General features: G+C 59.7%; 47 protein-coding genes and 17 pseudogenes (1 of these 64 only partly in view). 36 read left to right on the forward strand and 28 right to left on the reverse strand.

Going from position 1 to position 57,303, the window contains the following annotated elements:
• Positions 1–147: 147 nt before the first annotated feature.
• The 3 pseudogenes from B0G81_RS37595 to B0G81_RS37605 form a co-directional block, all read left to right on the forward strand.
• Positions 148–514: pseudogene (locus B0G81_RS37595) on the forward strand (cytochrome P450); the annotation flags it as partial.
• A 1-nt stretch (position 515) separates the two neighbouring features.
• Positions 516–659, forward strand: a pseudogene (locus B0G81_RS37600) (IS110 family transposase); the annotation flags it as partial.
• Positions 660–1,126: 467 nt separating this feature from the next.
• Positions 1,127–1,758 (forward strand): annotated as a pseudogene (locus B0G81_RS37605) (IS5 family transposase); the annotation flags it as partial.
• A 39-nt stretch (positions 1,759–1,797) separates the two neighbouring features.
• Here B0G81_RS37605 and B0G81_RS45470 read toward each other — a convergent pair.
• Positions 1,798–3,035: pseudogene (locus B0G81_RS45470) on the reverse strand (IS256 family transposase).
• Positions 3,036–3,186: 151 nt separating this feature from the next.
• Here B0G81_RS45470 and B0G81_RS37615 point away from each other — a divergent pair.
• Positions 3,187–3,295 (forward strand): annotated as a pseudogene (locus tag B0G81_RS37615) (transposase); the annotation flags it as partial.
• Positions 3,296–3,712: 417 nt separating this feature from the next.
• On the opposite strand, the gene B0G81_RS44975 reads toward B0G81_RS37615, so the two are convergent.
• From B0G81_RS44975 to B0G81_RS37630, 3 genes and pseudogenes are all read right to left on the reverse strand, one after another.
• Complete coding sequence (locus B0G81_RS44975) at positions 3,713–3,991, reverse strand: hypothetical protein (protein ID WP_243856820.1); 279 nt, start codon at positions 3,989–3,991, stop codon at positions 3,713–3,715.
• 545 nt (positions 3,992–4,536) lie between these two features.
• Positions 4,537–5,083 (reverse strand): annotated as a pseudogene (locus B0G81_RS37625) (nitrogen fixation protein FixA); the annotation flags it as partial.
• Positions 5,084–5,098: 15 nt separating this feature from the next.
• Positions 5,099–5,549 (reverse strand): annotated as a pseudogene (locus B0G81_RS37630) (transposase); the annotation flags it as partial.
• 501 nt (positions 5,550–6,050) lie between these two features.
• On the opposite strand from B0G81_RS37630, the gene B0G81_RS45645 reads away from it, so the two are divergent.
• The 6 genes and pseudogenes from B0G81_RS45645 to B0G81_RS37655 form a co-directional block, all read left to right on the forward strand.
• Entirely contained in the window at positions 6,051–6,416 is a 366-nt protein-coding gene (locus B0G81_RS45645; RefSeq protein ID WP_347877476.1) for a hypothetical protein, read from the forward strand.
• A gap of 107 nt (positions 6,417–6,523) precedes the next feature.
• Positions 6,524–6,778, forward strand: a pseudogene (locus B0G81_RS45650) (nitrogenase cofactor biosynthesis protein NifB); the annotation flags it as partial.
• A gap of 219 nt (positions 6,779–6,997) precedes the next feature.
• Positions 6,998–7,432: a nitrogen fixation protein NifZ gene (locus B0G81_RS45655; protein WP_308705958.1), complete on the forward strand. Its 435-nt coding sequence runs from the start codon at positions 6,998–7,000 to the stop codon at positions 7,430–7,432.
• Between the two features lie 211 nt (positions 7,433–7,643).
• Positions 7,644–7,862 carry a putative nitrogen fixation protein NifT gene (nifT, locus tag B0G81_RS37645; protein ID WP_106285728.1) on the forward strand — a complete coding sequence of 73 codons (219 nt, stop codon included), beginning with the start codon at positions 7,644–7,646 and terminating at the stop codon, positions 7,860–7,862.
• A gap of 1 nt (position 7,863) precedes the next feature.
• The gene (locus B0G81_RS37650; RefSeq protein ID WP_134143331.1) at positions 7,864–8,142 is read left to right on the forward strand and encodes a hypothetical protein; all 279 of its coding nucleotides are present in this window, start codon (positions 7,864–7,866) and stop codon (positions 8,140–8,142) included.
• Positions 8,132–8,564 (forward strand): annotated as a pseudogene (locus B0G81_RS37655) (DegT/DnrJ/EryC1/StrS family aminotransferase); the annotation flags it as partial. The gene B0G81_RS37650 and the pseudogene B0G81_RS37655, both read left to right, overlap by 11 nt.
• Positions 8,565–9,013: 449 nt before the next feature.
• On the opposite strand, the gene B0G81_RS37660 reads toward B0G81_RS37655, so the two are convergent.
• Complete coding sequence (locus B0G81_RS37660) at positions 9,014–10,072, reverse strand: GSU2403 family nucleotidyltransferase fold protein (protein WP_106285707.1); 1,059 nt, start codon at positions 10,070–10,072, stop codon at positions 9,014–9,016.
• Between the two features lie 265 nt (positions 10,073–10,337).
• Here B0G81_RS37660 and B0G81_RS37665 point away from each other — a divergent pair, with 265 nt between their 5' ends.
• From B0G81_RS37665 to B0G81_RS37690, 7 genes are all read left to right on the forward strand, one after another.
• Positions 10,338–10,622 carry a CopG family transcriptional regulator gene (locus B0G81_RS37665; protein WP_106285708.1) on the forward strand — a complete coding sequence of 95 codons (285 nt, stop codon included), beginning with the start codon at positions 10,338–10,340 and terminating at the stop codon, positions 10,620–10,622.
• Complete coding sequence (locus B0G81_RS37670; protein WP_106285709.1) at positions 10,610–10,918, forward strand: type II toxin-antitoxin system RelE/ParE family toxin; 309 nt, start codon at positions 10,610–10,612, stop codon at positions 10,916–10,918. The genes B0G81_RS37665 and B0G81_RS37670 overlap by 13 nt, the downstream gene beginning before the upstream one ends.
• Positions 10,919–11,440: 522 nt before the next feature.
• On the forward strand, positions 11,441–12,016 hold the full coding sequence (locus B0G81_RS37675) for a hypothetical protein (protein ID WP_134143332.1): 576 nt from the start codon (positions 11,441–11,443) through the stop codon (positions 12,014–12,016).
• Positions 12,017–12,081: 65 nt separating this feature from the next.
• Positions 12,082–12,534, forward strand: coding sequence for a hypothetical protein (locus B0G81_RS37680; protein ID WP_243856821.1), 453 nt, complete (start codon positions 12,082–12,084; stop codon positions 12,532–12,534).
• A gap of 3 nt (positions 12,535–12,537) precedes the next feature.
• On the forward strand, positions 12,538–12,804 hold the full coding sequence (locus tag B0G81_RS44990) for a hypothetical protein (protein WP_241975127.1): 267 nt from the start codon (positions 12,538–12,540) through the stop codon (positions 12,802–12,804).
• A 104-nt stretch (positions 12,805–12,908) separates the two neighbouring features.
• The gene (locus B0G81_RS44995; RefSeq protein ID WP_243856822.1) at positions 12,909–13,220 is read left to right on the forward strand and encodes an ATP-binding domain-containing protein; all 312 of its coding nucleotides are present in this window, start codon (positions 12,909–12,911) and stop codon (positions 13,218–13,220) included.
• A 166-nt stretch (positions 13,221–13,386) separates the two neighbouring features.
• Positions 13,387–13,644 carry a hypothetical protein gene (locus B0G81_RS37690; RefSeq protein WP_121325201.1) on the forward strand — a complete coding sequence of 86 codons (258 nt, stop codon included), beginning with the start codon at positions 13,387–13,389 and terminating at the stop codon, positions 13,642–13,644.
• A gap of 91 nt (positions 13,645–13,735) precedes the next feature.
• Here B0G81_RS37690 and B0G81_RS37695 read toward each other — a convergent pair whose 3' ends face one another.
• Positions 13,736–14,788: a PDDEXK nuclease domain-containing protein gene (locus B0G81_RS37695; RefSeq protein WP_121311395.1), complete on the reverse strand. Its 1,053-nt coding sequence runs from the start codon at positions 14,786–14,788 to the stop codon at positions 13,736–13,738.
• A 326-nt stretch (positions 14,789–15,114) separates the two neighbouring features.
• On the opposite strand from B0G81_RS37695, the gene B0G81_RS37700 reads away from it, so the two are divergent.
• Both B0G81_RS37700 and B0G81_RS37705 read left to right on the forward strand, forming a co-directional pair.
• Complete coding sequence (locus B0G81_RS37700) at positions 15,115–15,357, forward strand: type II toxin-antitoxin system CcdA family antitoxin (protein ID WP_243856823.1); 243 nt, start codon at positions 15,115–15,117, stop codon at positions 15,355–15,357.
• Positions 15,357–15,677, forward strand: coding sequence for a CcdB family protein (locus B0G81_RS37705; protein ID WP_134143334.1), 321 nt, complete (start codon positions 15,357–15,359; stop codon positions 15,675–15,677). The genes B0G81_RS37700 and B0G81_RS37705 overlap by 1 nt, the downstream gene beginning before the upstream one ends.
• A 618-nt stretch (positions 15,678–16,295) precedes the next feature.
• Here B0G81_RS37705 and B0G81_RS37710 read toward each other — a convergent pair.
• Positions 16,296–16,871, reverse strand: a complete 576-nt coding sequence (locus B0G81_RS37710; RefSeq protein ID WP_134143335.1) for a TetR/AcrR family transcriptional regulator — start codon at positions 16,869–16,871, stop codon at positions 16,296–16,298.
• Between the two features lie 197 nt (positions 16,872–17,068).
• Between B0G81_RS37710 and B0G81_RS37715 the strand changes: the two genes are divergently transcribed.
• The 4 genes and pseudogenes from B0G81_RS37715 to B0G81_RS37730 all read left to right on the forward strand — a co-directional run.
• On the forward strand, positions 17,069–18,526 hold the full coding sequence (locus tag B0G81_RS37715; RefSeq protein ID WP_134143336.1) for an amidase: 1,458 nt from the start codon (positions 17,069–17,071) through the stop codon (positions 18,524–18,526).
• A gap of 121 nt (positions 18,527–18,647) precedes the next feature.
• The gene (locus B0G81_RS37720) at positions 18,648–19,253 is read left to right on the forward strand and encodes a TetR/AcrR family transcriptional regulator (RefSeq protein ID WP_134143337.1); all 606 of its coding nucleotides are present in this window, start codon (positions 18,648–18,650) and stop codon (positions 19,251–19,253) included.
• Positions 19,254–19,364: 111 nt separating this feature from the next.
• Positions 19,365–20,054, forward strand: a complete 690-nt coding sequence (locus B0G81_RS37725; protein WP_134143338.1) for a type 1 glutamine amidotransferase domain-containing protein — start codon at positions 19,365–19,367, stop codon at positions 20,052–20,054.
• Between the two features lie 152 nt (positions 20,055–20,206).
• Positions 20,207–20,797 (forward strand): annotated as a pseudogene (locus B0G81_RS37730) (alkene reductase); the annotation flags it as partial.
• Positions 20,798–20,954: 157 nt separating this feature from the next.
• Here B0G81_RS37730 and B0G81_RS37735 read toward each other — a convergent pair.
• Positions 20,955–21,218, reverse strand: coding sequence for a DUF4148 domain-containing protein (locus B0G81_RS37735; protein ID WP_134143339.1), 264 nt, complete (start codon positions 21,216–21,218; stop codon positions 20,955–20,957).
• A gap of 394 nt (positions 21,219–21,612) precedes the next feature.
• On the opposite strand from B0G81_RS37735, the pseudogene B0G81_RS45000 reads away from it, so the two are divergent.
• Positions 21,613–21,714, forward strand: a pseudogene (locus tag B0G81_RS45000) (IS6 family transposase); the annotation flags it as partial.
• 415 nt (positions 21,715–22,129) lie between these two features.
• Here B0G81_RS45000 and B0G81_RS37745 read toward each other — a convergent pair.
• Both B0G81_RS37745 and B0G81_RS37750 read right to left on the reverse strand, forming a co-directional pair.
• Positions 22,130–22,327 carry a hypothetical protein gene (locus tag B0G81_RS37745; RefSeq protein WP_134143340.1) on the reverse strand — a complete coding sequence of 66 codons (198 nt, stop codon included), beginning with the start codon at positions 22,325–22,327 and terminating at the stop codon, positions 22,130–22,132.
• Between the two features lie 477 nt (positions 22,328–22,804).
• Positions 22,805–23,110, reverse strand: a pseudogene (locus tag B0G81_RS37750) (ATP-binding protein); the annotation flags it as partial.
• Between B0G81_RS37750 and B0G81_RS37755 the strand changes: the two are divergent.
• Positions 23,082–23,213, forward strand: a pseudogene (locus B0G81_RS37755) (ATP-binding cassette domain-containing protein); the annotation flags it as partial. The pseudogenes B0G81_RS37750 and B0G81_RS37755 sit on opposite strands and share 29 nt — an antisense overlap.
• A 442-nt stretch (positions 23,214–23,655) precedes the next feature.
• Here the strand turns inward: B0G81_RS37755 and B0G81_RS45660 are convergent.
• The 8 genes and pseudogenes from B0G81_RS45660 to B0G81_RS37790 form a co-directional block, all read right to left on the reverse strand.
• Positions 23,656–24,354 carry a methyl-accepting chemotaxis protein gene (locus tag B0G81_RS45660; RefSeq protein ID WP_347877477.1) on the reverse strand — a complete coding sequence of 233 codons (699 nt, stop codon included), beginning with the start codon at positions 24,352–24,354 and terminating at the stop codon, positions 23,656–23,658.
• Between the two features lie 3 nt (positions 24,355–24,357).
• Positions 24,358–25,344, reverse strand: coding sequence for a Tar ligand binding domain-containing protein (locus B0G81_RS45665; RefSeq protein ID WP_347877478.1), 987 nt, complete (start codon positions 25,342–25,344; stop codon positions 24,358–24,360).
• Between the two features lie 40 nt (positions 25,345–25,384).
• Positions 25,385–26,515 carry a porin gene (locus B0G81_RS37765; RefSeq protein WP_243856890.1) on the reverse strand — a complete coding sequence of 377 codons (1,131 nt, stop codon included), beginning with the start codon at positions 26,513–26,515 and terminating at the stop codon, positions 25,385–25,387.
• Positions 26,516–26,704: 189 nt separating this feature from the next.
• Positions 26,705–27,379 (reverse strand): response regulator, encoded by a 675-nt coding sequence (locus tag B0G81_RS37770; protein ID WP_134143342.1) that lies wholly within the window; start codon positions 27,377–27,379, stop codon positions 26,705–26,707.
• A gap of 10 nt (positions 27,380–27,389) precedes the next feature.
• Positions 27,390–28,735 (reverse strand): annotated as a pseudogene (locus B0G81_RS37775) (sensor histidine kinase N-terminal domain-containing protein).
• A 102-nt stretch (positions 28,736–28,837) separates the two neighbouring features.
• A complete protein-coding gene (locus B0G81_RS37780; RefSeq protein WP_134143343.1) occupies positions 28,838–29,698 on the reverse strand; it encodes an ABC transporter permease in 861 nt (286 codons plus the stop codon).
• A gap of 26 nt (positions 29,699–29,724) precedes the next feature.
• Entirely contained in the window at positions 29,725–30,522 is a 798-nt protein-coding gene (locus B0G81_RS37785; RefSeq protein WP_134143344.1) for an ABC transporter ATP-binding protein, read from the reverse strand.
• Between the two features lie 102 nt (positions 30,523–30,624).
• Entirely contained in the window at positions 30,625–31,638 is a 1,014-nt protein-coding gene (locus tag B0G81_RS37790; RefSeq protein ID WP_134143345.1) for an ABC transporter substrate-binding protein, read from the reverse strand.
• Between the two features lie 653 nt (positions 31,639–32,291).
• Here B0G81_RS37790 and B0G81_RS37795 point away from each other — a divergent pair.
• Together B0G81_RS37795 and B0G81_RS37800 are read left to right on the forward strand one after the other, a co-directional pair.
• The gene (locus B0G81_RS37795; protein ID WP_134143346.1) at positions 32,292–32,648 is read left to right on the forward strand and encodes a DUF3579 domain-containing protein; all 357 of its coding nucleotides are present in this window, start codon (positions 32,292–32,294) and stop codon (positions 32,646–32,648) included.
• Positions 32,649–33,062: 414 nt separating this feature from the next.
• Positions 33,063–33,692, forward strand: a complete 630-nt coding sequence (locus B0G81_RS37800; protein ID WP_134143851.1) for a response regulator transcription factor — start codon at positions 33,063–33,065, stop codon at positions 33,690–33,692.
• A gap of 2,162 nt (positions 33,693–35,854) precedes the next feature.
• On the opposite strand, the gene B0G81_RS37810 is transcribed toward B0G81_RS37800, so the two are convergent.
• Positions 35,855–36,973, reverse strand: coding sequence for a hypothetical protein (locus B0G81_RS37810; protein ID WP_134143347.1), 1,119 nt, complete (start codon positions 36,971–36,973; stop codon positions 35,855–35,857).
• A gap of 671 nt (positions 36,974–37,644) precedes the next feature.
• On the reverse strand, positions 37,645–37,941 hold the full coding sequence (locus B0G81_RS37815; protein ID WP_134143348.1) for a hypothetical protein: 297 nt from the start codon (positions 37,939–37,941) through the stop codon (positions 37,645–37,647).
• Positions 37,942–38,449: 508 nt separating this feature from the next.
• On the opposite strand from B0G81_RS37815, the gene B0G81_RS37820 reads away from it, so the two are divergent.
• Together B0G81_RS37820 and B0G81_RS37825 are read left to right on the forward strand one after the other, a co-directional pair.
• Positions 38,450–39,565 carry a glycosyltransferase family 4 protein gene (locus tag B0G81_RS37820; RefSeq protein WP_134143349.1) on the forward strand — a complete coding sequence of 372 codons (1,116 nt, stop codon included), beginning with the start codon at positions 38,450–38,452 and terminating at the stop codon, positions 39,563–39,565.
• 121 nt (positions 39,566–39,686) lie between these two features.
• Positions 39,687–40,346, forward strand: coding sequence for a response regulator transcription factor (locus B0G81_RS37825; protein WP_134143350.1), 660 nt, complete (start codon positions 39,687–39,689; stop codon positions 40,344–40,346).
• Between the two features lie 68 nt (positions 40,347–40,414).
• Here the strand turns inward: B0G81_RS37825 and B0G81_RS37830 are convergent.
• Together B0G81_RS37830 and B0G81_RS37835 are read right to left on the reverse strand one after the other, a co-directional pair.
• Positions 40,415–40,594 (reverse strand): annotated as a pseudogene (locus B0G81_RS37830) (IS3 family transposase); the annotation flags it as partial.
• Positions 40,595–41,646, reverse strand: a pseudogene (locus B0G81_RS37835) (IS630 family transposase).
• A 636-nt stretch (positions 41,647–42,282) separates the two neighbouring features.
• Between B0G81_RS37835 and B0G81_RS37840 the strand changes: the two are divergent.
• Complete coding sequence (locus B0G81_RS37840) at positions 42,283–42,570, forward strand: DUF4148 domain-containing protein (protein WP_134143351.1); 288 nt, start codon at positions 42,283–42,285, stop codon at positions 42,568–42,570.
• A gap of 73 nt (positions 42,571–42,643) precedes the next feature.
• Here the strand turns inward: B0G81_RS37840 and B0G81_RS37845 are convergent, their stop codons facing one another.
• Both B0G81_RS37845 and B0G81_RS37850 read right to left on the reverse strand, forming a co-directional pair.
• A complete protein-coding gene (locus tag B0G81_RS37845; protein WP_134143352.1) occupies positions 42,644–43,798 on the reverse strand; it encodes a porin in 1,155 nt (384 codons plus the stop codon).
• Between the two features lie 96 nt (positions 43,799–43,894).
• Positions 43,895–44,878: a LysR family transcriptional regulator gene (locus B0G81_RS37850; protein WP_134143353.1), complete on the reverse strand. Its 984-nt coding sequence runs from the start codon at positions 44,876–44,878 to the stop codon at positions 43,895–43,897.
• A 1,244-nt stretch (positions 44,879–46,122) separates the two neighbouring features.
• Here B0G81_RS37850 and B0G81_RS37855 point away from each other — a divergent pair.
• The gene (locus B0G81_RS37855) at positions 46,123–46,302 is read left to right on the forward strand and encodes a porin (protein ID WP_134143354.1); all 180 of its coding nucleotides are present in this window, start codon (positions 46,123–46,125) and stop codon (positions 46,300–46,302) included.
• 299 nt (positions 46,303–46,601) lie between these two features.
• Positions 46,602–47,666 (forward strand): hypothetical protein, encoded by a 1,065-nt coding sequence (locus B0G81_RS37860; protein ID WP_134143355.1) that lies wholly within the window; start codon positions 46,602–46,604, stop codon positions 47,664–47,666.
• A 541-nt stretch (positions 47,667–48,207) separates the two neighbouring features.
• Here the strand turns inward: B0G81_RS37860 and B0G81_RS37865 are convergent.
• Both B0G81_RS37865 and B0G81_RS37870 read right to left on the reverse strand, forming a co-directional pair.
• Positions 48,208–49,011, reverse strand: a complete 804-nt coding sequence (locus tag B0G81_RS37865; RefSeq protein ID WP_134143356.1) for a DUF6675 family protein — start codon at positions 49,009–49,011, stop codon at positions 48,208–48,210.
• Between the two features lie 633 nt (positions 49,012–49,644).
• Positions 49,645–50,154, reverse strand: coding sequence for a phosphatase PAP2 family protein (locus B0G81_RS37870; RefSeq protein WP_243856824.1), 510 nt, complete (start codon positions 50,152–50,154; stop codon positions 49,645–49,647).
• Between the two features lie 442 nt (positions 50,155–50,596).
• Here B0G81_RS37870 and B0G81_RS37875 point away from each other — a divergent pair, with 442 nt between their 5' ends.
• The 4 genes from B0G81_RS37875 to B0G81_RS37890 are packed head-to-tail and all read left to right on the forward strand — an operon-like array spanning position 50,597 to position 55,280.
• On the forward strand, positions 50,597–51,262 hold the full coding sequence (locus B0G81_RS37875; protein ID WP_134143357.1) for a hypothetical protein: 666 nt from the start codon (positions 50,597–50,599) through the stop codon (positions 51,260–51,262).
• A complete protein-coding gene (locus B0G81_RS37880) occupies positions 51,216–51,929 on the forward strand; it encodes an ABC transporter ATP-binding protein (protein WP_208328624.1) in 714 nt (237 codons plus the stop codon). Before B0G81_RS37875 ends, B0G81_RS37880 begins: the two co-directional genes overlap by 47 nt.
• Entirely contained in the window at positions 51,922–52,617 is a 696-nt protein-coding gene (locus B0G81_RS37885; RefSeq protein ID WP_134143358.1) for an ATP-binding cassette domain-containing protein, read from the forward strand. The genes B0G81_RS37880 and B0G81_RS37885 overlap by 8 nt, the downstream gene beginning before the upstream one ends.
• Positions 52,614–55,280 carry an ABC transporter permease gene (locus B0G81_RS37890; protein WP_134143359.1) on the forward strand — a complete coding sequence of 889 codons (2,667 nt, stop codon included), beginning with the start codon at positions 52,614–52,616 and terminating at the stop codon, positions 55,278–55,280. The genes B0G81_RS37885 and B0G81_RS37890 overlap by 4 nt, the downstream gene beginning before the upstream one ends.
• A 619-nt stretch (positions 55,281–55,899) precedes the next feature.
• Here the strand turns inward: B0G81_RS37890 and B0G81_RS37895 are convergent.
• A pseudogene (locus B0G81_RS37895) lies at positions 55,900–57,058 on the reverse strand (IS30 family transposase).
• Positions 57,059–57,299: 241 nt separating this feature from the next.
• Positions 57,300–57,303: the 3' portion of a phosphoserine transaminase gene (locus B0G81_RS37900; protein ID WP_134143360.1), read on the reverse strand. It continues 1,091 nt past the right edge of the window; 4 of the gene's 1,095 nt are visible here — the last part of the coding sequence; its start codon lies off the right edge, out of view — the gene reads right to left on this strand; its stop codon occupies positions 57,300–57,302.

Here is a 57,303-nt window from a genome sequence, read left to right on the forward strand (position 1 = left end):
GAGCTGGTTCGCAAGCTGACGGCGCAGCATGGCATTCGAGCCCGCCACAAAGCGCAAGTAAATTGCGACGACGAACTCGAACCATCAATGGCGTGGTTCCGGCGCCGTGCTGACGCCGGCGTAATTATGCATAGAGACCGGGGCAGCTATTACGTGATCATCGCCGCAGCAGGACATGATACGGTTTCGTCGTCCATATCGGTCGCGATGTGGGCGTTGAACCGCTTCCCTGAGCTATTGCCGCGACTACAGGCGGATCGTTCGCTGATTCCGCAGTTTCGATGAAACCCTTCGCTACGCATCGCCGGTGCGTCATTTCATGCGCACAGCGACTGCCGACACCAACGTCCGGGGTCGGACAATCCGCAAGGGCGATTGGCTGATGCTCCGCTATGGCTCGGCAAATCGTGACGAGCAAGTCTCCCCTGAGCCGTTCGCATTCAATTTCGACCGCAAACCGAACCGGCATCTCGCTTTCAGCGTCGGCGCCCACGTGTGCCTGGGTCAGCATCTCCGGTACCGGCAAGCGGATGCGGCGCATCGGTATCGTCGCGCTCGCACGCCGTCTGGCGATCGCCCTGTGGCGTTATCTCGAGTACGGCGAGATCCCCGTTGGCGCGATACTCAAGCCGCGCGACGTCAACACCGTGAGGGCCTGAATGATTGAATGACGTCGGATGCAGCAACAGCATCTAAAGGTCAACGCGCCCGAAACACGCTCGGGCTACCCACTGCGGGAGGCCGTTTCCCTAGATGGGGCGCCGTCGGTAACAGGGTAGCTCCAGCGCTTCGCGCACGCGGCATGAGGTGACCGGCCTGTCAGGTCGGCACGGATAGAAGGTCGACCCGGCACTGACCGGCCAACAGATACCCTGACCTGAATGACATTGACATGCCAGGCTGCAACAAGGCTTACGCGATGAGCGTCGGTACCGTCCTTCACGCACCGGTCTTTAGCGCCAGCCTGCGTCTGGTCATGGTAAGTGATCGCGCAGGCTGGCGGTAGAGACCGAACAAGGAGGCTTACATCGCATAACAGAATGTTGATCGTGAACCGGGCTTGACTTTCAGTTCCCCATAGAAGAGCGTGTTAGGAACTTTGAGCGCGACCTGGTATCCTAGAGGAATGAAAAAGGCAGACCGCAAAGGGTATCCAACTGATGTGTCGGACGAAGAATGGAGTTTCGCGGCACCGTATCTGACGTTGATGGACGTCGAGGCGCCCCAGCGCAAATACGAGCTGCGCGACATGTTTGACGCATTGCGCTGGATGGCTCGTGCCGGCGCGCCGTGGAGGATGCTGCCCAATGATTTTCCACCGTGGGAACTGGTGTATCAGCAAACTCAACGTTGGTTGCAGGCCGGCTGCTTCGAGAGCATGGTGAGCGACCTGCGCTCGCTGATACGCCTGGCCCTAGCCGTCGGGGACAGCCCAGTGCGGTCATTCTCGATGGGCGCACGATACAGTCGACCTGCGAGAGCGGCCCGCGTGCGGGCTATGACGGTTATAAGCGCAAACGCCGCAGCAAGGTACACATTGCGGTGGACATAATGCGACAGTTGCTGGCGGTACACGTGACACCAGCCAATGAACAGGAAGGCGCGGAGGTAGCAGAGCTTGCGCGCCAGGTCCAGCACGGTAACGAGGCCGCACGGTTTAAGGTGGTCCTTAGGCGCGACAAGGGATACACCGGAGTAAAGATAGTCCAGCGCAGGCAAGCACTGGGACCGAAGACATTGAACTGGCAGGTGATCAAACGGGGGTGTCCGGAATTTTTGTGTAAACGGGTTGATGGTTTAATCCCGGCACCAGCCCGCCTCTTCGAACTGGATCGTGAAGCGGTTCAGTGCGGCCTTCCAGTCGCGGATCGGCATCGTCCACTTCTTGCTGATGTTGTTCAGGGCAGGTAAAACAGCTGGTGACGGCCTCATCGGGTCGGGAACGAAGCTGCGGGTCTTGATCACCTTGCGCAGGGCTCATGTTGATCGATTCTATGGCATTCGTGGTGTAAATCACCTTCCTGATCTCCGGTGGGTAATCGAAGAAACGGAATTCACAAACACGTGCCCAGTTGCCGTCGCCAGGCTCTGTCCGATGGACGGATAGTTACCTTGTCCCACCTGCCTCGAAGGGCGCCCAAGCATCCTGGTTCGGCCAGTTCGAGGGGTCGATGAAGTGTAAATCGTCTTCAGGTCGGCGCGACTTCCTGCTGCATTTTCCACGGCACGAAGTTCAGACTGTTGCGCACCATATGCACGATGCACAGTTGCACCGGCCGCTTTTGGGTAGACCGCTCGATGGCTTCAGGAAGCCTTTTAAGCCCGTCGACGCAGGCGATAAAGATGTCCTGCACGCCGCGGCGTCCTTCAGCTCAGTGACCACCCTGCAGCCAGAACTTGGCCCCCCCGGTCTGGGCGATCCACAGGCCCAGGACCTTCTTGTGGCCGGCCATGTTCACGCCGATGGCCCAGGTACACCGCCTTGGTCCGCACCGCGCCGCTGTCGCGCGCTTTGACGTGAATGCGTCCGAGATAGACAATCGGGATAAAGCACGTCGAGCGCACGGGCCCTGCCCAGACCTTCACCTCATCACTGACGGCGTCGGTGACCGCCGAGACCAGCGTCGGCGAGACACCTCCGTTGCCGTACATTTTCTTCCAGGTGCCCCCTGGATCTCGCGCACGCTCAGGCCACCGCGCATACAGCGAAATGATCTTTGTCATCGAAGCCCGTCAGCGCGTTCTGATGGCGCTCCACCAGCTTCGGCTCGAAACGCCCCCTGACGGTCGCGCGGGATATTGAGCGGCAACTCGCCAAACTCCCCCTGCAGCGTCTTGGCGCTATGGCCATTACGGGTGTTGCCCGTGGCATTGGTCACCGTTTCGCTTTTGCATGGCCCAGGTGTTCGGACATCTCCGTCTCTAACGCACCGCTCCACCAGCATCTTGGTAAGCTGCTTGAGCAGGCCGTTCTGCCTATCAGGTCTTTCCGGCTTCTGGTAATTCGCCAGCAGGCCTGTCTGCCAGCTTGACAGAGTTCAGCATCGGGTTTCTCTCTTTTATTGCGTTTCGCTACGGTCATTATGCTCCTTTGCTGGCAGTCTCCTGCCCAAATGACCGTTTACACAAAACTTTTTACACCCTCGATCAACTCGAGAGACGAAAAAAAGTCTTTTGTACTGCTGCCCCCGGCGATGGGTGGTCGAGTGCCAGCTTTGGCTGGCTCAACCGCTTCCGCCGTCTCGCACGTGACTATGAGCGGCTACCCGAAACTCTCGCCGGGCTTCATTTCGTCGTTCTTCCCAATGCTCATGCTCGTCCATGCCGTGCCAGTACTTCAAAGTTCCTAACACGCTCTAACGTGAAACAACCCGCGAAGTGTGATTTCGACAGGATGAACTTTGAGTCAACTCGCGGACATCAGGCATGAAGTCGCCCCTTGCAGAGACTACTGATCGCTCTGTCAATTGCCCTCACATCATATAAGGCCATGCCGAATTGATGGTGCAACTCCACACGTGTCGCTGAGGTCAATTAGCGCGCCGAACCTGAGGGCAGCCTGTCTCTGTAATGTCGACCTGACGAAGCTGCGCACGCATGGAGTGGGAGCACACCGGACGCGTGATGCGATTTGCTCCAGCGTATAACCAGCTCTTTCTACTTTACTCCCCGTACACCATTTCCGACTTTAGCTCTGCGCCAGCGGTGTTGATCAAACGGAAAAATGAAGTAGTCGCGCACGTTTGAGCGGTTCGGGCTGGTCGCGGAGGCCAACTTCCGGCATCATCCTTTTTCGGCCAGTAACTCGTGCGAAATAGTGTCCCAGATGGTCGTAAAGAACCCATAGTTTCGTGCCGAAGATGCAGTTCCCAATCGCCTTCGTCGTTGGCAACGTTACGTTCTCGCCGCCCGCAAACCCGTCTTGCGCCTGCGGCATCACCATCACTCGTGGGCGCACCGCCGCCACCTGCGGGCGGTATGCGAGCGTCATGATCGCATAGAGCAGCGAGCCGCCGAAAGGCGGCCGTGTGGCCGCAGTGCGCGCGAGGCCGGGTCAATGTTCAAACTCAGTGCAGTCCGGCGGGTGGAGGCCCCTCAAGAGCGTCGTGTTGCGACAGATCGCGGCGAGAATCCCGGCCCATTGAGGGTTGCAACCGAGCAGCAGAATCTCGGGGCGGTACTTGTTTGACCAGAGTCGCGTCAGCCACTTCGTGAACGGTTTGTGGCGATATGCCGAGCGACACAGGGTCGTGAATCACAATAACGGCTTTGTCCCGCGCCGAAACTGAACGCCTCACTGGCAAACTGCTCAAGCGTGCTCGTCGGTAACCAAGCCGAGCAACGGCCACAGCGACACGACTGCCGACTTTGGTCGGCGGGCTTTGCCGCGCCTCACCGAGCAGCTCCCCACGAACACGCTATGCACGTGGCCGTGGTCGTGCTCGAGAAAGAACCTCAGAACACCCTGGTAGGCTTTCAGATGTTCGGGCAGATCGAGGTTACGACCGCGGCCCGTTTGACCGGCGCGGACGGCTTCTATTTCAGAGGCAGCGGGCCGAGTTTCATGAGGCCCTCTTCATCCAACAGGTCCGCCTCCAATGTCGGATGGCGAGCAAATATCTTGTGCACGAGTTTCAGCGACACGTCGCGCAGACTGGACGCGTCCAATTCGAGCATCTCGGCCTTTTCGTCGCGCGGCGTCGGCGCGAACACTTTGCTGACCACGGTAGGTGAACCTTTCAGCCCGATCTTGCTCACGTCCCTCAATGCCGGCCTGCTCGCGATTCCATTTGCGCACCGGGAATCCCAGCCGCGTGGGATCATCGCGGGCAGTGTCGCGAAGCGCAGCTCGTTCGTATTCTCGAGCATCGTCACGAGACAGGGCAGTGCGGTTTTTCAATACTTGCACACCGCCTTCGGCGCGGCGCTCGACTACGATCGTGCGCGCGTCGAGGTCAGTCTCGACGATCCGGGATACATACGTGAGCAACTGGACGCCCAATCGCATCGCGATAGCGGGGCCGACCTGGGCAGTGTCGCCATCGATGGTCTGCTTGCCGGCGAAGATGATGTCCACTGCCTGTGCATTTGCAATCCCCCATGTCTGAATCAGCGTACCGACCACCGAGAAATGCCTCTCTCGACAGGAGACCCCGTTTTGTCGGACAGGCCCCATGACTTCAGTAAAGAGCGCTTCCACGACTTCATGCTCCAGCAACCGGTCGCGGTTCTTCGAGAACACCGAGTGGTCCCACGCGTCGTCCTCGATCGCCAGTCCGACGAACCAGCGGAACAGCAGGTTGTAGCGCATCTGTTCCATCACCATGCGTTCGCTACGCACGAGTAGAACACCTGCAGCAGCAACGCCCTCAGCAGCTTCTCGGGTGCAATCGAAGCCCGGCCGGTGTCGGCATAGATGACGTTAAACAGCCCGTTGAGCCGTCTCAACGCGTCATTCACCAGCAGCCGGACCGGTCGCAGCGAGTGATCCGCCGGACGAAATCCTCCAGCTTGACCGTCGTAAACAGGGGTTCCTGCATCTCATCCATTCCGCGCATTGCATCCACTGCCAAAGTTAATGAACGCGATATCCATAACGGCTGTCCCTCAAACCCCGCTTACACGGGACGTTGTGCCAAGCGAGCATCTACAGTCGGAGCACAATTTGCGGGATGTTGACCGGCACAATGTCGGGTTATGGCGGTGCATCGTCCGATTGTTCGTGTCGCGAATGTCCCGTTCCGGACAATGCGGCCGCGCTGGAGGCGGCTCGATCGGTTCCATCCGCTGGCGGACAGAATGTCGCACATGTTCGCTTGACGCACACTCGCGATAATCAGTTAAACAAAAAAATTTGGACATGAAACGTGGAGCGCGTGACTTTTGTTGTAACAGCGACGCATAGGGCGTGGTTGTCGGGCTTGGGGGCCGACGCACGACAACAGAACTTATCGGATATCGCGGGACTCGCGCATTAGCGGAGCTCGAGTGAGTGGCATGGATCTCGCTATTGCGTATTGCGCCGCCACTTTTGGTTGCAGGGAGATATCATGCAAGACTGCGCGAACGCCAGCACGCCGCCCTCGACTGCCTATATCGGCGTTCGGCAGGCACTGCCCTTGGTGTCGACCGTAGACGCATCTGTCCGGGGCGGCGGCTGTGATTCATACGGCGGCACAGGCAAATCGAGCTGCGGTCCGTCCGACGCGCCCGAGAGCATGTCGGCAGAAGTATGGGAAAAGATCAGTAATCACCCAGGTTATTCGGAAGAAGCGCATCGCGATTATGCGCGCATGCACGTAGCGGTGGCACCCGCCTGCAAAATCCAATGCAACTACTGGAGCCGCAAGTATGACTGTTCGAACGAGTCGCGGCCAGGCGTCGTGTCGGAGAAACGGGCGCCGGAGCAGCCGTGAAAAAGGTGACGACCGTCGCGGCCCGGATTCCGCAGTTGACCGTGCTCGGCATTGCGGGTCCCGGGGACTCGCTAGCCAATCCGAAGAAAACGTTCGACACGTTCCGTATGCTTCGCGAGCGCGCTCCGGACGTTAAGCTATGCCTGTCAACGAATGGTATCGCGTTGCCGGACTTTGTCGACGAGATCTGCAAAAACAGCATTGTTTGCGTGACAATCACCATCAACATGGTCGATCCCGTCGTCGGCGAAAAGATCTATCCGTGGATTTTCTGGGACCACCGACGAATCACGGGCAAGGAGGCCGCGCGCTTCCTTCACGCGCGGCACATGGAGGGGCTGGAGATACTGACTGCGCGTGGTGTACTGACGAAGATCAACTCGGTGTTGATCCCGGGCATCAACGACGAACTCCTGATCGAGGTAAATCGCGAGGTAAAGAGGCGAGGCGCGTTCCTGCACAACATCATGCCGATGATCTCAGACCCAGAGCATGGCACGTATTTCGGCCTGCACGGCCAGCGCGGCCCCACTGCGCGCGAGCTGAAGGCCGGGCATGACGCCTGCAAGGGCGGCGCGAACTTGACGCGCCATTGCCGGCAGTGCCGTGCGGATGATCGCCCGCTCCCGATCAGCAACGACGGTACGTACACCGGTAAGGCCATGGGTGAGCTGCTCTTGAGCAAAGGCGACGTGGGCTACGTCACCGGAATCGACACGTTCCTGCAGCGGTTCTACATCTATGCGGTTCACTTTGTCGAACGCGATCATTGCGTCGGCATGCGCGCGAAGGAACTATGTACGCTCGACCACCGTTCGCAAGACGTGCTCGCGCGGTTGGGTGAGCGCGCTCCATGGAGAATGCGCGTGGTGCCACTGCACGACGTTTGCAACGACGGTGGCTATCCCGGACGGGGCGAATGCGAGCGTCTTGTGAGGGCCGGCGCGCTCGGCGGGATCGCCAATGTGGGGCGTGTGATCGAGACCGGGCGAACCGGTGTACCTCGTCGAGTTTGATGGGCAGGCGTCGGCTGCACTGAGGACGAAATTGATGCTGCCGCGCTGCGACCATTGCTCGAGAAAGACGAGTTCTGCCTATGAAAGTCCATGTGTTCGTCGCTGGACGTTCGTCGCCCGGCGGGCCGGCGCCTTTTGCTCGCGCCGCTAGTTCGAAGCGATGCACGTACCTGCGGCGCAAATTTTTGCAACCAACCCAGGAGGTCTCAACGTGAAACTCATAATTCGAAAGGACAGAAAAGGCATTCTCGGCGCCTACGTGACGAAGAAGGATCTGGATGAGCCGATCGTCTGCATCGCTCAGGCGCAGACGTGGAGCGGGCTCATTATGCTCTCAATCGGCTGGCGGTTCCAGGTGCCAGAGATGGCTGCCGACACTACGCTTCCGGTCACTGTAGAAGCGTGGCGCGTGGCGGGCGGGCACGACTGACATGGCGCTCACAGCAAATCAGATTTGTGTGATAGCCCAGTTGATTCTCAACGAACCGACGCTGCTGGATGCCGCGGCAAGTTGGCGAAAGCGCTATCCCGACGTGCGTGTCATGCGGATCGGCGCGGTCGAACTGCGCAATGAAAAGCCGGTTCTCGAGTTTCGTGGCCGCCGCGTCTATCTCGCGACGTCGACAGGGTTTTGCGTGTCTGTGACGGCACAGGCAAGTGAGGCCGATATGCTCATCGTGGCCGAGGAGGAAGCCTGCGATGGCGACTGACCAAATCACACTTAGCGAGCCAGCCTGCGGGGCGCGAGAGAGCGAACTCGTCCATGCAGTACTGCAATGTTCGCCTTGGAGCGATGGACCAATGCTCGATTCGTTTGAGGCTGCCTTGCCGGCTGGAGCGACCGCGCCCACGCGGTGGCCGTGGCGACGGCACGTTCGGCACCTGGATTGTGCTGCGTGCGCTCGGCATCGGCCCGGGCGACGAAGTTATCTGCGCGTCGCACACGTGGCATCAGGTCGCGCACGCGATCACCCTAACAGACACGGCACCGGTGTTTGCCGATATTGATTACTGGAGCGGCTGCCTCGACGTGGCAAAGGTACAGCGGAAGATCGGTAAGCGCACGCGCGCAATTCTCGCTGGCAATGCCAACGGGCATTCGGCGGCCTGGGGACCGTTGCGCGAGCTTGCCGCCGCCCTCGTTGATTGCGAACATTGAGAAATAATTCGTTGCAGGCGGCTTCGAATTTCCTTCCCACATCAACAGCCCTACCGGAAGGATTACGTCAGTGTTAGGCCAGCATGGTTTCATCGGTCTGCTAAAGGGGTTCTCGATTCAAGGGATGGAACGTCAAAAGTTGCGGCGGCATTCGAGTGTAATGACAAATCGGGCGGGACCCGGGATTCACGAAACCTGCTTTTATGTCTGAGTTTCACAAGCTCGCGATTTGAATGAGGCGTGAGTCAGCGGATTTCATAGGGGCCGGCAGCGAAGCGGAAGCTGCAAAGAGGCGGATGTACAGCTGCAGCCCATCCTATTCGTCAAGACCTCGAACATCTGGCGCAAACGGGGGCGTTCATGTAGACATAAAAGAGAATCGAAGATTAATTGATTCGACATGACATGACATCGACACCGCGCTAGTCCGCGAGCGCCTCTCGCACTTCGTCGAGGGCTGCCGGATGCGCTTCAAGCAGCCTTTCGAGCGGCGCGACTGCACGCTTGACGCGACTGCGCGCACTGGCCGGGAGCGCTTCGCACGCATCTTCAATACTGCCGGGATGATGCTCACCGAGAAAGCCGATGACAACGGCAGCCTGCTGCAGATCCTTGAGAGACTTCGTGTTGTCGTTCGTGCGCAACTGGGAGACGAGCAGCTTGTGTACGGCAAACCGGTTGGCGTCTGGCACGCGTACCGGCACTGCACCGTGGCGCGAGAGCAGCACGCCGTTCTGCGAGGTTCCAAGGACGTAGGCAAGGTAGGGGAGGCCGGCGGCGTGCGCCTTAAGTTCGGGTACTGGCCGGATTGTAAAATTCTCGTCGGCCGACGGCACAAGCAGGTCAACATGAAAACGCGACGCTCCCGCCTCCTTGAAGGACGTTGCTGGCGCCGATCGGTCGAGCCCTGGCACCTCGACAAACCGGATGCCCGTCTGCTTGAGGATTTCGAGAAGTCCGCCGGCCGGAATATCGGAGAGCGCGAGCTGCTCGCGTCGCGCGATGTCGATGTCCTCGGTGTGATAGCTTGCCGCGCGGATGCCGAGCCGGTTCAGGATCACGCCGTACGCGTGGGAGCCGACCAGCGTGCCGCCCGCGGCAAACACGCCGTGGTTGAACAGTGCGCCAACGGTCGCATAGGTCTTCGCATCGGCTACGCCGAAGTTGAGCTTGGCGAGTTCGCGCACGGTCTTGATCACAGCCTTGACCTCGTCGATACGGTTCTGCACCGATTGTTTGAGCGTGTCCGCCTCTGGCGAGCCGACAGGCCCCGCGAGATACGCCTGCCGCTGCCGGCCGTCGCCATCGAGATACTGACGCGCGTAGTACTCAGCCTCGCCTTTGCGGTGCTGGACGATGGTCCCGGGTGCACCGATGAAAACCTTATCCTGTATCTGCGCGACGCGTTCGAGGTCGGCGTACATCGCATGTAGCGCAGTCTCGTGAAGGGTGTAGAGGGATCCAGTTGCAGAGATGACCATGGTTATCTCAGTAGTTTTTTATAAATTACTGAGAATAATACTCCATACCAGGCAAGCCGGTATCAGTAGTTTTTCGGAAACTACTGATACCGGCTCAGCCCGTCCGACACGACTCCTTTCAAACCGGAGCAATCTTCGGATACGGTATTTGACATAATTAGGTATGTCCCTGTTTTTGGTTCCCTGCTTGGGTTTGGACAAGGGCGTGCACTGGCAAACTTGAGAGAGTATGATGTAGCACAGATGTGACACATGAGAGGCCTCTATGTCTACCACCACGCTCCGCCTTCCGCCGGAACTCCGCGATCGGATCTCCAGACTAGCTGAAGAATCGGGGACTACAGCCCACAGCTTCATGCTGGAGGCGATTGCGGAGAGGGTCACCAGCGAAGAACTGCGTCGCGAATTTCTCACTGAGGGTAACGACCGCCTCGCAAACATGCTGGAGAACGGCCTCGGAATTGAGTGGGCCGACATGCGTGATTACATAGGCCAGCGGGCCGCAGGGCACGATCCGGGAACACCGAAGGTCAAGCGATGGCGCGAATAGTTCTGGCGCCTGAAGTTCGCGATGATTTTGAGCGGATCTTTGACTTCCTGTTTGAACACAACGCGGCGAGCGCCGCAAAACACATTGACGATATCGTTCGCGCGCTAGACATCCTTCAGACGAGTCCTCAGATTGGACGGCCTGTTAGTGGCCCCGATGCGATGCGCGAGCTGGTCATTTCGAATGGCGCGCATGGCTATCTTGCGCTGTATCGTTTTGTGGCTGAGCTGGACGTTGTGCTGGTGGTCGCTATTCGCAGCCAGAAGGAGTTGCGATATCGGCGTCACGCCAACTGAACGGCAGTGACAGCTTTGGCGCCGGCTAGATACGTTAGATGTGACTGCCCGGGTCAGCCGGTAAGGGACCGCGTCAATTTGACATAAGATAAATGATCGCATTATATTTCGTATTCCTACATATTGTAGATTGAAGTGGTGCCAGCCTCGGAGCTCCTGACAGGTAGCGCGTCTGCATGGAAGCGACTGACGCGATGGAGCGGGCAACGAAGGATCTTTTTCGTGTACGGAAGTCAAGCGGGAGTGACCTCATCGATCGCGTCGATCATGGATGTCCTGTCGCTTTCCCGGTCACGCGGCGGAAGACGCTTGACGCCAGTCGTGCGCTGCTCGTCCCCGAAGCCCGGCAGGCGCTCCCAGTCTCTGTCAAAATAGCAGCATTGGTTCCACCAGTTCCCGTGCACACCATTGCGGGTTCGTCGGGCTGCATGTTGCCGCCAACAGCGACGTACATTGCCGAAGACGGCAACCGGAATCTATCCTCCCGGCGATCGCGGGAAGAACCGTTACGGCAGGCACGACATGGCACACGAGCGTTGCGAACAATGCGGCAACCAGACGCCACCCTGGGACACCATACACTGCGGATCTGGCGATAGCCGCTATGAGTTGCTCTGCACTCTGTGCTTCAATGCCAGGATTGCCGAGTCCACTGGATTCACCGATTTCGAGAACGTCCGCCTTGACCCCATCCGGATGATCGACTGCCACGGGGAGCCGCACCAGTTCCATTTCCGGCTTCGGCTTTTGGGCAACCGGATGGCACTGGATGCGTTTGAGCTTCGGGGAGAGCTTCGCGCGGGCTACCGGTTCCAGTTGATCGGCGAAGCTGACGAAGATGTGTTCGTGTTGCTCGGGCGCCTCGTTGAGAAGGTGCGTCGCGCGCTGTCGGTCAGGCACATCGATTTGCATGAGCGCCGGATCATTGACAGTACGGTGCGCGGGCATATCGAATGGGATGAGACGCAGGCGGGGCGCTTGCCACTCGTGGTGATCGACGGCAAGGAGGTCTCATGGGAGGATCTTGGGCAAATGCTCATGAGCATGGAAGGATGGCAGTTCCGGCTCGATATCGCTGACCCGAGCGAAGAGCTTTGAGTCGCGTTGCAGACGCGGCGAAACGGGCGACAAACCCTATCCCCGGACCGGTTTGCCGACCTGCCATGTACAACCTGCTGGGTGCAGCCATGGTCGCAGTCAAGCACGATGATCTTTCTTTGGCCTTTGACTTCGTCAGCTACGCGGCGCCGACGGAGCATAACGCGTATGTCTCGCTCGATACAGGCAAGATCTATTGGACTTCTGATTCCAGCGACGCGCTCGACGAGGAGATTCCTGACGACCTTGAAACTTCCGATCGCTACCTTGCGATACCGCACAGGAACGAGCTCGATCTCGGAAGACGTCTCGCCTTGCGCTTTGTCGCACAGGAGTTGCCTGCGCGTTATGACCAGGTCGAAGGACTATTCCGGCGGCAAGGAGCTTATGCGCGTTTCAAGGATTTGCTGGACCGTGAGGGCGTTCTCGAGCGCTGGTATTCGTTTGAAACCGATGCTGTCGAAAGCGCGCTGAGGCAATGGTGTGCCGAAAACGGGCTTAAGCTTCTTGAGATGTGACGGATGCTGCTGGCTCTCGCAACGCCAGGTGTGCTGCTTCCGGTGATCAAACGCGGACGCGTGCTCGCACTGCTCGGTGAGCGCACGCCCATCCGGGAACAGGAAACCATCGGCTCGATCCTGATGGAAGATGCCGCGCTAGCGCCGCCGGTCGACGCAATCCTGTGCCGGAAGAATGTCACGGCGATCTGGGCAGTTCGCCGCGGCACTCGAGGCGGGACATCGACCTGCGATCCGGATGAGTCCGGCCGAGATTCTCGCATACGCTGACGGCGCGGACCGCTTGCTGGCCGGCCAGCGGGCATTCCGCCCGGCGGCGGAGCGATGCGCAGGCGTTTGCGCGCAGCGCATTTGGTCAGGACCTGCTGCCGGTTGTGCGCATCGTCGACGAACTCGGTACTGGCTATCTGCAAGCCTTGGCGCCGCGCCCGGCGACGGCAGGCGCCGCAGACTATGGGATCTCAACCGTACACCGTGCCAAGGGGCTCGAATGGAAGCGGGTCAAGGTGGCGAACGATTTTCGCCTGCGCGGTGCCGACGGCCGCCCGATGCCGGACGAGGATGAGCTTCGGCTGCTTTACGTGGCCGTGACTCGCGCGCAGCATGCACTCGATATCTCCGCATTGCGCGACGAGCGCACCGGCTTTTTAGTCTCCTGCACCAGGCCTGGCCGGCATAACAGATGAAATCCAGCGTCGACCCAGTTCCGGCACCGCGGCGATGTTCACGCAGACCACGCCCACCTGCCGCCCGCGGCACGCGACAGAAACTGGGGCTCACATGGACGTCCGGAACCGGGGTAGAACGGCATTACAGGGCTGGATGCCCATGAATTCAAGGAGATCTAATACGATGGCAGCACCGAGTTTTGTCTATACGATCTCCTGTGTCGCGAAGATGCTCCGAGAGCCGGTGGATTGGCTGGACGAACTGGCGACTCTGAACCTGGAGCCAGAGGACGGGTGTCTCGGGATCATCGACGATCTGGACGTCCCCGCCGAGCAGTTGGTCTCCGTAACCGCCTTCACGGATGCTGGAATCGAGGCACTCAAGGAGCTGGTTGCTGAAGCAAAGCGGCAGTCTGGCGGGACGGGCAGCGCAGGTAGATAGGCGCGGATCAGGACCACGCATGCACGCCCTGGCAGACCAGGGCGTCATCGCCGTCCCCACGATCGGGCAATCGTCCAGTCATCCGGGCTGATCACTGCCGCTGTGCATCGGGCAAATCGGGCCGGAGTTCCGCCTCGATCTGATCGATTGATGGCAGACCGCTTTCCAGCGATTCAGGCACATGGCGCAAAAGCTGATATTCGGCAACGCCCATTGGGTTGGCCACGCCGCGCAGCGCATATTCCGCCACGAGCCGGTTCTTTTCCTTGCACAGCAGCAGGCCAATTGTCGGCTGGTCCTCGCCCGCCTTGACCTGCGCGTCGATCGCGGACAGGTAGAAGTTCAACTGGCCTGCATATTCGGGCTTGAACGGTGTTGTTTTCAGTTCGACGACGACGTAGCAACGCAGCTTGAGATGGTAGAAAAGCAGATCGACAAAAAACTCGTCGCCGCCTACCTCCAGCCGGTACTGGCGTCCCACGAATGCGAAGCCGGCGCCCAGTTCGAGCAGGAAGCGGGTGATGTGTTGGGTGAGCGCGCGCTCGATGTCGCGCTCCTGGGCGTTCTCGGCCAGACCGAGGAAGTCAAGGATATACGGATCCTTAAGCGCGTCGCGCGCGAGATCGGACTGCGGTGGCGGCAACCGGTCGGCGAAATTCGTGACTGCGTTGCCGGCACGCCCATGGGCGGCCGTCTCGATCTGCATGGTCAGCACGCTGCGCGACCAGCCGTGCTCGAGCGACTTTTCCGCATACCACAACCGTTGGGCGTCGTCGTTGAGCTTGTCCAGCAGTGTCACGACGTGCGACCACGGTAATTGTGCAACGGGCTGTTGCACAAATTCCGGCTGCGGGAAGGCTTGTGCCAGCGCGCGCATGTACTTGAGGTTGCGAGGCGAGAATCCGCGCATGTCGGGAAACGCTGCCTTGAGGTCGCGCGCGAGCCGGTCGACAACGCCGGCCCCCCAGCCTTGTCGCTGCTGCCTGTCGAGAATGTCGCGGCCAATCTGCCAGTACAGTGTGACCAGTTCGCGATTCGCGCTGGCCACGGCGCGCTGCCGCGCGCGCTCGACGCGCTGCTTGAGTTCGGCAAACCAGTGGTGATAATCCTCAGCCCATGCGGGCGTACCCAGATCTTTGTTCATGCGCTTTGGTAGTCGGGGCACCGGTTGTCGCGCCCGGAAGGAAATTATCGTGGGGGAACCGGCAGTCGACAAGCGGAGCCAGCGTGGAGTCGCCGCGATGATACCATCGCACCCCGTTAAAATTGTTGATAATTTATCTTATGTCAAATCGAACAGCTGCTGAACGGCGAAGACAACCCGCAAAAGCCCGATTTCACGCGCATCAGGACCGCCCTGCCTGACTGCGCCACATTGCTTTCCGCTTATGACCGGCAACCAATCAATACACTTGCGATCCACCGAGCTTGTGCATCATAATGCACATGGTATGCAACATGGAGCCACACATGGGTAAAGCACTCGAAGTTCGACCGCGTAAATCCACCAACGTCACCTTGCCGCCCGAGGTGCTGGAGCGGGCCAAGCAGCTGGGTATTAATCTTTCGCGGGCGAGCGAGCGCGGCGTGCGCGAAGAAATCCAGGAGGCGGAGGCGCGCCGATGGGCGGATGATAACGCCGAGTTGGTCGCCGCTTACACTGTGATGGTCGATCGCGACGGGCTTCCGCTCGCGAAATACAGGACGTTTTAATGGCCCGGTTTGATCTCTACACGAATCCCGACATTGAGACGCGCAAACTTGCACCTTACCTGCTCGACGTGCAAAGCACCCATGTCGGCATTCTGCCGACGCGCATCGTGATTCCTCTACGACCTGTCCGACATCTCGCCTTCTCCGGCAAACCATCCGACCTGCTTCCCGTTTTCGAAATCAACGGCGAAGAATGTTTGCTTGATACGCCTGGCATGAGCGCGGTTCCCCTGGCCGCTCTCGGCAAGTGCATCGGTTCCCTTTCAGATCGACGTGAGGCCATCCTCGCGGCGCTCGACCGGATCTTCGGCGCATACTGAGCGATAACAGGACGGTTTCGTTCGAACGACACAACCCCCATATCAGCAAATCAGGCTCAAACCTCTAAACATTTATCTCGCTGTTGCGCTTCGCCCTTGAAACCGCCCGGGAAACCGCGATTAAAGATGCGATGCAATTCGACAAGCATCAGGAAAGGCTCAGGCAGAGTGGCGCAACGATGCGTCCTGGTCCGCCGAGCCTATTGGCGAAGGTATTGGCCGTGGTGATAGGCGCTGCGCTACTCGTCGTGGGGTTCGCTGCGGGGTGAAAGTTTCCCCTCCCCGCCAAACACTCAGGCTGCGGGGTGCCGCACTCGGTGGGGGCCCGGAAATGCCCGTTGGAAATTTCCGAACCCCGAACAACCGTTTTGCGTCAGGTAAACGTTTGGCTAAAGTGCTGGTGAAATTCGACAGCCCCTGCTCAACCCACGATCCCCAAATAGAAAATCGCAGATCACATCCGCCCGCCGGACCCGCTCGGGACATAGCCGCGATCCAGGTCGCGATCCAGACAGCCCCCTTGATCTCCCTAAAGCCGCGCCAGGTTTGACTCCCGCCCGGTTGGGCGACGTTGCCGCCCTTACGGCCGATCACGCGACATTAAGCGTCGAGGCGCCCCTATCCCGGCAATAACCCGACGGCCCTGTAACTGCTGATCAAGGTATCGAACAACGCGATGTCTGCCCTGCCGCGCGCCATCAGTTGAGCGCCGGCAACCGCTGCGTAAATCGCGCACGCGCGCTCCCGCGTCCCCTCGGCGGCGACGACGCCCGTTGCCTCGAGAGACTTGCGAAGCCAGGCCACGTTGACGTCCGCGAAGGCCTGCACTTCTTTTTTCACGACTTCGGGCAAATCGTCATACTCCGCGGCCATAAAGCTGCTCAGGCACATGCGGTTGTCGCACTCCAGCGACTTGCGGAACGTCTCCGGGTATCGACGCAAACCGACAAGCGGATCGCCCGATGCCGCGGAGAGCGCTTCCAGAGCCGCAGCCGCGTCCTGGTGGTAGCGTCGCGCGACCGCCGCCGCCAAGTCGGCCTTGCTCGCGAAATGATGGTAGATGCTGGCACCCTTGATGCCCACGTCCTGTGCGAGCTCACGAATATTCAGCCCGCCATAGCCGTGCGCCTGCGCCATTCTCGTGGCGGCAGCAAGAATCCGATCCCCCGAGCCAGTGACGGTTTCATTAGTCAAAACAGCCCTCCGATGAAAAAAGTGTTGACTGCACTCATTGTACCGCCTAGAGTTTTAGCTAACAAACGTTAGGTAGATTTTTATCCCCGGCCACGCAGCTCACCTGCTGGCGTTTTTTTAACCCAAGTTGTCTACCTATCGTTCGGTAGGCCAAATCAATCAAACCCTAGCCGTATTGCGCCCCGCCAAAGGAAAGCATGAACTCCGAACTCTTTCACCTTGACGCCACCCGTCTGGCTGAACTCATTCGCACACGTGAAGTCTCGCCGGTCGAAGTCGTGCAGGTACACCTTGATCGCATCCACGCCGTCGATCCGAAAGTCAACGCCATCGTCACAGTCGCAGACGGTGCGCTGCAAGCCGCCAAGGCTGCCGAAGCGGCTGTGCTTTCAGGTCAGGCGTTGGGGCCGCTGCACGGCGTGCCCTTCACCGCAAAGGATTCGATTGACACGGCGGGCGTGGCGACCCAGCGCGGCTCGCCCATCTTCAAAGGACGCGTTCCTGACGCCGACGCGACCAGCGTTGCACGGTTGAAAAACGCAGGCGGCATCCTCCTCGCAAAAACGAACTTGCCCGAGTTCTCGTACTGGATCGAGAGCGACAACCTGCTCAGCGGTCGATCGAATAATCCGTGGGATCTTGAGCGCACTCCGGGCGGCTCCAGCGGCGGCGAATCGGCGGCCATCGCAGCGGGTATGTCGCCGCTCGGGCTCGGCACCGATCTGGCGATTTCCGTACGGGGACCCGCTGCGCAGACAGGCATCGTTTCGCTCAAGGCGACTCACGGACGTGTGCCGATGACAGGAATCTGGCCGCGCGCCCCGCGCCGCTTCTGGCACGTTGGTCCGATGGCTCGCAGCATCCGCGACCTCGCTCTCGCGTTTTCGCAACTGTCGGGTCCTGATGGCCGCGACGCTTTTGCGAGCAGCACAGTCCCGTTCGATGCGGGGGTGGGCCGCTCGCCGGACCGTCCGCTGCGAGTCGGCTGGATGGTCGAACCCGGCTTCGGACCCGTCGATCCCGAAGTCGCAGCCACGGTGCAGGCAGCGGCGGAAGCGCTCAAAGGCTTGGGCATTCTGGCGGAGCCCGTACGCATTCCTGCCCTCGAGCGTGACTTCGCTCTCGATGTCTTCAACCGCCTGCACGTCATGGAAATGAAGCCGGCATTTGCGGAAGCGACCGCAGGGCGCGGTGAGGACGAACTCTACAAGATGGCCAGGACGATGCTCGCGCTGCCCGATACCTCGATGAAGGACTATATCGACGCTGAACAGGCCGCCGAGCGTCTGCGTGACGGATACGCCGAATACTTCCGGAAATACGACGCGTTGATTACGCATGTGCTGCCGATCCCGGCTCACAAGCACGGCGTGGATACGTTCACGATCAACGGCCGCACAGTGGATGCGACCTATCTCCAGGGCGCAACCGTGCCGCTGAACGTCACGGGCTTGCCCGGTATCTCCATGCGATTCGGCACAAGCAAAGGGGGCCTGCCTATCAACGTGCAGATCGTCGGCAGCTGGCAGGCTGAGTCGACCATTCTTCACCTGGCGTCACTGCTCGAATCGGTCAGCCCTGTGCGCGACCGGCATCCGAACATCTGGGTGGCTGGCGATTCGTTGGTCCGTCAAGAGAAAAGCGCCACGGGATGACGGTCTCCCTGGCGCTTCCTCCCGGAGGGAGAACCCCACTCTTTGACCCTTTGCCACGCAGTCGTAAATAAATCGAAAAGAGTTATAGACGACTGGTCTACTATGCTCTATGGTTTGATCCATGGCTACCGCAAACGCACACGAATCGGCCGATGTTCGCGAGAACATCATTGCCGTAGGGCAACGGATCATCAGCGCGAAAGGTTTCTCAGCCGTGGGGCTGAACGAGATCCTTTCCGCCGCGGGTGTGCCGAAGGGTTCGTTCTACCACTACTTCGTTTCGAAAGACGCCTTCGGCGTGGCGTTGCTGGAAAGTTATTTTGAAGAGTACCTCGCCGATCTCGACAACACGCTCGCCGCGCCGAACCTGACGATGGCGCAGCGCCTGATGAACTACTGGCAAATCTGGCAACAGAGCCAGTCGTTCTCGGACTGTCAGGGCAAGTGTCTCGCGGTCAAGCTGGGCGCTGAAGTCGCGGATATGTCCGAGGCGATGCGCGCCACGCTGAACCGCGGCACCTCAGGCATCATCATGCGGCTGGCGCGCGCGATCCAGGCCGGTGTTGACGAAGGGTCGCTTGCGGTGAACGAGGACCCGTCGACGGTGGCGCAAAGTCTGTACGAGCTGTGGCTGGGCGCAAGTGTGATGGTCAAGATCGTGCGCAATCTGCAACCGTTCGAGAACGCAATGGCGACGACACGGCACCTGCTTGATCTGAATCCATGACGCATAAGTAGCACGCAGGCGGCACTTCCCTGGAAGTGCCTTTATTAGCGGTTTTTACTAGACGACTGGTCTACTATTTCTGGAACTTCACTTCACTCATTGGAGAACGACATGAAAGTATTAATGGTTTTGACCTCTCACGATCAATTGGGCAACAGTGGCCGCAAGACCGGCTTCTGGCTGGAAGAACTGGCCGCGCCATACTACACGTTCAAGGACGCAGGCGCCGAGATCGTGCTGGCCTCGCCGCAAGGCGGTCAGCCGCCGCTCGACCCCAAGAGCAACGAGCCGGCCAATCAGACCGACAAGACGCATCGCTTTGAAAAAGACGCAGCGGCCAAGGCGCAACTCGCGACGACGGTGCGTCTGGATAGCGTCTCGCAGGCCGACTTCGACACGGTGCTTTACCCTGGCGGTCATGGCCCGCTGTGGGATCTTGCCGAAGACGCGAATTCGATCGCGCTGATCCAGTCGTTCCTCGCTGCAGGCAAGCCCGTTGCGCTGGTATGTCATGCACCGGGCGTGCTGCGCCACGTCACCACGCCGGGCGGCAAGGCGCTGGTCGAAGGCAAGAAGGTCACGGGCTTCACGAATTCGGAAGAAGCCGCGGTCGGCCTGACCGGGATCGTGCCGTTCCTCGTCGAGGACGAACTCAAGGCCAAGGGCGGCATCTATTCGAAGGCCGACGACTGGGCGCCGTACGTAGTCACCGACGGCCTTCTGATCACCGGACAAAACCCAGCTTCGTCCTCTTCCGCTGCCGCCGCTTTGATGAAGCACCCGGCGCTCGCCGCGCAATAAAAACCGCATATCTGCCGACGCGCATTGCCGTCCGGCAGGCGCGCGGCGTTTCCACCAGAGAGCCAGTTAGCTGATCGCGCACGAAAACGCGCAGCCGGCTCGGTCTAGCCCGTCGCAACGGGCGACTCAGGTCATTCGGGAGCGAAAAGAACATGGAATACGCTTCACTTTTCACGCCGCTCAAGCTGGGACGGCACACCTTGCGCAGCCGTATCGTGCTGTCGCCGCTGACGCGCCAGAGAGGCGCCCAGCCCGGCGACATACCCACCGCATCGAGCGCGATCTATTACCGCCAGCCCGCCGGCGCAGGATTCATGATTAGCGAGGGCACGCAGATCGAACCGCGCGGTCAGGGCTACGCGTGGACACCCGGTATCTACAGCGACGAACAGATCGAAGGCTGGCGTCGCGTGACAGACGCGGTACATGCTGAAGGCGGCGCCATCTTCGCGCAGTTGTGGCATGTCGGCCGCGTGTCGCATACCGCGTTGCAGCCGGGAGGCGCGGCGCCGGTTGCGCCGTCGTCGATCGCGGCACAGAAGGTAAAGGCGTCCATCGAAACGGGCCCCGGCAGCGGCACGCTGGTCGAGCCATCGGTGCCACGCGAGCTGAGCGTCGCCTAAATCGGCGAGTTGGTCGGCCTTTACACAAAGGCTGCGCAGAACGCGCTACGTGCGGGCTTCGATGGCGTCGAGATTCACGCGGCCAATGGCTACCTCGTGAATCGGTTCATCTCGGCGCACACGTAACCTGACGCAGGCCAGGTTACCAGGTTTCGCCACGGAGTTGTGGGTAATAGCAAGTGGGACGAGTCGCTTACCTTCCACTCGCTAGTGGTATAAGTAGTCCTCACCATGCGGGGCATTGTCCAACGCACTTTTCTTCTTGCGACAGAACCCTTCAGTTCCTCTGCTTCGCTGAAACTTCGGCTTGCTGGACGGACCCGGCGGCGGCACGTGCGGCACGCAATGCGGCAACCTTGCGCGCGGCGTCGACGGCCAGCTCTGGGTACCCTGCTTCGGAGAACTCGTAACCAACGGCCTGATAGTCGGCAAGTTCTGATTTCACCTCGGCGCGCGTCAGTTCGGACGCTTGAGCCATCGATGGAGCCGCGCCCATCACACCCAGTAAGCCGGTACACAACACAATCCAAGCAATCTTCATGGTAATTCTCCAGAATGACCTAACCGGAACGGTTAACTGAACTCTAGCGATCACCGCGTGCGGGAAAAACCCCCGCGCGAGGAAGACATTCTTGCCGCTTGCATGGAGAATCTGCGGGCGCTCTCGCTCGCCTATCGCTAACACAAGTCATGAAGCGGATCGTGAACTCGAAGCGCTTCCGTGGCCGCGCCCATCCGCTTCGTCAACACGCTGACTTGCGATGCCAGGAATGCCGCTGTAGATGTTTCACCGTGCGCCCAACGGTGCGGAATGCCATTAGCAGATGGCTGTCGACAACTTGCAACGTCTGCGACGCAGCCGTCAAATCGGCTTTGATCAAGTTGATGACCGTGCCGGTAAAATGGCGGGATGAAGAAGAGCAAATCACCTTACTATGGTTTTCCGTTTGCCGGCGTCGGTCATCTGCTGCGCAGTACGGTGGTACCACCGGTTCAACCTGAGCCTGCGGGACATCCTGGAACTACTATTCGAGCGCAAGGGCGGCAGCGAGCCGGCCGCGCAGTAATGAGGTCGGGGCACGGGGTGTTGCAAAGTACAACGCCCCATGCGCAAATGTAGTGATGGCGTACCAACGCTAAAGCCTGTCCGGTCTGCGATAGCACGCGAAACCTGAGATGTAACGAGGTTGAGTTTTTGTGCTGCCGCGGTGAAGCTGCTGTGTGAGCGACCATTGACGCAGAGCCTGCCCTTTGCGCCGCTTCGTTCTCCGGCGGCACCTATCCGTCGGCCTGGTCGGGGAGCAAAACCTGCTTCGCCCAATGCCCGAACTAATATTAACCAGGGCGACAGCGGCTAAAAGCATAAGGACCGGTCACCTGGCCCTTATTGCAGACTCTTATCTGGACTCGAATTCTTGCCTTCTACGGCTGCCGTTTAACAACGGGCGATAATTATCCAGGCAATTTCATCGAGACGTGCGCGGGGGCTGGGTCCGGTGTATTTAATAACCCGTTTATCCCGTCTATAACACGGCAGGCTTCAACGAGTGCTTTTTCCTTGTCTATATCGTGTCCGCCAACAATACGGGACATGTCGGAAGTGGACAGTTCCTTCTCCTGATGCAGGTCGACAATATTCAGTGTGCTCATTTCTTTCACCTACTGGAAGTAGTTTGGCAAGAATGTCTGGGCTGTATCGAGCGATTTAATTTGCGCTCGCCCGATGAAAAAGCATGTTTTGCGCCAAGCTCGTCTCGAGGTGCTCGTCAACGTGTAACCAAATGTTTATACAAGTCTTTTTTCAAGCCTACGCTCTTTACCGGTGATTTTAAGTGTGTGTATGAGGACTGTATCCCAACACACGGATACCCCGTGTTGGTTGTTTGAAAACACATCGTTGTCATGCGGCGGCATTGGAGGAGTCAACGCGAGCAGGCGAGACGCACCGACTTCCCTGAAGCCGCCCGTCTACCGTCGTCACGCGTTCGCCAAGCCCCGATCGAGTGCCGCCGCGACGAACTGCACGTTGGGTTCGACGATCAGGTCGGCGTGGCCTGGACAGCGTCAAGCAGGAAGTCCGGTTTACCGACAAACATCTTGGCCGGTCGGTCGAGATGTTTGTCGCTGTCAGTTGGACATGGTTGTCGCTCCGTTCGGATTGTCAGCGGGCAATTGACGGCGCCGCTCCTTCTGTTTGTCGCTGGCTTTGCGGCGTCGATAGCTTTCAACGTTCAGTTCGAAGATCGTCGAGTGACGCACAAGCCGGTCAATGGCCGCCACTGTCATGCCCGGGTCGGGGAAGACGTCATTCCAGCCTGAGAACGGCTGGTTGGCCTTTATCAGAAGAATTTTCCGCTCGTACCTCCCGGCGATCAGCTCGAACAGCACGCTGGTTTCGGCCTGGACGGTCGCGTTGCGCAACTTCAGCATGTCGGTAGCCAAAGGCGAGTTCGTCGCAGTGGCGGGGCCGACAGGTTGTGGCAAATCGACCACCCTCAGCATGATCACCGGACTGCTCAAGCCGACCAGCCATGACGCGAAGAAAGCAACGCGTTCATGTTCATGGCGGCCTGTTAGAACGTATGCCAGTCAGCGTCGGCCGTCGCGGCATTTCATGTGCAGGCGCTGCAGGGTTCGGCAGCGCTGCGCTTTTTGCGACTGACACGGAACGCGCGCGAACATACGCGCCCGTGCGACATCATCTGGTTCGATGCGGAACGTCGTTGGGAAAAGGATACGGTGCGTGGGGGCCCGGCCATTCAGGTGCGGGAGGTCCGGTGAACGCATCGCATCCCGCAAAGCCGGCCACGAACATGCAGGTTAGCAAACCAACCCCAAGCCGCCACAACGTCGCTCGAGCGCCCATCTGACACCTCCCGCACACCCGCCCGCTCCACTGGTTGGACCGGTAACCAGGGCTCGGGTTGCACCGCGATGACCCTGTTTGTATCGAACCGAAAGTGTTCGACGACGTTTGCTCAGGTGGTCGCTAGTTCTGACGCCACCCGATCCTGCCTGCGAAGTTCCTCGTCGTGCTGCTGGCGCGATGCATGCAGCCGGAACACGGCAACCGCGTCGTCAAGAGCGCCCGCCTGATCTTCGAGCGACGCCGCCGCCGCAGCCTGCTCGACCAGCGCGGCATTCTGCTGGGTCGCATTGTCCATCTGCGTGACTGCGCGGTTGATCTGTTCGATCCCACGCGACTGCTCTTCGGAAGCTACGCTGATTTCGCTCACGATACGGGTTACATTGCGCGCAGCGCTGACGATTTCCGCCATCGTGGCGCCAGCGCGGGTCGCGAGTTCGGCCCCGTTCCGGACCTTTGCGACCGACCCACTGATGAGTTCCCGGATCTCTTTCGCCGCGGCCGCCGAGCGTTGCGCCAGGACGCGCACTTCGCCTGCCACCACCGCAAATCCGCGCCCTTCCTCGCCAGCACGTGCAGCTTCAACGGCGGCATTCAGCGCGAGTATGTTGGTCTGGAAAGCGATACCTTCTATTGCGCCAATAATGTCAACGATCCGGTTCGATCCTGACGACATGTCCGCGATCACGTCGATGACCTGATCGACAACGTCGCCGCTGCGCGCCGCGATCTCCGACGCACTTTCGGCTAGCGCCCTGGCTTCTCGCGCATGGTCGGCATTCTGGCTGACTGCCGCCGTCAATTCCACCATGCTCTAAGCCGTTTCCTGCAGCGTCGCCGCCTGCTGTTCTGTACGCGTCGACAGGTCGGCGTTTCCGCTTGCAATCTCGCGCACGCCGTGTGCGATCGCTGCCGTTCCGTGACGAACCTGACTGACCGCAGCCACAAGACTTTCCTGCATGTGGGTCAGCGCGCCCATCAGGCGGCCCATTTCGTTGGCGCGCACACTCGCGATCTGCTCCGTGAGATCACCTGCGGCGATGCGCTCGAAGTGCTGGATCGCCACGTTGATCGGCCGCACGATAGAGGCTGTCACCATGAAGCGCGCGAACACCCCGAGCGCGAGCGCGGCAAATCCGATCGCCCCAAACACCCAGCACAGCAGATGAAAACGCTCCTGGGCCAGTGCGAAGCGTGCCTTCTGCTGTTGCACCTGAACGTTCTCCAAGGCAAGCTGGGCGCCTTTATAGTCGCTGAACACCGCCTCAGGCGCCTGACGCTCGGTGGTGCGGAACGTAATGAAATCGTTCTGGTCGAGCGCCGCCACTTCGGGGGCCAGCACCTGTTTCATCAGCTGCTCACGTCTGGCGCGCAGGGCGTCAGCCAGGCCTTTCTCCACGCTGTCCGACGGCGGCTGCATCAGGTAGGCCGCCAGTTCGCGATCACTGTCTGCCAGCCCGGCGTGTACGCGGGCTAGTACCGCGTCGGTGGGTTTTCCCTGTGCGACGAGCGTTTCGTAGGCGCCAAGATCGACCCGTACCTGCAAAATCGCTTCGCCGCTCGCGGTGAGGTGGCGCAAAGCAACCGTCTCTTCGCTGTACATCTTTTCCAGCGCCGCGTTGGCCGTCTTAAGACCCGCGACGGACGCGGCGATTACGAACACCAATGCGGCCGTATAGCCGGCGACCGTCACCGTAAGGGCGGTGCGGATGGTGGTATTTCTGAACATGGTAGTCGTCCTCGACCCGCGGAACAGAAAAAAGCGGCGAACGGATATATCCGTCGCCGCAAAGAGGAGCACATTTCGTCGATGAATCAGCCGAGAGGCACGGCTTCGGGGATCAGAAGCGGGTGCGCACGCCGGTCGTCAGTTCAAGCTGGTTGGTCGCGCCAAACGTACTGCCGACCGTATAGCCACCATGGAGCCGCATATAGTCGCCGGCCAGATACACTTCGGTGCGCTTGGACAGGTGATAGAACACCGAACCGTACAGCGTTTCCTTGAAGCCGTTATGGAGGCCGGACGCCGGATCAAACGCGCCAATGTTCGCGTTCGGGATATCACCGTCGCCGTTGTACGCGGCGTTCTTCACGCGCATCTGCTGATAGCCGAGCTGGTAGTCGAGCGGGCCCTTCGGCGACAGCTTGAGCGACACGGTCCACGCGTTATCCTGACGCTGACCGAGCGCGCCCTGATTGCCGAGGTACCGGAAATAGCCTGCATTGGCGCGCAGAATGCCGAAGTTATAGTTGCCACCCACCGACCACGTCTGGTTGGTAAAGCCAACGCGATTTACGTGACTGTAGAAGCCCGATACGTCAAACACACTACCGTTATACCCGAGTGCTGCCTGGTAGTTGGCGTTGGAGCCGAAACTCGTCGAATTGCCGAACGCATAACCTGCGCTCGCGAAGATCCCATTGCTAAAGAGCTTCTTCCAGGCGACACCGTTGTTGTAACGCGTGCCCGTCGCGCTGGCCGCATAGAAAATCATCTGCTTGAAGTTGTTCGAGTTCGTCCAGCCGCCCTCTTCCGTGGTCAGCCGCGCGCTCCCATAGGGGTCGCCGTAGATCGTAGCGGCATCGCGCGCGATGGTGTTCTGGAAGCCTGCCGTGATCTTGCCGAACGTGTCGTTCTCGATACCGACCCACGCATCGCGGTCGAAGATCTGGCCCGGGTCTTCCATCTGGCCGTTGGCAACCACAAATTCGCTCTCGAGCCGGAAGATGATCTTCGTGCCGCCCCCGATGTCCTCCGCGCCCTTGAGACCCCAGCGGCTGCCGCTGAACCACGGTTCACCGTCGTTGCCCATGCCGACCACGTGATTGCCGTTCGCGTCCGCGTGCGTCCGGTAGGTAGGAAAGCTCAGGTCCATCAGTCCGTAAAGCTGGACACTCGACTGCGCGTGCGCGGCTGTCGCTCCAAGCGCACCGGCCGCGATAGCCAGCGTAAGATACTTTTTCTTCAAGATCGTCTCCTCTGATTACTGCGTTGAAAGTCTGATTTTTTGCCTGCGGCTGCTCTAGCCCGTACCGTCCCGGTACGTCAATCTGACGTGATGCACGCTATCCTAGTTACCCCAATCCTTCACGCTCCTTTCGCGTGTCATTTGTACAACTAAGTGAATATACCGATATACCCAACGACACGCCGATGCCCATTATTCGGGATCCTTTTGCCGCAGGATGTAACCTAGGCCTCGCAGCGTCATGATCTGCGCGCTGGACCCCGCGAGATGTTTGCGCAGGCGGTGAATATAGATGTCGATGGCGTCCGCACTCGGCTCATCGTCCAGACTGAACACACTTTCCATCAGCATGGTCTTCGAGACCGTTTTGCCCTGCCGCAACATCAGCGTTTCCAGGACGGTGTGCTCGCGACGCCGCAAAGGCAGGGGTGCGTCGTGGTGACGGAACTCCCGCGTATCGGACAGGTACTGGAGATCGCCGCAGGTCAGACATGACGACATGCCACCTGACTGCCGGCGGATCAGCGCCTTGATACGGGCGACCAGCTCGCGTGAGTCGAACGGCTTGACAACATAGTCGTCGGCCCCCGCACTGAAACAGTCAACCTTGTCCCCGGTCGAACCATGCGCCGTCAGCATCAACACCGGCACGGTGTCGCCGCGGCGGCGCAGTCGTGCCAGTACTTCCCTGCCGTCCATTCGTGGCAGCCGGAGATCAAGCAGCACCGCGTCATAGCGTTGCGTCGTGAGCACCCCGTCCGCGCGTTCACCGTCCGGGACACAGTCGACCGCGAAGTTCTCCAGGCGTAACAGATTGACGATCCAGTGCGCAAGCTCCATGTTGTCTTCCACCAGTAGCAACTTCATTGCGTCTTCCTCAATCACGCCAACTCAGCAGGCGGACCGTGACGACGAGGCCGACATGCTCCGCGTCCCGCATCAATGCGACCGTTCCACCGTGCGAGTGCGCAATTTCGCGCACAATCGACAGGCCCAAACCCGTTCCCCCGGCATCAGTCGCCCAGCGATAGAAACGTTCGAACACGTGGGCACGCGCCTCGGCCGGAATGCCGGGACCGTTATCGATCACCTGCAGCACAACTTCATCGTCTTCCGCCCGGCACGTTGCGGTGACCCTTCCACCCTCCTGTGTGTAGCGGATCGCGTTATCCACCAGATTTGTCGCGAGCGCCGTCAACCCGCTCCGGTGAACCCCGCGCCAAGATCGATCTGGCGCCGCTGTGCAGCCACCACGAGTTCTTCCAGTGCGCACGACACCACAGCGGCCAGGTCCACCCTGACTCGCGTGCCGCCAGGCGGTGACGACTCGGCCTGCGCGAGTAGTAACAACTGGTTGGTCATTTCGATCATCTTCGCACTGCTGGGACGTATGCCCGCCAGCGCATCTGTCAGCAGCGGCCCGCAATGCCCGCACGGCCGGGCGCACTCGATCTGTGCTCCCAACAGCGCGAGGGGCGTGCGCAACTGGTGCGCGGCGTCCGCAATGAATTTTCGCTGAGTGGTCGCATGCAGTTTCAGGCGCGCGATACACTGGTTCATCGCGTCGAAGACGGGACGCAGTTCGGAAGGGAGGCGCTCGATCCGGACAGGTTCGAGTTGCAACGCGTCGCGATCGGCGACGTCATCCTTCAGCCTGATGAGCGGCCGCAACTCAAAGGTCAACCCAAGCAGCGCAAGTGCAACCACGAGCGCCAGCATCAACCCCTCGCGGACCAGCTGGGGACGCCACAAGGCCTGCAGCATGGCCCGGCACGATGCCTGCGCCTTGCCTACGACAACTGTGACCGGCTCAGTTGCGCCCGAGTCGTATAGCTCCCGCTCATAGGCGACCGCACGGATGGGCTGTCCATCAAGCGCCGTATCGTAAAACACGGGGCGTGGCGTTGCATGCGCAGGCAGAGCCAGGTCGGGATTGCCGCCGAGCAGGCCCGCACGACCCTTGACCACCCTGTAGAACACCTGGTCCTGGTAGGGGGACTCGAACATCTCGAGCGCTGCGGGCGGAATCCTGGCAATCAGCACGCCATCGTCCCAATTCACGTCCTCGCCGATCATGCGGGCAGAGGCGAGCAATGCATTGTCCTGCAGAAGCCCGGCGGTCTCACGCGCCGCGTCGTATGACGTCAGGCCGGTGACGAGTACAAATACTGCGACCGGCACCAGCAGCCACCCCAGCAGGCGTGCACGCAGACTATGCATCATGTGAACTCTCCCGGACATGTTCCGCGGCTGCCCCCGACTTCGATCAGCACTGCCCGTTTCGTTATCCCCGCTGATTGCAAATGCCACCTCCCGCCTTCTGCGTCAGAATGCAGCAGGTCTCCATTTCAGCAGGCGCTTTTCCAGCGTGGTAAGCAGATAGTCTGCCGTAAGCGCGACCACTGCGAGCACGATCATCGCTGCAAAAACCCCACTGGCATTAAATGCGCCCTGCGCAGTCGAGATCAGTAGGCCAATGCCCTGTTTCGAGCCGAGAAACTCGCCAACCACCGCGCCAACCAGGGCGAAGCCGAAGCTCACATGCAGGCTGGCGAGAATCCACGACAGTGCCGACGGGATCACGACCGATGTAGTCAACTGGCGTTTCGACGCGCCGAGGATCTGCGCATTCGCAATCATGTAACGGTCAGCTTCCCGCACGCCCTGGAAGGCATTACCGAACACGACGAAAAAGACCATCACGACAGCCAGCGCCACTTTCGACGCCATGCCCAGGCCCAGCGCGATCACGAACACGGAACCAAGCACAACCCGCGGAATTGAATTCGCGATCTGGATGTAGAGGCTGAATACATCGGAGAGCAGCTTGTTGCGACCCAGTACAACCCCACAGACGATGCCGCCAGCCGAACCGATCAGAAACCCAAGGAATGTTTCTTCAAGCGTGACCCAGACCTGCACCAGCAGCGGTCCTTGTGACGTGCCGTTCGCGAACCAGTCGACGATCTGGTCGAAGATCAGCGATGGCATCGAGAAGAAGAATGGATCGATCCATTTCGTCCGCCCGCCGATCTCCCATCCGCCGAGCACGACCACCAGGACCAACACACGCAAGCCGATGATCAGCGCGTGCCGTTGGCGCAGCCGTCGCTGTGCAATTCGCTCAACAGCGGCCAGCGAGGCAGCGTCGATGCCTGCTTCCGCGATGTTTTCAGAGGTGCTCATGATTGTCTTTTGAACCAGAGTTTGTGTCATGCGATGCGTACTTCTTCACGCAGGTCGTGCCAGATATCGCGCGAAATCTCGATGAAGCGCGGGTCGTAGCGAACTTCCGACGTGACGCGCGGCCTCGGCAGATCGATCTCATAGACTTTCTTCAGCGTCGCGGGTCGCGCACTCAGCACGAACACCCGGTCGGCCAGCGCAATGGCTTCTTCGAGATCGTGCGTGACGAACACCACCGAGCCCGCATTGGCTGACCACAACTGCAGCAGTTCATCCTGCATCAGCGTGCGGGTCTGCATGTCGAGCGCGGAGAACGGCTCGTCCATCAGCAGGATTTCCGGCTTGTTGATGAAAGTCTGCGCGAGCGCGACGCGCTTGCGCATGCCGCCCGACAGTTGATGCGGATAGTGCTTGCCGAACTTCTCGAGCCCGACGCGGCGCAGCCATTCGGTCGCCTCGTCGTGCGCGGCCGACTTTGAGCGGCCACGATACAGTGGGCCGGCCGCGACGTTATCGAGCACTGAGCGCCATGGGAACACCGCATCGGCCTGAAACACGAAACCGATGCGGGGATCGATGCCGTCAACCGGGGCGCCCATCACACGCACTTCCCCTGTGGTCGGCTTGAGCAGTCCGGTGATCATGCTGAGCGTGGTCGATTTGCCACAACCGGTCGGCCCCACCACTGCGACGAACTCGCCTTTGGCTACCGACATGCTGAAGTTGCGCAACGCGACCGTCGCCTTGCCATCGGGGCTGATAAAGCGACACGACACCGAGCGAAATTCGATGACCGGCGCGTTCTGGGAAACAACGTGGTTCATTCAGGACATCCATGGAAATAAGCGGCGCCGCAAGGGCGGCACCGCGAGCACAACGGAGTCGGACCGCGCCGGCTGCATAAACGCTCTCAGCGCACCAGCGGCCTATTTGGCGCTGACAAACTCGTTGGTGTAGGTTTTGCCCAGTTCAACATGCTTGCCTTTGACCGACGGATTGAACGCCGCGAGCACCTTGAGCACGGTCTCCGGACCATCAGCCGGCATCTTCCCGTCGACCGTGTACATCGGCAGCGACGCCTTCAGGGCGCTCACGTAAAGCGGCTTGTCTTTCTGATAGTCGCCGGGCATCTTCGCCGCGATTTCCTCGGCGCTATGCGTGTGAATGAACTGCATCGTGCGAACAAATGCATGAGCGAGCTTCGTGGCCTCCGGCTTGTGCGAATCAGCCCATGCTGCCTGCACGTAGAGACTCGACGCGGGATACGTACCGCCTAGCGCCGCCTTCGTGCCCTCGACCGAGCGCATGTCGACGAGCACCTTCGCCTCGCCCGATTTGAGCAATGCGGATATCGTGGGCTCCGTCGTCATGCCAGCGTCGATACGGTTCTGTTTGATTGCAGCGATGAAACTGGCGTCGGCACCTACCGGCAGCATCGTGTATTCGGTCGACTGGATCCCGTGCTGTCCGGCGAGGTATTGCGTCAGGAAGCTGGTCGACGAACCGAGGCCCGTCACGCCCAGCGTCTTGCCCTTGACGTCGGCCATGGATTTGATCGTGTCGGCCGCTTTGGTCGATACCATTTCGACCTCGCCCGGCACCTGGCCGAACACGACGATCGCCTTGACGTCCTTGCCCTTGGTCTGCAGATCGATCGTGTGGTCGTAGAAACCCACAACAGCCTGGACGGCGCCGGCCAGCAGTTCGTTTTCTGCGTCGACGCCAGCAGGCTGCGACAGCAGTTCAACGTCGAGTCCCTCGTCCTTGAAGTAGCCAAGCTGTTCAGTCAGGCGCGCGGGCAGGTAAATCAGCTTGGTGATGCCCCCGACCATGATTGTGATCTTCCCGCTATCGGCGGCCGTCGCGTGCTGCGAGGCAAGACCAAACAGCAGGCAGCAAGCGCCAGCAATGTGACGAAACCCAGTGGTTTTCGGTTGCATCGATAGTCTCCGTTATTGTCGGCCGCGAAGTGCTGCCTGTCTGGATCGATGGCGCGATTATGGGCGCATGAATCCTTCTCCCGGCTTTCACCGCAACGTCTTTCGTTTAGGGGATTTCCATGACAAGGGCGTTACTACCTGCGCTGGCACATCGGCATTGCAATCAGCAGGACGGGCCCATTGTCTGGACTCGCGGAGAATCTGCTTTTTTCCCGCTTGTTAGTCCGGGTGGCCCGAGGGGTACTTTCTCATGAAGCCAAAACAGGAACGGTGCCGAGGGCTTTATCGGACGCGGTGGACGACCTGCGTCAGAAATTGCTGCATTGCGAGTCCGGATTTCCTGAATGAACATCCGGTTGCGGGTGAAGATTGTTCTCGGCTGCAGACGATAGATCCGCCGGTTGCCCGATTTCATTATGGAAAACCCCCATCACAAGTCACCATGGGTGAAAGCGTCCAGAAGGTTCCGTTCTCCTAGAATCGCATCATCGATGGAGCGACCCCCTCATGCTTCCGTCTCCGAGCATCGGTCCAATCGCGGGATGCCTTTCGACATCGGCATTTCCTCGTAGCCAGCGCGGTGCTGGCCGTGCCGACCGAACCCAAAGCGCGAACCTGCTACCTGACGACGCGCATGCCGCGATTACTGCAACATGTCTAGTGATGGCATTGAACATTATCTGATCCGCGGCGTGACATCGCAGCACACGCTGTTCCGGCCGGGCGACTGGGCCGAGCGCCTGCGCGGCGTCATTACGCTGTTCGTGGGTGAACGCTGCCCCGGCAACCATATCGCCAGCACACCGCTCGCGATGCCCGTTGTGGAGCAGGACGTCAAATGCCTGCGCGTCGCGCGCGAATTGGGACGTATCTGTCCCGACGCATTTGATTTTGTAATGCGGTTCGCCAGTGACAACGACCTGACGGTCGACGTCTGCGGCCTGCTGGACGAAGAGCCCGGGCGGGATCCGGAACGGGCGGGGGACATCAGTAAGGAATACCAATTGTGAGACGAATGGGATGGCGTTTCCAACTGTCTCTACCGGTGCTCCAGAGTCAAGCTGAAGATGCGATGACAGGGAGAAGGTTGATGGAAACACTCACTGAAGTGCGTTACGCATACGCCTGTGCAGCATGCGGATACCGTGCCTCCATGTATCGCCCGGACGCGTCACATGCCGGAGCACTGGCCATTTGCGCACGGTGCGACGGACAGGTGTGGCTCCGCGTTGATGACGCAACCGGCCGGCGCCAGATTTCGGCGGGTTCGTCCGTCGCCCTGGAGAGTTGCAACAGCAGGACCTGAAGGTTGGACACAAGCAGGTGCTGTGGCGCACTGCGCAGAAAACGGTTACACGCTGGATGAAGGACGGCGAGCGTCGACTCTTCCCCGGCAACCACATACGGACCTGAAGTATGTTCCCATGATCCATGTTCTGATTGCCAACCCCCATCCGGTGGTGCGCGCGGGCCTTGATCACATCATCGGGAATGCGGCTGGGCTCGTCGTGTCCACGCAGGCGACGCACGGTGCAGTGGTACTCGAGTTGCTGCCCACGCGCCATTTTGACCTGCTGCTGCTCGATATGTCGATGCCGGATATCAACGGCGTCGAGTTGACCCGCCGCATACGCGTCAAATGGCCAGCAATCCCGATCCTGGCCTTCGGCGAGTACAACGCATCAATTGCCTCGCGGGCGCTGCGCGCCGGTGCAACAGGCTATATCGCGAAGGACACCGCCCCGGAGACTCTGCTCACGGCAATACGCACGCTCGCGAGCGGCGGCAACTTCGTTGAGCCCCGACTCGTTGACGCACTGGTGTTCGGCCCCAAATCCACCGACGCACCGCCGCACGAACTGATATCCGGTCGGGAATTTCAGGTGCTGCAGATGCTCGCGGGCGGCAAACGCATCACCGAGATTGCCGAAACGCTCGCACTCAGCGGAAAAACTGTCAGCACGCACAAGACGCGAATGATGCAGAAGCTCTGTATCGCGAACAATTCGGAGTTGATCCGCTATTCGATTCGGCACGGCGTGGCGACGCGATAGACCACTATGCACGCTTCGCAGGTCGATGTGCAGTTGGATACAGCGGATGTGGCCCGGTGTACGCCAGTCCGCCCGATACTCGTCCGGATCCTTTCCGGCCTGTAGTTTGAAAAACTGTTGTCGCCCGTGGCGCGTTGATGACTGAGGTACGGAACGCGAACGCTATATCGTCCGAGCGTGTTCAGGGTCCCCCACCAAACTTGCCCCGAAAACGCACTCTGTTTCGATCTTGACCTCGCAATGCCCTGGGACCTTCGGCGCACCAGAGAGCTCTGTATTTCGTACGGCATCTGCCGCACACCGAAAAGTTAAAACGCGACTTCGCGAAGTCGAAGTGGCGGTCGACCTCCTCGGCACTGCAGGATGAGGACCGAGCCTGGTTCGTCGACGGGCGGCGGCATCGCTGCAGGAACAAATCTGGCGCTGCACGACTGTCAGTTGCGCAATCGGATTGAAAGACCGAAAAGCGGCGACTGAACGGCTCGAACGCTTCCGTACCCGCTGCCCAATGAACCTCGCGTTTGACGCGTGAAAACTCGCAGCCGACTTGCCAAGTGAGGCGGAGGTCCGACGAAGTGGACAGATATTAGCATTACTCACAAATAGCGCTGTCAAAGCCACTTCAAAATGTCGTAGCGACAGCAATACTCCTACAGATTTTCCGTCGCCACGGACTAGTCTATGTCAAGCGCTCGCGCGGCTAGGACTCGAGTCGGCCTCAATGGGTCTGACCGGCCCCAAGCCGCCGCTGGGAGACAGGCCAGCGTACCGTCCCGTTTCCGAGCGCAGCGGTCATACGTGCACAGATTTCGCGACCCGTTCTCAAGCGGGTGCATCGGTTGATCGGACCGGGGAGGTCGTCGACACGACGGAGAAGGCGATCGCACATTCCACGGTTCACCGTTTCCGGTATGGCTCACGGAACATGCAAGTGATCACCTGCGCGCCCATGACACGAGCCGTCCGGGCGTCGCTGCTATCGTACGATGAGTCGCGCTTCCACAAAGTAAACGGTTCATAAAGCGACTCTCTCCCCGTCGCGCAACGCAAGGCGTTCGCGGGAAACAAGAGGAAAACATGGCGAAGATCGTGCCGATGAAGCGCGGATCAGACGCTTGCCCTTGTCGAATCGGTTATTTGCCTGCACCGGTGGACGGAACGCAAGTCAGCACCAGAATTCCCCCGCTGTTATTCGCGGCAGATCTGACCGTTGCTTGATGAGACTCTCCCGGCCCGCAAGACCATTCGGCAATGAAATCGGCTTTGCAAGCCTTTCGAGTACGAGAGGCCGCCGGCAAGAAAACCGGATAGCGGCAGGTGTCGACGGCGTTACAATGTAGAGCCAACGCGCGAGTTGAATTTCCATGATGAGTGCCACAATTCGCGCCATAGGTGCCAGATTTGATTCGTATAGGGTCAGCCAACGTGTTTATGCTCGCTCCGAAAAGGCCAGCAAGCGAAAGAACTGTGCAGATTGCTCGGGTGATGATTGCCTCCCGGAGTCACGGTTGCCCAGCGAAGACGGGCCGCTAGCTGAGCGCTCGCCGACGACGACCTGCGTGCCGCCAGAAGCACGTCGCCGACCGCTACATTCAAGTCTAAGTTAAAAATGGATTTCACACTGCGGCGGCATCGCTGTTCGCCCGAAGACAATCTTTTGTTGAGACTTTTCCCGTGGGATTACGCTCTCCCTCGTCGTCAAGGCCGTGACATTGTTAGTGGGGGCCGGCGTGTTGCTGAATGTACAGGATGAGGCGCACATTGATCTCGCTCGTCCGTCATCGAACAGGCTGAACGCCGCCATTTGCGAGCAAGCGCTCCAGCATGGGCAGGTACAATTTTTGGTCAGTCCAGTGTCCGGATCGGGCGTTTTGATTCCGCGTCTGCCACAGCTCTTCCTGTTGGCGAGGCGACGGCACTTGAGGGAACCAGCACACTGGGCCGAATTCGCCGAGGCTGCTTTGCGCGCGAGTCCCGCGACAGCTCACGTCGCGGAGGAGGTTTCCGGCAGCCCACTTGACACCAGCGGCGATATGATTGCGAAAGCGAATCGTTTTGCTGAAATACATCTACCGATATTGCAGGCGTTAGGAATCGCCTGAAGCTCCCCACCCTTCTTGCAACAAGCATATGAAGGGTGGGAAGGCGATGGCCGTATGGACTTACAGCGCCACGAACAGAACACCGTGCGGATCTTGCAGCGCAGAGGCACTTCCGATGCCTGCAACTACAGGCGTCAAATGGCCGGTCTTGACGTCCAGCTGCATAACTTGTCCTTGCCCCGCGCTGTACGCATCGCCCTGCTTGAACGGCGCATCTACGCGGTAGGTCGTGTTGCTGGCATCCGTGAAGAGCATGAATGTCGTTCCCTTCGGTCCCGGCGCCGGAACCCAGCGGGTATCGTCAACCGGATAGGTCGGCCCGTCCTTGTCGTTGTAGAGCGTCAGCGACAGGATGCTAACGCTCTGGCTCGCTCCTGGGTTATGGATGAAGACCAGTTTCCCGTCAGCCTGGCTGTCCAGTACCAGATCGCCCGCTGCGTCGATCGCTTCTGAGTCAGGGTCGGTCAGATTAAACGTGATGGGCTGGTTGAACGTCGGATTTGCGGCCCCGCCAACTGATGGCGTCATGTCGATCATTGAGGCGTTGCCGGCGAGGACGGGTGCAACGTCAAACGTCGTGCCATTCGGATTCAACGTAAGCGAGACGACAGTTGGCGCTGCGCCCGGCGTGATCGGATTGGAGGCGCTCACGTACACGACTCCGTTCATGAGTTGCATGTCGTCGAAACCGCCTCCATGCGCGGTCGGATTGACCGTCGCCTGATAGGTCTTCTGAGCCCCAGTCGCGAGATCGATAATGGTCAGTTCAGGATTTGCGTCTTCGTTCGACATCGCCCACAGCGTGTTCGTATCGGTGCGCGCCATTAACCCATCGACGTGCCCGGGAACTGCGTAGGTTTTGAGTACGTTGCCGCTCAAGTCGTACTGGACGACCGTGTTGGTAAGTCCTGGAACCGATCCGTCCTTGACGTCCCCCGCCATTTGATAGCCAATGAAGATCGTATTGTTGTATTGGACAATCGAGTCCGGCTTTGAGTCCGCCGATGGCGCCGTGGCAAATACCGACAAAGAAAAACCTGCAGCAGTCGCCGTATTAGGGACCTGCGTAGTATTTGCGGGAGCCAGCCCCGGCGTTGCCGTGACATTGTCACTGCTACCGCCGCACGCGGACAGTACCACTGCGACAGAGATTGCCGACAGAAAAATCTTCATCTTCATATTGGTGTCCTAATGAATGGAAATTTTCGGCTTGAAAGTCAGGCGACAGTGACCGCACAACGAAATGACTCCACCTCAAGCAGCAGGGTTAGTCAAAGCGGCTACCACAATCACGCGTCAATCGTATGTCGCGATTGTGTCCGCGTAATGAAGTGAAATATGTTTGGCCGAAGATAGAAGCCGAGTCGTTCACTGCCTGACAGTCGAACGGGCGGCCCCGTAGAGATAGTGCGGCGCAGTCAGCTATCCGCAATGGTAGTAATGCTACTGAAATATTAACTGCCGATTCTGCGACTGAAAGTAAGATGCGGACTGCACTCCGAATGTTGCGGGAGCGCCGACCCATGTCCGCTACACGAACGCACAGGGAAGCCATGCCGACGGCAATGAGCAGTTAGCTTTCGTCGCGGGCCATTAGCGCAATCAAAAACTTTCAGATCATCTCGCGCCTGTCCTTATGGCAACCTTAAGGGAGCCAGAATTAATAAAAGAATCTCGCCGGACCTATAAAAACGGTCTCGATGACTCGCGGGTCATCGGCCGCCCGAGCCAGCAAGACCGGGTGCGCAGCGGTTGACACAAACGCTTCATACCGCACCCATCCGATGCAGGCAAGACCCGCCGCCGAGTCCGCGCGGCGGGTCGTTCGAACTGAACCTCCAGGCGCGTGTTTAAGCCGCCTTGGCAGAGGCCTCCCTGGCGAGCAGGCGTTGCGCCTGCTGATCGCCCTTTCCAGCTTCCTGCGCGGTTTGCACCGAGGTTTCGCTGGCTTCCGCCATCAATGCACGCGCGGCATTGCTGATATTGACGGTATACGACGACGTCGACGTGCTGGTGCTCGATCCCGTAGCCGACGAAGCGGTTGTGCTGGTACGCGATGCCGGCGTCGCCGACGCAGAACCCGAGTTCGATGTGACGGACGAAGCCGACGCCTGTACCGCACTTTGACCGACTGCCTGAATGGACATCTCAATCTCCCGATAGAAAAACATTTGTACTGCGTTCGGTTAACGGCCTTAGTATGTAAGGCTTGAGAAGTATATTTTTTGCCCTTTTGGCAAGCGCTTAAGCATCTCTTAAGATTGGCTCGAAAGCTCGATCTGCAGGGCGGTTGAATCCGGGAAGCAAACGGTGATGCGCGAATCTTTTGGCAGAACAGGTTTGCAGGGTGAGTGCACCGTGCAACTGGAAAACAGCTAACGCGCCTTTCCCGTGGTCGCGGCCGTTCATTCGGCCATTGCGTCCGTCAATATACGTTGGCAGCCAAACCTTCTTAAGAAAACAGATATTATTGCTTGGCTCGACTATGCGTGGCGCTATCTGACCCATTCTAGGCCCGATAACGATCCGGGTCTTCCCATAGGGCTTTCAACACGATGCTTGAGCGTTGAGCGGCGAAGTCAGAATTTAATATTGCCAATCGTTACGGGGTCGACTGTGCGACGGTAAACATGGTTGTGAGGAGGCAGTCCGCGCATGAAAGCATTAAGAGTTCTCCATAGCGAGTCATCTCGGGGTTGGGGCGGACAGGAAGTCCGTACCCTCAAGGAGATGATCGCGCTGCGTGCGCTGGGTCACGACGTACAGCTCGTTTGTCCTGAGGACGCCACGATCGGGATCCGTTTAAAAGCCGAAGGCTTTACGGTGCATCACGCGCGCATGCGCGGCGGCGCAGACGTGCTCTCCATGCGGACAATCCGGCTACTTCTTGACCGGGGTCACTTTGATGTGCTGAATACGCATAGCGGTCATGACAGCCTGATCGCAGGCATGGCGGGGCGTCTTGCGGGGACGCCACTCATTGTCCGGACGCGGCATCTGGCGCTGCCCATTACGTCGCTTGCGACATACAACTGGATCCCGCATTGCGTCGTCGCGGTCAGTCATTACGTGCGCAACTATCTGATTTCCGCCGGGATGCAGGAAAGCCGGGTCGAGACGATATATGACGGCATCGTTAAGCCGGAGCCACTTGCCCATTCGACGCTGCGCGACGAACTCGGACTTGACCCTGAGACAGTCATCGCTGGAATCGTGGCGATGCTGCGCGGGAACAAGGGCCACCAGGACTTGATCGCGGCGGTAAAACCATTGATGAGCGACCGACCACATCTGCATCTCGTCATCGCTGGCGAGGGCGGAGAGTTCGACAAACTCAGGTCGATTATTGGCGGTCTCGGGTTATCCCATCGCATTCATTTGCTGGGCTTTCGCAAGGACATCAACAACGTGTTGCGCGGTTGCGATCTGTTCGTGCTGCCGACCCACCAGGAGGCGCTCGGTCAGGCGTTCATCGAAGCAATGGCGATGGGTCTGCCAGTGATCGGCACACATGTGGACGGTGTGCCCGAGTTGATCGACTCAGGCGTGAACGGCTTACTGGTGCCACCACACGACATCGAGGCACTGCGCGGCGCTCTCACACGCCTGATCGACGACGCTCCGTTGCGCGCGCGCTTCGGACTGGCCGGGCGCATCAAAACTGACAGCAATTTCACGGTAGAGACTATGGCGAGCGAGACTGTCGATTTATATCGACGTGGCATCAGTCTTAGGCGTCGGACATACCGTCGGTGGCGGTCTCCGGCATGAACCGTAACGCCAGAGCGAGCCCGTGCTCATATGCCATCCTGTAAGCACGTCGGCGGGCATGCTTGCGGCGGCGTCGGATTAACCTATCCTGCAACTTTCGAACGGACGAAGCATATTATCTATGCGGACATTGCTAGCGGAAAACGACGATCTGGCCGGAAGCTGTATTGGCGCAGGGCTGCGGCAAGCAGGGTTTTTAGTCGACTGGGCGCACAATGGACGCGAAGCCTATCTGGCTGCAACGACCACCGCTTATACATTGATGATTCTGGATCTGGATGTGCCTAAGCACTCAGGCATGGATCTGCTATGGCGGCTTCGCTCATCAGGTCAACAAGTTCCGATTATAGCGCTCACGGCGAGGAGTGCTGTGGCCGATCGAGTTTGCACTTTGGAGGCGGGCGCGGACGATTGCATCAGCAAGCCATTTGAGCTCATTGAACTAGTTGCTCGGTCTCGGGCGCTGGTGCGTCGCTCGCAGTGTCGTGGCGTCAACACGATCCGTCACGGTAATTTGACGATCAACCCTGTAGAGCAACGGGTATTGCTGGACGGCGTGCACATTCCATTATCCTCTCGCGAACTGGCGGTACTGATTCAACTCGTCTCAAATCCGGGGATCCCGCAGTCGCGCTCCAAGCTCGAGGAAGTCCTGTATGGCTGGCAACAAGCGGTTGAGAGCAACGCGATAGAAGTTCACATTTGTAGTCTGCGCAGGAAGCTGGGGTCGACGTTGATTCGGACCGTGCGAGGCATCGGCTACGTTTCGGAAAGCAATTGACGCCAGCGTCAGCCGCGGAGTTGCCCTTCACCGCAGTGAGGTCGGTCGGAATCCGTGGACGCCAACGGTTAAGCAGCGATTTTACTCAAGTGAAATCGCTGCGTGAAAGCGGCCCGCGACAGATAATCCAAACGCTCCTGTGTGCGCTGCCGGTTATAAAAGATCTCGATGTATTCCGTGATTTCTTTCTGGGCCTGATTGCGGGTCGCGAACTTGTGACGATAGACGAGTTCATTTTTCAGTGAGCCCTAGTGTTCTATCCCAGAAATAACTTTGCATAGCCGAGCTACTTTCCGAAGGATGGAATCTGCGGTTGCCGTCCAGACGAACGGACGTTTGTGCTGGTTGTACTGCTCTACATAGCGGTCGATGCTGAGAGCCGGATGGCCTGCTGCGTGATCAGTCCAAACCAGCGCTCTACCTGATTGATCCAGCTCGAGTGCGTTGGAGTGAAGTGCATGTGATAGCGCGAGTGCCTTGCGAGCCACGCCTTGACTTTCGGGTGCTTGTGCGTTGCATAGTTATCGACGATGAGATGAACCTCAAGTTCTTCCGGAACTGCCTGATTAACGTGATTCAGGAAAGCCAGAAATTCCTGATGTCGATGATGTGACTTGCATTGCGTGATGACTTCGCCGGTCGCCGCATTGAGCGCAGCAAACAAGGTTGTTGTGCCATGCCGTATGTAGTCGTGCGTAACGCCCTCCAGGTAGCCCAGACCCATGGGCAACACAGGCTGCGTACGCTCGAGCGCCTGGCACTGGGTCTTCTCATCGACACACAGCACCAAGGCGTTGGTCGGCGGGTTCAGATACAGCCCGACAATATCGCGGACCTTTTCGACGAAGTATGGATCCGTAGAAAGCTTAAAGCTCTTCGATCGATGAGGCTGCACACCGAATAGCGACAGATATCGCGCCACCGAGCTCTTCGAGATACCCGTTTGCGCAGCAGCAGAACGCACGCTCCAGTGCGCAGCCTCATCTGGCTTCTCGTGGAGCACCTTCGCAAGGAGTTCCGCCACGGCCTCATCGTCATGCTCGCGCGGTCGCCCCGGCCGCGCTTCGTCATGCAGACCTGCCAGCCCCTGCGCGACAAACCGCTTTTTCAACTGCGTGATCGCCGGCGGCGTCACTTCGCAAAGCAACGCAATTTCATTTGTGGTTTGGCCGTCGGCGACCATCAAGACAATCTTTGCCCTACGGACCAGAGAGTGAGGTAGCGAGCGCGACCGACTCATCGACAGCAATTGCTCCCGCTCCAGTTCCGAGACCACGACCTCGATTCCCTTGCGTCCCATGATCGTCTCCGCTCAACATCACTCGATCATAGGACAACATAGTTATTTGCAAAGTTATTTCTGGGACAGAACACTAGAATGATTCGATGGGTGCGTTGTCGACGTGCTGTCGGGTCCCATAAGGGATGGCTGTCGCCTAAGGTCAATGGCGGCACTGTGATGCCTTGTTGACCCTGCGGCGGCGACCATCCGCTGGACGTGAGAAACTTGCCGGCAACTAGAACCAGGCACGGTCTGGACACAAGCGCGGTAGCCGAGACGAACCTACCTGCGACTGGCGCAAACTGCCGGGCTGCACACCGCGCGGTGCGATGGCGACACAGCTGGGAATGACTGATGCGGACGAGGCTGTGGCGGCCCCGGATGCGTGCAGCAGCTATTTGAACAAAAATATTAGACATTTCACCCTAGCTGCCTCCTCGCGCGAAGATAAAAAATTTTCAATGGTGCGCGAACGATATGGAAGTCGAAGAGTGCGCCCGAGGGCGCTGCCAATTCACACGGCAATACAGATGGACTGCCTGATTCCTTCGGTTAACAAAACGGTAATCTGGGGGTCAGTGAGCGGACAGCTGGTATCAGGAGAATAGGAAACGTGGCTCAAGCCACCCGCTCCTCACTCACCGGAGATTCACCATGAAACTGCTTACCGCTTTTGCTGTCACCGTACTCGGTCTGTCGTTCGGCGCCAATGCTTTCGCCCAGACGTCCCCACATGAGCTGACGCGCGCCGAAGTGCAGTCGCAACTCGTCGAGGCCGAAGCAGAGGGCCTCGTGCCGGCACCAAAAAGCGATTACCCGCCGTCGGCACAAGCTGTTGCACGCAATCGCGAGATCTACGCAATCCAGCGCCGTACTGATGGCGCACGCTTCACGAAACGTGCCAACCCGGTAGACGTCAGTTCGGAATCGACGTCGAACTGATTGGTAAACCATGCGAATGCGGTGCTCTATCTCATCGGACGGAACGCCGTCCGATGGTCAAAACCGGAAGCGCTCAGAACGTGTGCCGGATACCGACACGTGCGAGAGCCTGATTCGCGCTCGAGGAGGGTGCATCAGCACCAGTGATGTATGCGGTATTCAGCGGCGCCGCAACCGGACCGCCACCCGAGGCGTGCAGATACATGCCTTGCGCGTACACGTCCGTACGAGTCGACAGGGTGTAGTCCACCATCAGGCCGAACTGGTGGTACTTCGGCTTCGAGTCTCCCGCATTGCTGTTGAAGTGGGCGATCGTGTAGTTGTACATTGCGCCGACATAGGCAGCCTTCGTGAACTGGTATTTGGCGTTGACCTCGAAGTTGTCGAACTTCAGACTGCTGGCGGCATTTGCGAAGCTGCCCACATAAACCGAACCCGTTGCGTTGTTGAGCGTTGTGTGGCTGTACACGGCACCAAGCGTCGTCGGTCCCATCCTGTAGTTGAGCCCCGCGCCCCACACTTGCTGTCGCCCAGCGAAGAAGTCAGTGTCGTCGGTTGAAAGCGAACCTCCCGCCGTACCACCCGGATTGTTGATCTGCATATAGGCAGCCGCCACTGTTACCGCTGCCCCCACGTATTGCGCGCCGAAGCTGTACGAGCGATTGTTCGCGAAGCCTCCCGCCTGATTGCTAAAACCGTATAGGCCACCAAACGTGATGCCGCCGTAGGTGTTGCTCGTATACTTCACGCTATTGTTCAGGCGGAATGAATTGTCAGTATTGTCGTTATCGTACGGATGCGAGAGCATGTAGCCGGCCCAGCTACCATTTGCCGTGAGCGGCGCCAGATAGTCGACCACAGAATCGTACTGGCGACCCATCGTCAATGTCCCCAACTGTTGCGAACTCAGGCCGACATACGCCTGACGCCCGAACATCCGGCCGCTCTGGTCCAGCTTTCCGGAATTGACGTCGAACCCATTCTCCAACTGGAAGATCGCCTTGGTGCCACTGCCCAGATCGTCCGCCCCCTTCAGGCCCCATCGGCTGCCTTGCGCAAAGCCGCTTTGCATTTGAACGTTCGAGTGCCCGCCAGTATTGCTGGTGTAATTCACGCCTTCATCGATCAGCCCGTACAGGGTGACGCTGCTTTGCGCCACCGCAGCGACCGGCGCCAGGGTACAGCCGAGTGCCCCGTTGACAAGCGAAGCAATCAGAATCTTTTTCATGAACGTGGTTCCGTGTGTGTGAGTAGACCTTGCCGGCGCGTCGTCGGAATCGCGACATGGGGAGGCGCCCGGCGTCAGGTGTTCGCACTTTAGGACCTACAAAATCCGCGCGCTCAGCAATTCAGTATTGCTCGTTTGCTGTGGCGTGTTGTCGACGCACAAGTCGTTCTTCAGCTTGCTTACCGCAGGTCTCTGACGATAGTGTTCCACCACGAAATCAACAAAGCTGCGCAGGGCGATGGCCATGTGCCGCTGACCTGAATACAGGAGCCAGACAGTACGTTCGTCTCCACATAGCGGCGAATCGTCGAGCAGCTCCAGCAAGCTGCCGTTGGCAAGTTCATCGCGTACAAACGAACGTGATAGACGGGCTATTCCGAGTCCCGCCTGCACTGCGCGCTTGACGACCTGCGGGCTCTGCACGTTCATGATCGGGTCGACCACGATGCGCTGCGTGCCATGAGCGTCCCGAAATTCCCAGTACCGGCTCGGCGCATCCGACGCAACGAGCACGCCATGCAGGGCAAGATCGGCCGGCGTGCGCGGCGCCGGACACCGCGCTAAATAGTGTGGGCTGGCGACAATGATGTCGCGTGTTTGTGCGAGCGGTCGGCAGACCAGTGACGAGTCCCGTAAGCGACGTTCCGAACTGAAGCAGACGTCGAACTCGTTAGCCACGACATCGTTCATCGTGTCGAATACGGTCAGCTCAAAACGTATGCGAGGTTCCAGGGCGCGATAAGAAGCCAGCACCTCCGGAAGATCCGTCGTCGCGTAAAGCGACGACGCAGCGATCCTCAGCGAACGGGGTGGCTGTTCAGCTGCAAACGCAATGCATTCATCCATGGCATCGAGTTGCCTGAGCAACTCGATGCAGCGCTCGCGATATAGCCGTCCTGTGTCCGTCAACGATACACGCCTTGTCGTGCGGTTGACCAACCGTACGCCCAGGTGCTCCTCAAGCGTGGCGAGACTACGCGTAACGACCGAATTGGAGATACCCAATTGCTTCGCGGCTTCGGCGAAATTCAGACACGCCGCAACTCTGGTGAAGATTCGTATCGATGCCAACAGGTTCATCGTGTTCTCCGGCACACGCCACGTAAAGGATCCCCGGAGCAACGCGGCGGTACGAAGGCAACGGAAGCCATGGTTGCGTGCCCGCCAGCAGGACCTCGTGCTGCTCTAAGAGCGTGGCTCATCGCAGTGCTTGCCCTGACAATTTGAAATTAGTTGCCAACATAGCTGGCCACGGGTTCCCTGAAGCCGTCCAACAGGCTACAGCACCGTTATGGATCCGGCAGGCCTGACAAAGGTTCTTTTAAGGTTTGATTCTGAGTACGGTTGTTCACAATGTGAATGTGCATCTGACAGCATAGGAATCCAGGATTGACCACTTTTCAGCCCTCAGCACGTTTCGGTGCGGCCCGACAAGCGAAACCACTGGCCGGCACCACCCTCTGTGATTCCACGCGGACGGACACCTTCTCGAAGAACAGACGCTCGCCGGCCGTGAACTGCCCCGCCAGATCCAAGCGTCGAGGCCGGCGCTCATGGATGAGGTGAACTGTTTAGCAGCACGCCACATGGGCAAGTACGGCTCGCATGGTCAGTACGTCGACCGAACCCGCTGGCTTGGACGCTCGTGAGCGAGACGACGCCAACCGCCGTGCAAGCTGCTCGATCGATTCCACAAGAAGAATTCGCATGATTGGTCCTCTACCGGAATGAACAGGGGGAGAACAGGCGGGAATAGAAGTGCATGAGAGGGGTGTCCATTTCTTCGACGCTTCCTAAACTCGCAGACATTGTGGGCGACCAATGCGTACCGAGATGCTGACGGCAAGATTACTTTTTTGTCATCTACGAAGTTCCGGATGCAGATTGCCAATAGCACAAAACAAATAGATCGACGTACTTTGAAGCGCTTGAACAACACATGTTGCACACGACCAACGAACGTTGTTCGTCGGCAATTGTCTCGAGATCAGAACCTGCTGCCTCTGCACGCGTATCCGTTTATGGCATTTGCGTCTCCACGATAAGCCAAAAAACAGCAATTCTGAATTGGTGAAGCGCGGCCGCCTTATGACCATTGCGACGCTTACCATGGGTGGGCCCGATTTCACGGAAATCGAGACTGTCGTTATCTGGGTAAATCTTTGTCTGTTGCGCCAAAGGGTTCAAACAGGGATGGCATGACAACTGTTTGGCTTCCGCGGCCCGTCCGAAACGATTCGGCCGACTCATTCGCAATCGCGTTCCTGACATCACCACTGTCGCCCAACCCCAGACGATAACTTTTCCCGCCTCGGGGAACTTGATTGAAAAATAAGTCTTTGGTTTTACTCAGTGCGTTGTGTTTTGCGGCGGAAGCCGCCCATGCACAAAGCAGCGTCACGCTGTATGGTCTGATCGACGCCGGTTCACCCATACCAACAGTCACCACGGAGACGACTTTCCGGGCAACGAGCGGCGATACCAACGGCAGCCGCTGCGGGTGATCGTCATCGATGTGTTCGTCAATGGACTCGATCTTGCAGAACTCGGTCTCAATGGTACTAGCCAGTGAAATGGGTCGCCGCCCTACAATCCGCGTGTGATCCCGAACATTTATTTCTACGGGTACGTCAACGGCATATCTCTCCGGCAACCTATGGATATGCGGAGTTCCGATTCGTAATCCGACCGCACAATTCCGGTTATTGCACCGGCCACTTGTGAAGGACATTCGAAGCGGCGCCCAGTCGATTTCATTTCGGTAATCTACTCGTCACTATGTAGTCGCGGCCTCGGGGCTAGGATGGACTTTTTCCTTCCACGTCCCTCACCTGACCACCAACCCAAGCAGACCACCATCCGTCTACTTGCTCTTGCTTGCTGTTGCGTTGCCTCCACCGCCATTGCCAAAATTCCATTGAACGCACCGTTGACGGTTCTCTCGACCACGCCGCTGCCACAAGTCACCGGAGGTGACTTCGATCACTTCGCGGCGGATCTATCCCGGGCTCGTCTATACGTGCCAGCCGAAAAATACCGATCCATCGAAGTTTTCCAACTGCCGAACGGCGAGCATCTTGCAAGCGTGAAGACAGTTGCAAAGTCTCCTCACAAGATACTGCTGGCGAACGGTGGCAAGAAACTGCTCATCGCTGATGCGGGCGATTCGAACGTCAGGGTTGTCGACACTACAAGTTTCAGGGTCGACAAAGTTATCCCGCTCGAGCCCGAGCCGGATTCTGGCGTAGCAGATAGAAAAAGCGGCATCTTCTATGTCGGCAACGGAGGGGCGCAATCACGTCGTGACAGTGCGTACATCAGCATGATCTCGCTTGCCAATGACGCTGTCGTCGGAAGGATCGACGTTCCTGCGGGACAACTGAAAGCCATGGTCATCGACCACGCTACGCAGCGTCTGTTCGTGAACATGCGCGACAAAAATGAAGTCGGCGTGATTGATCTCAACACGCGCAAGCTGACGAATATATGGCATGTCCCCGGGCCTGGGCGAAATTCGGCGATGGCGTTCGACCCGAAGTCGGGCCGCCTGTTCATTGGATCGCGCAACCCTGGCAAGCTGTTTGTCCTGGACGCGAGTGACGGATCTGTCATTCAGACTCTCGGCATCGTCAACATCTCTGACGACATGACTTTCGATCCGCAGCATCGCCGCCTGTACGTAACCGGTGCCGCAGGCCTGGATGTCGTCAAGGAGGCCGGTCCGGACAATTACGTGATCGAGCAACACGTCGATACCCTTGGCGGCAAGACTTCAATCTATATTCCGTCGCTAAACCGGTTCTATGTCGTTCACACGAAAGGCCCGCAGGCAGCGGAGGCCGGACTCCAGGTGATGAGCGTCCGCTGAGCCGGGTCGAGGGAAGAAAAGACAGGGCACGCAGGCGCAGTTTCTATTGCGCCGGCGCTTTCGCACCAGCGCGTGTCGGACAAGTCGCGCTCCCACCTTCAATCAGGCTCTCGTAACCGATCTAATCTGCCTGTGTGAAATCAAAGGATTGTTCGACGACTTGTTCGCCGCCATTGACCTTGCATTGATACTGACCCATCGCGCGTCGCGACGGGCGCGGCAGCAACCGACGTCCGAACGCCTCATCGTCCCGGCGACGCGACGCGCCATTGACGTATCGTCGCCGGGTGTTGCCACACGGAGAGAACAGCGGTCGATACGCCCCCTTTGGCGCGAACCGGCTCGTAGTCGGACGTGGGGAACTCAGTTCCCATAAATCGAATTATTGAATTCCCACTGACGGTTTTCCATTAAGACGAACAACACTGCGAAACGCGAGGCCGTACAACGCGCCCGCAAGCGTCCGCGCGCGAAGCGCCGCAGGAGATTGAGGTATCGACGAAGGGATTGTCCGCGTCAGATCACGCCCTTACGACCCAAGTCATCGCACGGCCGGTGGATCGGCGTCGGTCGGGATGCCGGCCAAGTGCCGGAACAGTGCCAGCGCCCGGTTCGCCGTAGAGGCCTCGTGCCCGCTCGCCATGAAACTGCTGGCTTGCTGGTCGATACGCACAAGAATGTACAGGCCCCATACGTCGTTGGTCTGGCGCTGTGCGAACACCACCGTCTGCAGCGCAGCCGGCTGAAACAGCATCAGTCCGAACGCTCGGACCGGCGACACGTTTTCCTCGGCCAGCGCCACCCGGTGCGGACTATGCTCCAGCACCCGCACCCGGTACACCAAAGGTCCGGAGCGGCTGTCGTCCACCCAGTAGTAATAGGTTCCACCGGCTTGCAGTTCGGATGGGCGGAAATCCCCCCGCCGCTCCCCGCCCTCGGCGGACAGCGCTGCGGCATCCAGGAACAAGGGACGCCACTTCTTGTCCGTCGTGGACCAATAGCGCACGGTGCGCAGGGTGGAGACCGCCCCGGCACGTCCCAACAGCGTCTCGGGACCGTCGCCGACGCGGACCAACCCAGCGACCGCAACGACAACCCGTGAGCGGGACGCGGCAGGCCATCCGGTGCACGCGGACGGGCGCCACACGCCCGTATCGAGCTCCCCGGCGCGCAGGATCGTCATCGCAGGTTGCGCGCCCAGCGACGCGTAGGCCGGCACCGGCGGTGTTCCGCACGGCGGCGTTGGTAATGGGGTTGCCGCGGCGAAGCCAGCGGCAACCAACAGCGGCGCGCAGCGGGCGGCTGCCTTCAGGCAATACGTACCGCGAGGACGCGAGACGTTCATCCGGGCTTGCCTCCCAGCAGGGGCTCGGCCAGGAACTGGACGACGTAGATCTCTGCGGCGCCGATGTGGACTATCATAGCCCGACGTAGTAGCGCATCAAGGGTCGTGGCCATCTGACGGACAGGAACAGTCGATCCGAGAAGGGCGATCGGCATCGGTCAGTTGATCGTTGTGAGCCACTCGGTTTTGCCGCCGGCTCAACGCGTCCCGAAAGCCTGTCCATTACCGGCGCCGAAGCGGAGCAGAAAGTGAGGCGCGGTTTCATGATAGGAGTCTAGTCGAATAAGGAGTGTGTTGAGTCAGAAAGTTATCGCAACGACACAGCTGCCGAGCGCATTTCCTACGTCATCGCAACCAGTTCGTAAACCAGGATCAACAGAGCGCCATGAACGTCCGTCGACCCGCAACGGACGGCTGAACACGAGTCGGCTAACCGGCAGCTTCAAGGGCCATAACAGCCACTTGCGGCCGCACCTTCACATGCACACCACTCGTCCGATTGACAGCCCGGGCCAAAACCGCTTCGCAAAGCCAACTGTAAAACCGTGCGGGAGAATCCGGACGAACAAGGGTGTCTGCCGTGTCGTGCTCAGGTGTCCGGCCGCCGCGCCGGGCGCCCAGCCAGCGAGAACGTCAGTCTGCCAAATGTGCCTGGCTTTTCACGCGTGCAATCGAATCGTAGAGCGACAACAATTCCAGTCCCCATACCCACGGGTCACGCCGACCATAGTTGACGATGAACGGCGTCACGAAACTCGCCTGAAGGGTGACCTCGCCACTTGGAAAACTCCGTCCGCCGCTGAACCATTGGTTAGGCCCCTGGCCAGCATTGGGCCGCTGGCGACCGAATGCGTACCTCATGCCTTGTGCAGCGACCGCCGATATCGCGGTAGCGTCGGCCGTTTGCCAGAAGGTATGGCCCAGTTCGTTGTCGTTCCCCAGCCACAGAGATCCGCCCACCGTCGTGGCGATCACGGCATATTCGAGTCCGAACTGAACGTTGCGGTTCCATATGCCGCTCTGATCCAGAGCGACCTTGCGGTCGATCCCGCCGGCATATGCGCCCAAAAAAGCCAACGCCGTCGTCGCGGCGGCACCGTACCGTCTTGCTCCTACCGTCATTCCAGGAGTGGACAATCTCATATGGACCTCACGCGACAGATTCGGATTTACCGGTCAGTCCTTGACGCATTCGAACAAGAGAGGAACTGCCAAAAAACATTCCAAGCTGCCAAGCGCAACGCACATGCCCGGACGATAGACCACAGCTCGAATCGTCGGAACCGGCCTGGCGGCGTAGCTCCACCGTGGCGGAGAATCGGTTCTGATATGCGTGGCCGGATCGCCCTTGTGCACCAATGGAAGGTCCAACGGGACGGCATCAGGCGAACTGCATACGCACTAACTTGCTCGTTGCCGCGCTTGAGCACCGTTGCCATGTATTCCGTCGCAAAGTCGACGAATGCCTTCACCTGGGCCGGCATGTGAACGTACGCAGATAGCCGAACCTCGCCCCACGTCCAACGGACGCGGAGGAGCAGCTAAGCGTTTCCTAAGGTTCGCGGAGCATGGTATCGGTAGTTCGGTGCATGCGAACCAGTGGTTCCTTCAGGAAGAGTCGCCCTGCACGGATGTGAAGCAGGGAGGGATCGTGATACCGCATCTGACCTGTCAGCGCTTACTCCAGAGTTCGGCCATTGTGCTGGCGTTCGCCGCCTCGCCGTGCACGCTGGAAGCCGCCGCAAGCGTCTTGGCGACAACCGAGCAGGCTGCCACGCCCGAAAAGAGCCCGCCGGGCGACATTCCGGACACGCAAGTCTTCGTAACCTACCAGTCTCCGGCAGGCTTTTCCCTCAAAGTGCCCGAAGGTTGGGCGCGCACGGAACGCCGCGACGGGACGCGCTTTGCCGATAAGTACAACGTCGTCGAGATCAGTGTTGCACCTGCTGCGAGCGCGCCGACGGTATCGTCCGTTACTGCGCGCGAAGCCGCCGAACTCGCCAGGACCGGTCATGCAATCAGGATCGGTGCCATCAAAAGCGTACGGCTGCGCAGCGGCGCAGCCGTGCTGATTACCTACACGTCGAATTCCGAACCGAACCCGGTCACCAACAAGCAACTTCGTCTTGAGCATCACCGGTATTTAATCTATCGCGGCGGCACACTCGCTACGCTCGACCTCTCCGCACCGCTTGGAGCCGACAATGCCGATCAATGGAACCTCATGGCCCACTCGTTCCAATGGCGCTGATCTGCCTCAGCTTGAAGCGTTCGAACTCTACCGGTTTTATCACAGCGGAGACGACGAGACCGCTGCGCTCAGGGGCGTCTCACTGCAACTGTGCGCAGGCGAATTCGTCGCGTTGCTGGGACCCTCCGGCAGCGGCAAGTCAACGCTCCTCGCGTGTCTTGCGGGACTGGAGGAGCCGGACGGCGGCCATGTCGATGTGATGGGCCGACGCGTGTCGCACAGGCCCGAAGCCGTGCGTGCGGCCTTGCGGGCCCGCCACATCGGCTTGCTGATGCAGTCGGCCAACTTGTTCGAGCACCTCACCGTCGAGGGCAACATGACGTTGCAGATGTCGCTCGCTGGCACAAAAGATCGTGTCAAGCTCGATGCGCTGCTTGATGTGACAGGCCTGGCCGCGCGACGCCGCGCGTATCCGTCGCAGTTGTCCGGCGGCGAAGCGGCGCGTGCCGGGCTCGCGGTGGCGCTCTCGGCCGGGCATGAGGTGCTCCTTGCGGACGAGCCCACCGCCGAAGTCGATGCGGCAACCGAAACCGTGATCGTGAGTCATCTGGTCGAGCGCTGTCACGGCAACGGCGACGTGGCGCTGATCGCGACGCACAGCGATGCGCTGGCTGCGCGGGCCGACCGCGTGCTTGTCATCCGCGATGGGAGGCTCGTCGATGCGTGACCTGCTCATCGAAGCCCAATCACTCAACCGCACCTACCGGCACGGCGAGACGCAAGTCGTGGCGCTCGCCACGGCCAGCTTCGTCCTTAATCGAGGTGATCGCATCGCGCTGGCGGGCCGTTCGGGGAGTGGCAAGACGACCTTGCTGCACCTGATGGCAGCGCTCGATACGCCGACGAGCGGCACGATCGATTGGCCCGCGCTCGGTGCGCGCGAGACGCTGCTGCCCGGCAAGATCTCCTTGGTGTTCCAGACGCCGAGCCTGCTTGAGCCGCTGACGGTGAGCGAGAACGTTGCGTTGCCGCTCCTGATGTCCGATGCGGCCGATCCCGGCGATCGCGCAAGCGATATAGAGGGCGCTGCGGCCGCTGCGCTTGCCAGGTTCGGTCTCGAGGCGTTTGCGCAGAAATTGCCAGAGGAACTCTCGGGCGGGCAGATGCAGCGCGTGGCGATGGCGCGCGCTACGGTCGGACGACCGCTCGTCATTCTCGCCGACGAGCCCACGGGCCAGCTCGATCAGGCCACCGGCCAGGCCTTGCTCGATGCACTCATCGCGCATCTCGCCAACACGCCGACGGCGCTCGTCATCGCCACTCATGATCCGGCTGTTTCAGCACGGATGAACGCGGTCTGGCGCATGGAGCGCGGCGTGCTCACCGAAGCCGGGCCGACATCGAGACAGCCATGATCGGCCTTTGGCTTATCGGACTTGTGAGGCAACGCAGGGGCCGGCTCGCGGGCATGGCGGCTGGCGTCGCGGTGACGGTCGCGCTGGTCGCATCGCTTGGCGCTTTCATCGCGCAAAGCACCGCTTCGATGACACAGCGCGCCAGCGCCAGCCTGCCCGTGGATTGGCAGGTGCAACCAGAACCAGCGACGACAGGCGCGTTTTCAGTCCACGAAGCGGCAGCAGCCGTCGCAAAGGCCGCGCGGGTCACGAAACAGCAAGCTGTCGGTTATGCCGATGTCGATGGCTTCGAAGCGACCACAGGAGAAACCGTACAGACGACCGGACAGGGCAAAGTGCTCGGTCTTGAAAGCACGTACTTCCAGGACTTTCCGGCTCAGTTCCGGCTGCTGCTGGGTAATCTGGATGGCGCTCTGATTGCTCAGCAGACCGCCGCGAACCTGCATGTGACCATCGGCGATACGGTGAATATTCATGGTCCAGGCGTGGCTGCGCCCAATGTGCGGATTGCCGGCATCGTCGATTTGCCGAACGCCGATGCGATGTTTCAGGCGATCGGCGTCGCGCCGGTCGCAGCGCCGCAAGCGCCTCCGGACAACGTGCTTCTGCTTCCGATGGACGCATGGCAACGCCTGTTCGGCGCAGAGGCGGCAGCCGGAGCGCGCCGGTCGCACATCCAGCTTCACGTCGGACTCGCGCATGACGGTTTGCCGGGCGATCCCGAAGCCGCCTTTGCTCAGGTGCAGGGCGCTGCAAGGAACCTCGAGACGCGCATTGCGGGCAATGCGCTCGTTGCCGATAACCTTGCCGCGCGGCTCGACGGTGTGCGCAGCGACGCGCTTTACGCAAAGGTGCTGTTTCTGTTTCTGGGCGCACCCGGCGCGCTTCTCGGCGCGTTCCTGACGATCGGAGTCGTTGCGGCAGGCTCCGGACGGCGACGCCGAGATCAGGCACTCCTGCGAATCCGTGGCGCATCGCGCGCCCAGATCATGAAGCTGGCGGCGGTCGAAGCGATGTGCGTTGGCGTCGGCGGTACGCTTGTTGGGTTGGTCCTTGCCGCGTTGTTGTCGCGTCTGTTTCTCGGCGCTGGCTATTTTGGGGCTTCGTCGATGCGCTGGGTCGCCTGCGCGGCCATAGCGGGCGTCGCACTGGCGAATGCGGCGATTCTCGTGGCAGCATGGATCAGTGCAAGCACGACGCCGGTCACGAGCGCCCGCCGGATGACGGATTCCGCGCGTCCGCGCCTCTGGCAACGGGCCTACCTCGATCTCGTCCTGCTCGCACTGTCGGCCATCATCTTCTGGCGGACCTGGAGCACCGGGTACCAGGTCGTGCTGGCTCCCGAAGGCACGCCGTCATCGTCGATCGATTACGTCGCCTTTCTCGCGCCCGTCCTGGCTTGGGCAGGATGCGGCCTGCTGACCATCAGGCTCGGTCTCGAGGGATTGCGGCGCGGGCGCGGCGCGCTCGCCATCTGGCTTCGTCCGCTTGCGCATTCGCTTGCCGGCGTGGCCGCGGCGGCGATGAGCCGGCAGCGCAATCGAATGACGCAGGGCATCGCGCTTATCGCGTTGGCGTTCGCGTTCGCGACGTCCACGGCCGTGTTCAACGCAACCTACAACGCCCAGGCGCGCGTGGACGCGGAACTCACGAACGGCGCAGACGTGACGGCGACCGGGACTTCGCAGGCGCCCGCGTCAGCCAGATTCGCCGAACTTGCTGCGTTGCCCGGAGTCAGCGCCGCCCAGCAGATGCAGCACCGTTTCGCCTACGTGGGCACGGACCTGCAAGACCTGTATGGCATCGACGCCCGCCACATCGGACAAGCGACGCGCATGGCCGACGCCTATTTCGAAGGCGGCAATGCGCAAAGATCGCTCAACTTGCTCGCACAATATCCGAACGGCATCCTCGTGTCCGAAGAGACCGTGAAGGACTATCAACTGCACCCGGGAGACGAGATCAACCTTCGCCTTCAGAACGCAAGCGACCATCAATATCGTGTGGTGCCGTTTCGTTTTGTTGGCGTCGTGCGCGAATTTCCGACCGCGCCGCGCGACTCATTCCTCGTCGCGAATGCCGGCTACATCGCGCGGCAAACCGGCACGAGCGCGGCGGAAATCGTGTTGCTGAAGACAACCGCGCCGCCTGAGCAGGTGGCCGTGGCCGCGCGCGCCACGGTTGCGCCGTTTGGGGCAGTCAAGGTCACCGACATCGGGCAGGCGCAGCGCGTGATCAATTCGAGCCTGACGGCCGTCGATTTGCGCGGGCTCACGCAACTCGAACTCGGGGCAGCGGCGTTGATGGTCGCCGGCGCAACCGGACTCATCATTGCGCTGGGTTTCCTCGATCGGCGGCGCACGTTTGCGATTCTGACCGCGCTCGGTGCCAAGCCGCGTCAGCTTGGTGCGTTCTTGTGGAGCGAGGCGCTCGTGCTCCTGTTGGGCGGGGCGGCCATCGGAACGCTGACGGGCTTTGCATTGGCGTGGATGCTGGTCAAGCTGCTGACCGGTGTGTTCGATCCTCCGCCCGAGCGCCTCACTGTGCCTTGGGTCTTTCTGGCTTTCGTCGCCGGCGTGGCGACGCTGTCGGTAGTGATTGCGGTGATCGCGGCTTTTCGCGAGACGCGCGAGTCTGCTGTCCAGCGCATGCGTGAGTTGTGATACCGGCGAGCATGCATGCTCGACGGCTCACGCCCGCACGGCGCTGCCTCGATCCGCGTTGCCTTGTAGCGTTTGACACGAGAGAGGGATAGCACGTTCGCCCCCAAAACAATTGGTAGCCTCAGCAAGAGGTATCGGAAGCGCTCGCAGCGCCCGCGCTACGGCTTCCTCTATTATCGGCCAAGACGTAGCGGCTTCTACGACGCCCGATAAGTGACGGCGAACTGGAGACGATTTCGACGCAGCTCGCCGAGCCATCGACCGCGACCTGGATCGCAGTAGGCATCGTCATTTTTCCGGAAGCACGCCAAGTGAGCTGGCATCATTTACCGCCGGGTGGAAAGCGAAGAGCGCGTCTGCCAGTCAGCCAGCGCCGTGTCGAACGCACCGACCTCTATCTTCGCGAACCAACCCGCGCAGTGCGAGGCGCAACATGTCGTCGGTATCCCCGAGGGGCGAAGGAATACGCCTGGAGACCGCACGACCGGTATATGTGCAGGTCGCGAATGGCGACCGCGGGGTCGTGAACGAGCGTTCAATCTTCTCGTCAGCGGCCAATCTCTCCAATTGAGACCGACATGCATGACCGGAAGCTGAATTACTGCTGCCAGGGGCGGATTCAACCGGTCGATGCAATAGTTCCATGGAACCGTTCAGCCGGCGTTTCGTAATCAGGGTCTTCCTTGGACGTTCGTTCAGTCTTCGAGCCACGGCATTGAGTTTGGCCTGTGAGTAGACCGACAGATCGATGCCTTTCGGGAAGTATTGTCTTAACAGGCCATTGGTGTTTTCATTCGAGCCACGTTGCCAGGGGTGTTTCGGATCGCAGAAATACACGGCAATGTCGGTGGCGATGGTGAACTGCTTGTGGTTCGCCATCTCTGATCCCCGATCCCAGGTAAGCGAATTATACAATTCCTTCGGCAGCTTTCCAGCATGTCTGATGAGCGCGTTGACTACTGTTTCGCTGTCCTTGCTGGCGATCTTGACCAGCATCACATAGCGCGTCTGACGCTCTACAAGCGTTGCAATCTGGCTACCGCCACTGCCACACAGGAGATCGCCTTCCCAGTGTCCCGGCACCGCGCGATCTTCCACGGTGGCGGGGCGTTCACTGATTGACACCGCTTCGCGGATCCTGCCGTGATCGTCCGTTTTCTGCGTGTGATGGCGCGAGTGACGCATGGCCCGGGTGCGCCGTAGATGCTCCAGCAGCTCTTTCTTCAATGCACCCCGTGCCTGAATGAAAAGACTGCGGTAGATGGTCTCGTGTGACACGTGGTAGTCCTCGTGCCCCGCCAGCCTCGTTTGAGCCATCCAGCAATCTGCTGGGGCGACCACTGCAACTGGAGCTTGTCGGCCACGATATGGGCCAGCATCCGGTGTACGACCAGTTTGCAGACTTTGGGGCGCAGCAACCGATCCCATGCCAGCTGGTCGGTGTGGCTGGCCCGATAGCCGCCCTGTCCACTGTTGCGCTTGATCTCGCCACAGACCGTGGACGGTGACCGCGACAGCAGCCGGGCGATTGACTGAATCGAAGCGCCCGCAACGAGACCTCGCGAAATCTCCTCGCGTTCGGCAAGCGTGAGCGCCAGCCTGGATCGCTGGCGGGGTGCCGGCTGGATTCCTCCAGTTTGCGCCAGAATTCCCTGTACTGACGAGTGATTGCGGTCAAATAGCTGGGCGATGTGCTGCAACGACTCGCCTTTACGCCAGCGTTCCCACATCAATGCCTTCTGGCTTTCGCTGTAATGGATCCGGCGCCTCCGTTTCATTTGCAACACTCCCGCCGCTTATGCGACGTTCATTGTGTTGCATCGACCGGTTGAATCCGCCGGGAGAACCCGACGTTCAAATGTCCGCGCAACCGCCCTCTGCCTGACGGCGATCGGCAGCACGCGACCCCACTCCGGACTCTAAACCCGACGCCACCTCAATCGACAGCGATTTGGCGTGCAGCGGTCGTTTATTCCTTCGAGTCGCACGGCGCGTCAACGTGAGAGCCGGCATTGCTGTTCAG

This window comes from Paraburkholderia sp. BL6665CI2N2, assembly GCF_004366535.1.
Classification (GTDB): Bacteria; Pseudomonadota; Gammaproteobacteria; order Burkholderiales; family Burkholderiaceae; genus Paraburkholderia.

Bases quoted from the DNA above. Each gene is read 5' to 3' on its own strand.
- B0G81_RS44975 (WP_243856820.1), bottom strand. From the start codon at position 3,991: ATGACGCTCGCATACCGCCCGCAGGTGGCGGCGGTGCGCCCACGAGTG.
- B0G81_RS45645 (WP_347877476.1), top strand. From the start codon at position 6,051: ATGCAAGACTGCGCGAACGCCAGCACGCCGCCCTCGACTGCCTATATC.
- B0G81_RS37650 (WP_134143331.1), top strand. From the start codon at position 7,864: ATGGCGCTCACAGCAAATCAGATTTGTGTGATAGCCCAGTTGATTCTC.
- B0G81_RS37660 (WP_106285707.1), bottom strand. From the start codon at position 10,072: ATGGTCATCTCTGCAACTGGATCCCTCTACACCCTTCACGAGACTGCG.
- B0G81_RS37665 (WP_106285708.1), top strand. From the start codon at position 10,338: ATGTCTACCACCACGCTCCGCCTTCCGCCGGAACTCCGCGATCGGATC.
- B0G81_RS37670 (WP_106285709.1), top strand. From the start codon at position 10,610: ATGGCGCGAATAGTTCTGGCGCCTGAAGTTCGCGATGATTTTGAGCGG.
- B0G81_RS37675 (WP_134143332.1), top strand. From the start codon at position 11,441: ATGGCACACGAGCGTTGCGAACAATGCGGCAACCAGACGCCACCCTGG.
- B0G81_RS37680 (WP_243856821.1), top strand. From the start codon at position 12,082: ATGTACAACCTGCTGGGTGCAGCCATGGTCGCAGTCAAGCACGATGAT.
- B0G81_RS44990 (WP_241975127.1), top strand. From the start codon at position 12,538: ATGCTGCTGGCTCTCGCAACGCCAGGTGTGCTGCTTCCGGTGATCAAA.
- B0G81_RS37690 (WP_121325201.1), top strand. From the start codon at position 13,387: ATGGCAGCACCGAGTTTTGTCTATACGATCTCCTGTGTCGCGAAGATG.
- B0G81_RS37695 (WP_121311395.1), bottom strand. From the start codon at position 14,788: ATGAACAAAGATCTGGGTACGCCCGCATGGGCTGAGGATTATCACCAC.
- B0G81_RS37700 (WP_243856823.1), top strand. From the start codon at position 15,115: ATGGGTAAAGCACTCGAAGTTCGACCGCGTAAATCCACCAACGTCACC.
- B0G81_RS37705 (WP_134143334.1), top strand. From the start codon at position 15,357: ATGGCCCGGTTTGATCTCTACACGAATCCCGACATTGAGACGCGCAAA.
- B0G81_RS37715 (WP_134143336.1), top strand. From the start codon at position 17,069: ATGAACTCCGAACTCTTTCACCTTGACGCCACCCGTCTGGCTGAACTC.
- B0G81_RS37720 (WP_134143337.1), top strand. From the start codon at position 18,648: ATGGCTACCGCAAACGCACACGAATCGGCCGATGTTCGCGAGAACATC.
- B0G81_RS37725 (WP_134143338.1), top strand. From the start codon at position 19,365: ATGAAAGTATTAATGGTTTTGACCTCTCACGATCAATTGGGCAACAGT.
- B0G81_RS37735 (WP_134143339.1), bottom strand. From the start codon at position 21,218: ATGAAGATTGCTTGGATTGTGTTGTGTACCGGCTTACTGGGTGTGATG.
- B0G81_RS37745 (WP_134143340.1), bottom strand. From the start codon at position 22,327: ATGAGCACACTGAATATTGTCGACCTGCATCAGGAGAAGGAACTGTCC.
- B0G81_RS45660 (WP_347877477.1), bottom strand. From the start codon at position 24,354: ATGGTGGAATTGACGGCGGCAGTCAGCCAGAATGCCGACCATGCGCGA.
- B0G81_RS37770 (WP_134143342.1), bottom strand. From the start codon at position 27,379: ATGAAGTTGCTACTGGTGGAAGACAACATGGAGCTTGCGCACTGGATC.
- B0G81_RS37780 (WP_134143343.1), bottom strand. From the start codon at position 29,698: ATGAGCACCTCTGAAAACATCGCGGAAGCAGGCATCGACGCTGCCTCG.
- B0G81_RS37785 (WP_134143344.1), bottom strand. From the start codon at position 30,522: ATGAACCACGTTGTTTCCCAGAACGCGCCGGTCATCGAATTTCGCTCG.
- B0G81_RS37790 (WP_134143345.1), bottom strand. From the start codon at position 31,638: ATGCAACCGAAAACCACTGGGTTTCGTCACATTGCTGGCGCTTGCTGC.
- B0G81_RS37795 (WP_134143346.1), top strand. From the start codon at position 32,292: ATGTCTAGTGATGGCATTGAACATTATCTGATCCGCGGCGTGACATCG.
- B0G81_RS37800 (WP_134143851.1), top strand. From the start codon at position 33,063: ATGATCCATGTTCTGATTGCCAACCCCCATCCGGTGGTGCGCGCGGGC.
- B0G81_RS37810 (WP_134143347.1), bottom strand. From the start codon at position 36,973: ATGAAGATGAAGATTTTTCTGTCGGCAATCTCTGTCGCAGTGGTACTG.
- B0G81_RS37815 (WP_134143348.1), bottom strand. From the start codon at position 37,941: ATGTCCATTCAGGCAGTCGGTCAAAGTGCGGTACAGGCGTCGGCTTCG.
- B0G81_RS37820 (WP_134143349.1), top strand. From the start codon at position 38,450: ATGAAAGCATTAAGAGTTCTCCATAGCGAGTCATCTCGGGGTTGGGGC.
- B0G81_RS37825 (WP_134143350.1), top strand. From the start codon at position 39,687: ATGCGGACATTGCTAGCGGAAAACGACGATCTGGCCGGAAGCTGTATT.
- B0G81_RS37840 (WP_134143351.1), top strand. From the start codon at position 42,283: ATGAAACTGCTTACCGCTTTTGCTGTCACCGTACTCGGTCTGTCGTTC.
- B0G81_RS37845 (WP_134143352.1), bottom strand. From the start codon at position 43,798: ATGAAAAAGATTCTGATTGCTTCGCTTGTCAACGGGGCACTCGGCTGT.
- B0G81_RS37850 (WP_134143353.1), bottom strand. From the start codon at position 44,878: ATGAACCTGTTGGCATCGATACGAATCTTCACCAGAGTTGCGGCGTGT.
- B0G81_RS37860 (WP_134143355.1), top strand. From the start codon at position 46,602: ATGGACTTTTTCCTTCCACGTCCCTCACCTGACCACCAACCCAAGCAG.
- B0G81_RS37865 (WP_134143356.1), bottom strand. From the start codon at position 49,011: ATGAACGTCTCGCGTCCTCGCGGTACGTATTGCCTGAAGGCAGCCGCC.
- B0G81_RS37870 (WP_243856824.1), bottom strand. From the start codon at position 50,154: ATGAGATTGTCCACTCCTGGAATGACGGTAGGAGCAAGACGGTACGGT.
- B0G81_RS37880 (WP_208328624.1), top strand. From the start codon at position 51,216: ATGCCGATCAATGGAACCTCATGGCCCACTCGTTCCAATGGCGCTGAT.
- B0G81_RS37885 (WP_134143358.1), top strand. From the start codon at position 51,922: ATGCGTGACCTGCTCATCGAAGCCCAATCACTCAACCGCACCTACCGG.
- B0G81_RS37890 (WP_134143359.1), top strand. From the start codon at position 52,614: ATGATCGGCCTTTGGCTTATCGGACTTGTGAGGCAACGCAGGGGCCGG.